Below are 53,587 nucleotides of genomic sequence, written 5' to 3'. Positions count from 1 at the left end.
GGCATGGCCGAGCGCCTGGCCCAGTACGGGGGCGCATTGAACGTCGAGACCCAGCCCGGCAAGGGCTTCTGCCTGCATATCCGGCTGCCGGCGGCCGAGAGCACCGGAGTGCTCCCGCTGCGTGCCGAACCCGAACCCGAACCGCTGTCCGAGACAGCCCCTGGAGGTAACCTGTGATCCGTGTTTGCCTGGTCGATGACCAAACCCTGGTGCGCCAGGGCATTCGCTCGCTGCTGGCGCTGGACGACGGCATCGAGGTTGTCGCCGAAGCGGCGGACGGCAAGCAGGCCGTGGAAATGATTCCCCAGATCAAGCCGGACGTGGTCCTGATGGACATGCGCATGCCCGTCATGTCCGGCCTGGAGGCCCTGCAGGCGCTGGCCCGCGCGGGGCAACTGCCGCCCGCGATCATCCTGACCACCTTCGACGACGATCAGCTCGTGCTGGCGGGGCTGAAGGCCGGCGCCAAGGGCTACCTGCTGAAGGACGTGTCGCTGGAGCAACTGGTGGGCGCGATCCGGACGGTCGCCGACGGCGGATCCCTGGTGCAGCCGGCGGTGACCCAGCGTCTGCTGTCGGGCCTGGAGCACATGCGCAACGATTTCGTCAGCCTGGATCGCCCGGATCCGCTGACCGACCGCGAGACCGAAATCCTGCGGCTGATGGCCAGCGGTTTCTCCAACAAGGAGATCGCCAACTCGCTGGGTGTCGCCGAGGGCACCATCAAGAACCATGTCTCCAACATCCTCTCCAAGCTCGGCGTGCGCGACCGCACCCGCGCGGTGCTGAAGGCGTTCGAGCTGCAACTGGTCTGAGCGCGGTGACGGCGATCGGGAGCCGGACCCCGGCCGGGGATGTGGCGGCCGATACAGGCATCCCGATGCCAGCGCGCCCGGCGCGCGCTGTCCGATGGGCCGCCCCCGGATGGAAGGGCGTGAAGGGCGTGTGTTTCCGGAACCACGAAAATGAGGGCGCGATCGGGGCCCGGAAGAGGCTGCGCGGAACCCGCCAAGCCTGTTAGGATGCGCGGTGCACATTTTCAATGGCCGAGGCACCGGCCCCCGGAGACTCCCTGAATGACCCGTTTGATCGAGTTCCTGATTGCACTGGCGCTGGTTCTGGCGCTGTTTTTGGTGATCGGCCTGGTGTTGCCGTCCAAGCGCCAGCTTGAGGAAAGCGCCGAGACCAACCGCCGCATGACCATCGTGTTCGACACGCTGAACAACGTGCGCCGTCTCAAGGACTGGAATCCCCTGCTGCCCAAGGCCGCCAACGAACTTTCCTATTCCGGTGGCGACGAAGGCCATGCCGGTGTCGGCGCCCGCGTCGACTACGATTCCAAGGGCCAGTGGGGCAAGGGCAGTTGGGAAATCACCGCCAGCGAGCGCCCGGCGCCGAACGGCGGCACCGGCAAGATCGTCTACGCGATCACCGATCAGAAGCTGGGTACGGACAAGGTCACCACGTTCAACCTGGAACCGACCGGCAAGAACAACCGCAACGTCAAGATCTCCCAGTCCTATGAAGTGACCTATGGCTGGAACCTGATCGGCCGCTACGCCGGCATGTACGTCAGCCGCCACGTCGGCGACGCGGTCAAGGCCGGCCTGTCCAAGCTGACCAACATGCTGGCCACCGTGCCGAACTTCGACTACCGCACCGAAGGCAGCAGGCTGACCGGCCTGAAGATCGCCGAGCTGCCCGCCGAGGACCTGCTGGTCGTCAACGCCGGCAACATCGATCGCAGCAACGACGCCATCAAGGCGTCGATCAAGGCCAACCAGGAATGGATCAAGCGGGTGATGGACGCCAACGGCCTGGAAGCCGCCGGTCCGGTCCGCATCATCACCACCGATTTCGGCGCCGAGAAGTACGCGTTCGACGTCGCCGTGCCGGTCCGCAAGGCGGGCACCGGTCCGAAGACCCCGGGCACCGACGCCAAGGACAAGGACGGCAACCCGATCCCGGTTCCGGTGCCGGCCACCTCGACCCCGGTCGCCTCCACGGGTGACCTGAAGGTCACCATCCCGTCCGGCGCGCCGGTCGAGCACGTGGTCACCAAGGCCCACCGTTCCGCGTTCGCCAGCTACACCGGCTTCATGGCCGAGCTGGATGCCAACCGCAGCGCCCTGCGCGCCTGGGCCGTCACCAACGGCTACGAAGTGGTCGACCGTCCGTACGAGTCCTGGAAGAATGGCGTGGACAACGCGTTCACCGAGAACGGCCAGTTCGACATCTACTGGGCCATCAAGTAATCCGCTTCGGGATTCCTTCCCATGCGTGATATCCACAACGCGCCGCTCACTGCGGCGCGTTGTTTTTTTGCGCGGCCGTTTTTCCTCGATGGACAGGCGATCGCCGGCAGCCGCAGGACGCCACCCTGATGCACTACGACCGACGTCAACGCAAACCTTCCGTCTTCGCCCTGTGCGGCGGCCTGCTGGCCGGCGCCTCGGTGGGCCTGTCGGCATACGCCGCCCACGCGGCGGGCGAAGCGCTGGCCCAGTCGCGGCTGGAGACGGCGGCGCTGTTCGCGTTCGGTCATGGCATCGCGCTGGCCGCGCTGGGGCCCGGCACCACGCGCTGGCTGGGCAAGGCCGGCCTGGCGCTGCTGCTGCTGGGCACGCTGCTGTTTTCCGGCAGCCTGATCGCGGCGGTGTTCGCCGGCCTGTCCACCCAACTGGCGCCGGCCGGCGGCATGGCGTTGATGGCGGGCTGGCTGCTGTGGGCCCTCGACGCCGTGCGCAGGTGACGCCATGCCCCGCTATGCGCGCGGATTCGATACCGAGGCGGCGTTCGATCATCTGAGCCGGCGCGATCGCAAGCTGGGCACCTGGATGAAGCGGATCGGTTACATCGAACCGCAGCCCACCTGGCGCAAGCCATTCGATCCGGTCGATGCGCTGGCCCGCGCCATCCTGTACCAGCAGCTCAGCGGCAAGGCGGCGGCGACGATCGTCGGGCGGGTGGAAGCCGCGATCGGCAGCACCCGGCTGCATTTCGACACCCTCGGCAAGATCGACGACGCCGGCCTGCGTGCCTGCGGCGTATCGGGCAACAAGAGCCTGGCGCTGCGCGACCTGGCCGTGCGCGAGGCGCGCGGGGAGATTCCGGATCTGCGGCGGATGTCGACGATGAGCGAGGACGCCATCGTCGAGGCGCTGGTGCCGATCCGCGGCATCGGCCGCTGGACCGTGGAGATGATGCTGATGTTCCGGCTCGGCCGGCCCGATGTGCTGCCGGTGGATGACCTGGGCGTGCGCAAGGGCGCGCAGTTCGTCGACAGGCTGGACACCGCGCCGACGCCGAAGGAACTCGTGGCCCGCGGCGAACGCTGGGGTCCGTACCGCACCTACGCCGCCCAGTATCTGTGGCGCATCGCCGATTTCGGGACCGAGGCGAAGACGCCCACCAAGCGCTCCCAGGATTGAGCGGTCGGGCCGGGCGGACCACGGCTGCGATGTAGAGCGAAGCCCGCTCCGCCGAACCCCCGGCGCCCGATCCGTGAGCGCCGCGGCGGAACAGGCTCCGCTCTACATGTCAGCGCTTGAAGGTCATGCGCAGCAACGTGTCGTCATGGCGCACGTGGTGGTGATAGAGCGCGGCCAGCGCATGCAGGCCGATCAGCCAGTAGCCGGCGACGGCGATGGTTTCATGCCATTCCTTCAGGCCGTCACCCAGGGTTTCCCGTGCGGCCATCAGCGACGGCAATGCCCAGCCGCCCAGCGCGGGCGAGGTGCCTTCCGCATTGAGCAGCAGGTAGCCGAGCACCGGCGTGACCAGCATGAGGCCGTACAGCGCCATCGCCATCGCGCCGGCCGCCAGCTTCTGCCAGGTCGGCGGCACCGGCGCGATCGGCGGTGTGGGCGACGACACCCGTACCAGCAGGCGCAGCAGGGTCAGCCCGAACACGCTGATGCCCAGGAAGAAATGCGCGGTCTTGATCAGCTGGCGCGCGTCGCTGCCACGCGGGAACAGGCCGCGCAGCTCGATGGTGGCGTAGACACCGATCAGCAACAGCAGGGTCAGCCAGTGCAGGGCGACCAGCGACGAGCGATAGCGGGCATGGGTCGAGAACATCGGGGCGGCCATGTCGGGGGTACACGGCGAGTATCGATACCCGGCGCGGGCGGCACATTGATCTCGCTCAAGTCCGCCGCGCTTTCGCCACGATGAGGGTGACAACGGCAATGAAAATCGTTACGCCGAATGGCCTGCTTGCCAGCCGGCCGTGCGTGCCCGATCTTCAGGCCACCGCTTGCGCCTGTCGCAGCGACTGTTGGTGCCATTGCATGCGCGACAGCCGGTTCACGATCGCCAGGAACACCAGGCACAGCACGATGTTCACCGCTTCCACCAGTACCGATATCTGGTTCGCCAGCATCCCTTCGGAGATGACCTCCGCCCTGAAGGTGAGTTGGGCGGACACATTGCTGAGAATGTTGTTCAACAGCCAAAGGCACCACCAGAGCGGCAACCAGAAAGGAATGGAGACGAGCCGCATGCGTGCGGGATCGTCGCTTGCGCGCCAGATTTCCTTCATCGCCTGGTAGGGCTTCCAGAGCGTGGCGATGGGAATGAAATACCAGCCCACGGCCCAGCCCGGGGTGTACTCCATGTGGGATGCACCAGCGAAATAGCGCGCATTCCAGGCCATTCGATATATCCACATCGCAATGACCACGAAAGAGCCAAGTACGGCGAAGAATTGAACCAGGCCAAGCAACATGATGGGGATGATCATTTGATCATAGATGTCGTCCAGGCTGTCCGTTGCCGAGTACTCTCCCATCAATGAAATCTCATGGAGCGCAAGTGCACCCGCGCAGAGGGAGGTGAATATGCCGAGCCCCAGGAAAATCCGGGTGGCGAGAGTCAATAGCGCAGGATTCTTGAAGCAGGAAACGCCAAGTGGTGCCGCCGCGCCGACGCTGGCTGCCGACGCCTGATACGGATTGTCCATGTCATTCCCCCGAATGATGCCCGCTACGTTGCGCCGGAGGGAGAGTGTCGTTCAAGCAGGCAGGTACTTGTCCCACAGCCGATTGCGGAAACGACGCTGCGGATCGACCTCGCGCTTGATTGCGGCGAAGGCCGTGGCTTCCGGATAGGCCCGATGGAACTGCTCCGGCGTGGCATGCAGGCGGTAGGGCAGGTAGTAGCGTCCGCCCAGCGCCAGCGCGGTATCGATCAGTTGCCGGGTCCAGACGCCGGCCGCCTGATCAACGCCGGACCAGGCACGCTGCTTGTGGTACAGCACGAAGGAAAACACTTCCTGGGGCGCCCACTTCAGCAGCGACACGGTATCGGCCGGCGAATGCCGGATGGATACGTTCAGTGCGTTGACTTCGTGCTGGCGCAGAATCGCACCCATCCCGCGGGCGAAGGTCGCGAACGACCGCACGGGAATGAAATACTCCTGCAGCAGGTAAGTGGAGAACATCCGCGTGCGGGGCTCCAGCGAAGCGGTATCCAGGCTGGCTTCGTGATTGCGCATGACCACCACGGATTCACCGAGGATGCGTCCGGTCTGAAACTTCTCGCGCAGCGCACCGCCACCGGGAAGTTCGGATGCCGTCCAGATCAGGTTCTGCTCGCGCCCGTAGTCGAGGTGGCGCGGCACCAGCCGTTCGGCGAAGGTGAGCGGCTGGTCGGTGCGGGTCCAGCTGATCGCGAGAGGCCGGTCGAAATCCGGCGGCATCAGATCAGCGTTGTGCAGCAGGATGCCGGGTCGCGCATGCACTTCCTCGCGGAAGAAGTCCGGATACTCGTCCAGCGACACGCGTCGCGCGTCGCGCCGGATCGGGAAGTTCGCGTCCAGATCCAGTTCCACCTCGGTGACCACGCCCAGGCCGCCATAGCCGCCCAGCACCGCGGCGAACAGCGCGGGTTGCCGTTGGCGGTCGAGTTCGTGCGCGGTCCCGTCGGCGGTCACCAGTTGCAGGGCGCGCACCGAATGCGCCAGCGGGCCGGCGCCGACGTAGCGGCCGTGGCAGTTCACCGACAGCGAACCGCCAATCGAGAAATTGCTGTAACTCTGCATGACCCGCACCGCCAGATCATGCGGATCCAGATGATCCTGCAGATCCCGCCAGCACATCCCGGCCTGCACGCGCGCGGTGCGCGCTTCGACATCCAGGCGAAGCAGTCGCTTCAGGCCGCGCATGTCGAGGTGGGTGGAACCGTCGGCGGCGATCTGCCCGCCCATGCTGTAGCGCGCGCCGCCGATCGAGATCGGTCCCCGGTTCTGGCGCAGGGCCTGCTGGACGGCCGCGGTGGACGCCGGACGGATCTGGCCGGCGACCGGAACGTGATCGATGTCGGTGACGTCGCCGACCGTGTCGGCATCCGCGCCGTCGCCCCGGCAGCCCGAGGCCGCGACCGCGCCGCCGAGCGCCATGGCCTGCAACAGCCGCCGGCGCTGGCGTTCGGTCTCAGTCCGCATCGACCGCGACATCCGCGGTGAAACACCAATGCCAGGGCTCGTAGACGATGTCGTGCGGGTTGTCGCGCGGATAGCTGAGCGAGAAGCCGAATGCACCGGCGTTCGCGCCCAGCCATGCGAATGCGGCGGTGTCCTCGAAGCTTTCCTCGGCCGGGGGCTCCCCAGGTGCGCCGATGTCCAGCGCGAGGCCACTGTGATGTTCGCTGTAGCCGGGCGCGGCGTTGACCGACAGGATCTGATCCACCGTCTGCCCGCGTGCGAGCTTGCGTTCGAAAATGCCGAGCTGGTAGTCGTGGCTGCGGTAGCCGGAAATCGCCTCCAGCACCACGCCGTCGCGCGCGGCGGCGTCGCGCAGGCCCCGCCAGGCATGCGCGGCGGCGTGCGTCAGCCACAGCGCACGGCGGTAGCGATCGAAACCGGCGAAAGCCAGCGTATCGGGCTCGGCCACCAGCGGCAGGCCGGTGCGCTCGCCGTAGCTGTCGTCCAGGCCCAGCGCATGCAGGTGATCGCGCAGCGCGTCCAGCGGCAGTTCGCCGGCCTCGCCCCGCCAGGGACCGCGCCCGCCGCCATCGTGATCCAGTCGATCCAGCGCCGCCTCGATCCCGGCTTCGCGCGGCAGACCCGGCACCAGTGGCATCAGGCCTTCGGGCAGTTCCGCGGCCAGATAGCGGCCGTCGCGCTTGCGCCGCAGTACCCGCCGTGCGCGGCTGAGGATGCGGGCGTCGGCGTTGCTGCGCGCGCGCAGCAGGCCACCGGGCCACAGCTCCACGTCGGGGGTATTGAGCAGGCGGGTCTTGAGCGGAACCGGGGGCGTGTGCATGCCCGGCAGCTTAGCGGCGCGGCGCTGAGGCCGCCACTTCGCGCAGGCCGTCCAGCAGCTCGCGGGGTTTCTCGGGGCTGAGCAGCACCAGCGGACCCTCGCGCAGGGGCAGCACCAGCACCCGCGCGCGGTCGCTGATCAGGCAGAACGCCTTGGCCTTGTTGCGCAGGCGGTAGTGGCCGGCGGTGAAGGCGGGCAGGCTGAAGCCGTTCGTCTTCACCCGCGGCTTGAACTCGGTGTGCTCGTCCAGATCGATGATCCGCGCCTTGTCCAGGTCGATGGCGATGACCGGTATCTGCTTGCGGAACATGGTCGCGGTGATTTTCAGTTCGCCGTGTTCCAACTGGATGCGGCGGCGGCGCAGCAGCACATGCAGCACCGCGCCCACCAGCAGCGGGAACGGCAGGGCGAACAGCAGTTTGAGCGGCACCTGCCCACTCGAAATCCACAGCACGGACCCGGCCATGAGGGCCATGACGCTGGTCATCGGCAGCCACAGCCCAAGCAGGGTCCAGCGATCGAGGGGAGCGACGGTGAAATCACGGGTCATGCTCAGTGTTCCTTGATCCAGTTGCCGACGTCGGTGATCAGTTGTGGATCGACCTGGCCCGGGCGCTGGTACTCGGACAGCGTGCCGGCGCCTTCGCCGGCGATGCCCAGGTGGTTCAGCGCCGGATAGTGCTTGAACGTGGCTCTGCGATCGCCGGCCAGGCTTTCGCGCCAGCGCTGCCAGTCCGTATCGACAACCTGGAAGTCGCGGCCGCCCTGCAACAGCAGCAGAGGAAGGTGGGTCGCCTTGGCTTCGGCCACCGGATCGATGGCTTCCAGCGAGCGCCAGTAGCGCGCGGGGAGGCCCAGCGGCGTGTTGGTGGAATCGTCGGGCGCGTCGCCGCGCACATGGGCGATCTGCGTATCCAGCTTGTCGAGGAACGCCTGTGCTGCCGAGTCCACCGGGCCGCGCTGGCCCAGCAGGTAGCGGTTCTGCTCCGGCAGGATCGTCAGCAGCGAACGCGCGGGCGCGGCGAACAGGATCAGCCCGGCCACGTGGCCCGAGCGCTGCGCGATGCGCGGCGCCAGCATGCCGCCCATGCTGTGGCCGAGCACGAACACGCGCTTGCCGTCGACGCCGGGCTGGGCGCGCAGGGTGGCGACGGCGGCGACCGCATCGTCGGTGACCTCGTCATCGATGGTGAACGGTTTGTCGCCGCTGAAATCCTGCGGACGCGCCTTGCTGCGCTTCTCGTAGCGCAGCACCGCGATGCCCTGCGCCGCCAGGCCACGGGCGATGTCCAGGAACGGGCGGTTCGGGCCGATGGTTTCGTTGCGATCCTGCGGACCGGAACCGTGCACCAGCACCACCGCCGGGAACGGACCGGCGCCCTTGGGCATCGCCAGGGTGGCGGCCAGCGCCTGTTCGCCGTTACCCACGGTGAGGTCGCGCTCCAGGTGGGACGCATCGGCGGGAACAGGCGTGGCGGCCGGCGGCGGCACCGGCATCGGTTTCAGCAGGAAACCGGCGACCTGTCCCTTTGCGTTCACCGCGACCTGCGCGTTGAGGGGACCTTTGGCGAATTCCAGCCGGATCACGACGAAGTGCGTGTCCTGATGCGGGGTGACCTCGGGTTCGTCGCGCGATTGCAACCCTCCGAATTGCGCGTGCAGGGATTCCCACACGGCCTTCAGTTTGTCCTGCGGGACCGCCGTGGCCATCTCCGGCGAGAACATCGCCTCGGCGGCGGCATAGTCGCCGGCCTGGAGGCGATCCAGCAGGCGGTTGGCAAGCGTCCCGGGTGCGTCGGCGGCGAAAACGGCAGGGGAGAACAGCGCGCCCAGCAGCAGCGCGATCCACAACGAAACACGCATCTCAAGCCTCCTTCTTGAACACCATCTGCACCGCGGTCATCGGCGCGGGCACGACAATGTTGACCAGCTCCCACCCCTGTGCGCCCTGGCGATTGAGTTCGCTCTGCAATTCCTCATGCTTGAGGCCGCCCATCAGGCCGGGCTTCACTTCGATGACCTGGTAGGTCCAACGCTTGCTCATGTCCTTCTCCTTGTGTCGCTTGCTCCGCGGGTCCGTCGCCATGCGCCGGATCGCGCGGCTAGGTGTCGTCGTCGGATTCAGCGGACGACGCGGGTTTGGGCAGGCGCCCGGCCCTGCGCAGCGCATCGCGCAGCACGTATTCGATCTGCGCGTTGAGCGAACGCAGTTCGTCATCCGCCCAGCGCTGCGCCGCGTTCAGCACGTCGGCGCTGATGCGCAGGGGATAGGCTTTCTTCTCTGCCACGACGCCTGTCCGCTGCCCGGCTCAGTACAGCGAGCCGGTGTTGACGATCGGCTGGGTGCTGCGATCGCCGCACAGCACCACCAGCAGGTTGCTGACCATCTGCGCCTTGCGCTCCTCGTCCAGTTGCACCACGCCGTTCTTCTGCAGCTCGGCCAGCGCCATCTCGACCATGCCGACCGCGCCGGCGACGATGCGGGTGCGCGCCGCGATCACCGCGTTGGCCTGCTGGCGCTGCAGCATCGCCTGGGCGATTTCCGGCGCGTAGGCCAGATGGCTGATGCGCGCGTCGATGACCTGTACGCCGGCATCGGCCAGGCGCTCGGCCAGTTCGTTCTTCAGGTGCTGGGAAATCTCGGTGGCGTGGCTGCGCAGCGCCAGCTGGCCTTCCTCGTGCTGGTCGTACGGATAGCTGGTCGCCATCGCCCGCAGCGCGGATTCGGACTGGATGTGCACGAAGCTCTCGTAGTCGTCCACGTTGTAGACGGCCTCGGAGGCATCGACCACCTGCCAGACGATCACCGCGGCGATTTCGATCGGGCTGCCGTCCAGTTCATTGACCTTGAGCTTGCCGCTTTCGAAGTTGCGCACGCGCAGGCTGATCTTCTTCTTCGAGTAGAAGGGGTTGTTCCAGCGCAGGCCGTTGTCCTTGACGGTGCCGACGTACTTGCCGAACAGGCTGATCACCGCGGCCTGGTTGGGCTGCACGGTGTACAGGCCGATCAGGCTGAAGAAGGCCAGCACGCCCAGGATGACGCCGGTGGCGATGCGCAGGCCGGAGACGACCCCGGCGTGTTTCGGATCGGGGCCGATGCCGGTGGCGAACAGCCAGATGGCCAGGGCGGTCACCGCCAGGACGGCGAGCAGGAAGGGAATGCCGGGCAGCGAGCGGATGGGGTTCTCTTTCATGGTGGTCTCTCCTTGTTCCGTAAAAAGATATCAAAATGATATCAGATGACAAGTGCCGTCCGTCGGCTGGGGCAGGCGGGAGGGCCGGGCCGGTAGAATGCCGCTCCCCACCCGCATCGGAATTCCGCTCCATGGTCGACCTCGGCACCCCGCTCAGCCCCCACGCCACCCGGGTTCTGCTGCTCGGGTCGGGTGAACTGGGCAAGGAGGTCGCGCTGGAGCTGCAGCGGCTGGGCGTGGAAGTCATCGCCGCCGACCGCTACGCCGACGCCCCGGCCATGCAGGTCGCGCACCGGGCGCATGTGCTGGACATGCTGGATCCGGCCGCCGTCCGCGCGCTGGTCGCGCAGGAACGGCCGCATGTGATCGTCCCGGAGATCGAGGCCATCCACACCGATACCCTGGTGGCGCTGGAAGGCGAGGGCGCGGTCCGGGTCATCCCGACCGCGCGCGCCGCCCGCCTGACCATGGATCGCGAAGGCATCCGCCGGCTGGCCGCCGAAACCCTCGGCCTGCCGACCTCGCCGTACCGTTTCGTCGACACCGAGGCCGAGTACCGCGAGGCCATCGCCGCGATCGGCCTGCCGTGCGTGGTCAAGCCGGTGATGTCGTCCTCCGGCAAGGGTCAGAGCACGGTGCACGGCGACGCCGACATCGCGCCGGCCTGGGAATACGCGCAGACCGGCGGCCGCGCCGGCGCCGGCCGCTGCATCGTCGAGGGCTTCATCGACTTCGACTACGAAATCACCCTGCTGACCGTGCGCCACGCCGGCGGCACCTCGTTCTGCGAGCCCATCGGCCACCTGCAGCGCGACGGCGACTATCGCGAGAGCTGGCAGCCGCAGCCGATGTCGGCGCGCGCGCTGGAAAACGCGCAGGCGGTGGCGCGCGCGGTCACCGACGATCTCGGTGGCTGGGGCGTGTTCGGGGTGGAGCTCTTCGTCAATGGTGACGAGGTGTGGTTCAGCGAAGTCTCGCCGCGTCCGCACGACACCGGCCTGGTCACCCTGGTTTCGCAGGAACTGAGCGAATTCGCGCTGCACGCGCGTGCCATCCTCGGCCTGCCGGTTCCGGTCATCCGCCAGCAGGGCCTGTCGGCCTCCTGCGCGGTGCTGGCGCACGGCCATGGCGTACCGGTGTTCTCGAACGTGGACAAGGCGCTGGCGGCGCCGGACACCGCGCTGCGCCTGTTCGGCAAGCCGCGCGTGGAGGGGCATCGCCGGGTCGGCGTGACCCTGGCGCGCGCCGCCGACATCGACACCGCCCGCGCCATCGCGCGCGACGCCGCCGACGCCCTCGGCATCGAACTCAAGTAAGGATCGGACGATGAACGGAAACGAAGGCTACGCGGTGTTCTTCTTCCCGCAGGCGCTGGAGGCGCTGGGCGAGGCGATCAAACCCTATCTGGTGCAGGTGGAAGGTGGCGAGCCGCACATCCTGTGCCGCGAGATCGACACCGCCGGCGCGCTGATCGAAATGACCCTGGAAGGCCTCGCGCCCGACGGCAAGACCGTGCAGATCGAAGTGATGATCCCGGGCAGCATGGTCAAGATGATCGTCTCCGCCCGCAGCGACGGCGCCATCGGCTTCAGCCCGCGCACGACGGTGGTGGGGTCCTAGGCGCCCCGCATCCCGCATTCGCGACTCACGTCGCTCCCACAAGGACACTTTCCTGTGGGAGCGACGTGAGTCGCGACGGAAAAACCGACAGGCAAGGAACGTCGGGGGCGCGCGACCATCCGTCCCCCTGCGTCGCGCTTGCCTTGATCTGCGTTGGTCACGGCCGCGACTGCGTCTCTCCTGCAGAGCACACCCTTGTGGGAGCGACGTGAGTCGCGACGGAACCATCAACGGGCCGGGAACACCCGGGGCGCGTGCCCCGACATCCCGAGTGTCGCGCTTTATCTCAACCGGTTGGATTGCGGTCGCGACTGATGTCGCTCCCACAAGGAAAGAAACAGCCTCTCAGGGCTTCAGATCCGCCCACACCAGGTGATGATCGCTGCCATCGGCGATGGCGGCGTCCGCTTCCGCTTTCGCGGGCCAGAACACGCCACCACCTTCATAGGCGAAGCCGGTCGAGGGCAGCACGTAATCCAGCCGCATCGCGCCGGCTTTCGGGCCGAAATCGCCGGTCACGTGGCCCGGCGCGCCGCGATGGGCGATGCCCTTGGCGGCGTACGCTTCGGCGGTCTCGGCGCCGCCCCGGCTCTGCGGAGTGGCGTGGCGCATCACCCGCGGATGCTCCAGCAGTTCCAGGATCGCGTCGTGGCGGCCATCGCCATCGACCGGATCGTTGTTGAGATCACCGGCGATGACGAAGCGCGCCTCCTGCGCCAGCCCGCCGCAGATGCCCGCGTCGTCGCACAGCCAGGGCTTGTCGCCCGCGCTGATGTATTCGTGCCACAGACGCAGCTCGTCGTGGTTGCGCGCGCCGTTGCGATCCTCCGGACTGTCGAACACCGGCGGAGTCGGATGCGAGACCAGGAAATGCACGACGCCACTCGGCGTGCTCACCGGCACATCCCAATGCGACTTCGACGACAGCCGCAATTGGGCCCACACATCATCCCGATACCAGGATTTCCCGGTGGCCGGATCGACCGGACGCGCCGCGCCGGGCAGGGTGCTCCAGCGCAGCAACTGGAAGCTGCGCACCTGCGCGGCGTCGATGGGATGCTTCGACAGCACCAGCATCCCGTATTGGCCAGGATGCAGGCCGTAACCCCAGGCATCGTTGCCGCGCGCGCGGCCTTCGCCGCCGGCCTCGCCGTTGTTGTCCAGATCCAGCCCGCTGGGCACGCCGGTGTTGACCGGCGCCAGGTAGCGATAGGGATAACGCAGCGCTTCGCCGCCGCCGGGTTGGGCCACTTCCAGATAACGCCGCTGGAACAGATCCGCCGCGAGATGCGCGTCGTCGTAATCGAACTCGTTGAGCAGCACCAGATCCGGGCGTACCTTCTGCAGCACCGCGGCGATCTTGCGCGCATGCGCGCTGTCGCCCTCCAGTTCGCTGATCACGCCACCGGCTTCGTCCGAATACAGCGAGGTGTTGTAGGTGGCCACGCGCAGCCGCGCGGAGCTGTCGGCGAGGGCGGCGGCGGGATCACCGTGCACGTTGACGTTCACGCAGGCAGTGAGCAGGGAAAGCAGGCAGGCGGGCAGGAGGAAGATTCGCATGCCGCCATTCTGACATGGGCGCCATCGCCGCCGATGACAGCGCGGTTACGGGTCCGGCGGCGGCTGGAAGTCCCGCCAGCCGCGCCCGTCGTAGGCTTCCAGCGGCTGGAAGCGGCGCTTGTAGTCCATTTTCCGATGCCCGTGGATCCAGTAGCCCAGATACAGGTGCGGCAGGCCCTCGCGGCGCGCCCAGTCAAGCTGGCGCAGGATCGCCAGCGTGCCCAGTCCGCGCGCGGCCAGGTCCGGATCGTAGAAGGTGTACACCGCCGACAGCGCTTCCGGCAGCACGTCGGTGACTGCCACCGCCAGCAGCCGTCCGTGTTCGCGCAGTTCCAGGAAGCGGCTGTTGGCCCAGCTGCCGATCAGGAACTGCTCGAACTCGACCGCGCCGTGATCGTCCATGCCGCCCAGCGGGTGCCGCGCGGTCAGGTAACGCTGGTACAGCGCGACGTGTTCCTCGCTGCGTTCGGCCGCCTTCACGCGCACATCGACGTCCGGGTTCTGCCGCGCGCAGCGGCGCTGGCTGCGATCCGGCTGGAACCGTTCCACCGGAATGCGCACCGCCACGCATGCCTGGCAACCCAGGCAGTGCGGCCGGTAGACGATGTCGCCGGAACGGCGGAAGCCCCACGCCAGCGCGTTGGGGTAGAACATCGGCAGACGCGGATCGCGCGGATCCAGCACCAGATCGCGGGCATTGCGATCCGGCCAGTAGCCGCAGGGATGCTCGCCGGTGTGGAACAGGCGCAGATCTTCGGCCGGCTGCGGAGGGTTGTTGCCCATCACGCCCCCGCCAGTTTCGGAGCGAGCCAGACGAACACGCCGCCCGCGACCGCGCCGGCCAGCGCGCCGGCCACCAGATCGCGCGGCACGTGCCGGCGCAGTTTCAGTCGCGACCACGCCACCAATGCGGCGAACGCCAACCCGACGGCGCCCCAGCCCGGATGGATCTGCCCCGGCAGGATCGCCGCGTAGATCACGAAGGCCATGTGCAGCGACAGCTTGCACCACCGTGCGCCCAGCATCGCCACCGCGATCAGCGCCGCCGCCAGGATGAGCCCCAGCGCCAGTTGCACCGGCTGGCCGGCGGCCCAGCCCAGCACCGCCGCCAGCGCCAGCGCGACCAGCAGGAAACGGTTCAAGGTCCGGCGTTCCTCGTGCCGGCTCGCGTCCACGTGCTGCCAGCGGCCACGCCGCACCTGCCAGCCCGACCAGCCCATCACCAGCGCGGCGAACACGGCGAAACCCAGTCCCATCCACGCCGCCTCGCGCGCGCCCAGGGTGCGTGTCGCCAGCAACAGCGCCGCCACCGGCAGCACCAGCATCGGGTGTCCGAGAATGGAAACGGCGCGGGCGAAGGCGTGGACCATGCGGCCAGCATACTGCGCGGCCGTCGTCGCGGCGCATGCGACCGGCTGGAACCTGAATCCGCTCGTCGCCGCGTCAACCGTGGCGACCGCCGGGCGTTTTCCCGGTCAGTGGCGCAACCGCGCCGCGTGATCAGGAGAACCCGAACATGACCCGCAACAAGACCCTGCTCGTGGTGGCCGTGCTGACCGCGCTCGCCGCCGGCACCGCCTTCGCCGCCACCCAGTCCGCGCCGGCGGCGGGCGCCTCGCGTCCGGTTCTGGACAAGAACGGCGACGGCGTCGTGGATCGCGCCGAAGCCGCCGCGCATCCGCGCCTGGCCGGGCATTTCGACACGCTCGACAAGAACAAGGACGGCAAGCTCAGCGCCGAGGAGCGCCCGCATCGCCGCCACGGCATGGGCGGCGGCCATCGTCGTGGCCCCGGCGACCATGGCGGGATGATGAAGCAGCTGGATACCGATGGTGACGGCCGCATCAGCAGGACCGAAGCCGGCAAGCAACCGCGCTTCGCCGAGCATTTCGCGAAGATGGATGCGAACGGCGACGGTTACGTCGACGCCAAGGATCGCGAACTGCGCGGCAAGCAGCGCCGTGACGAATGGTTCGCCAACGCCGACACCGACAAGGACGGCAAGCTGACCCGCGCCGAGATCGACACCGCCGATGCCAACCGGCGCGCGCAGTTCCAGCAGCGCATGCAGGCGCGTGGCGCCGAGCGTTTCGCCGCCGCCGACGCCAACAAGGATGGCCGCATCAGCCGCGACGAAGCCAAGGGCAAGCCGCGCCTGGCCGAGCGCTTCGATCAGCTCGACGCGAACAAGGACGGCTTCCTCAGCCAGGACGAACTGAAACCGCGTTCGCCGCGCTGAGCCACGCAGCGCATCGTTCCAACGCACACCGGCCGCCATGCGCGGCCGGCGTCATCTCCGCGACGGCTCCTTAGTTGTGGGAGCGGCGTAAGTCGCGAAGGGAAATCAAAAGGCTGGAAACACCCGGTACGGAGGGAGATCCTGCCGTGACTCCACGGTGATGGCAGCCTGATTCACAGCCGCGACGAACGAATACGGCGCCAGGCGAACCGCTCAGAACGTCAGCCGCCCGCTCGAGATCAACCCGTACAGCAGTCCGCCGAACCCCAGCACCAGTCCCGTGGTCACGCCGACGACCCGCCACCTGCGCCGGCGCACCTCGTTGGCGGTTTCGGTGACCGGGTCCGCCGCCATGTCGCGCGCGCGCCGGCGTGCCAGGATCCGCGGCAGCCAGCGGCTGCACGACCACATGATGCCGCCGCAGTAGGCCGCCGTCAGGAGCACGTGCGGAATCCAGCCCGGCACCTTCGACAGCGCCGAAGCGCCGACCACGAACAGCAGGATCATCGCGGTGCTGACCGCGCCATAGAGAATCAGGCCACGACGTTCCCGCGCGTCGAACGGTTCCCGCAGTTGTTTGCGGATGCCAAACCAGACCGCGCCGATGCCGCCAATCAGGCCGAAGGCGACCGCGCCGAATGACGCGCCCAGCACCTTCAGCACGCCCTTGCCAGCCAGCGCCGAACCGGTGCCCAGCACGGCCGCAGCGGCGGTCGGTGGCGCGCCCACCGCCAGCGCGCCCAGCACGAGGCTGGCGAATGCCGCGCCCGGCGCGCTTCCGCGGGCGAACTCGCCGAAGTGCTTCATCAATTCCTCGCGCACGTAGCCGCGCGCCCGCGACAGCCGCTTGCGCACCGCCGCGTCGGTCAGGCCCAGCAGGTGCGCGACCTGCTGGGAGCTCTGGCTTTCGCGGTAATACAGCAGCAGCACTTCGCGGCTGTCCTCCGGCAGCGCGGCGATGACATCGGCGGCCACCCGTTCCTGCTCGGTCTGCAGCATCATTTCCGCCGGCGTCGGCGCGGTGTCGGTGGCCAGTTCGATGGCGATGTCCGCGCCTTCGCCGGTCAGCGGCCGGTATTGGCCGGCGCGCAGGTGGTCGCGGGCCAGGTTGCGGGTGATCTGGCGCAGCCAGGGCAGCAGGCTGTCCGGATTCTTCAGGCTGCCCAGATGCTTCCAGGCCTTCAGGAAGGCTTCCTGGGCGATGTCCTCGCTGGCGTGCACGTCGCGGGTGATCGCGTAGGCGATCGCGGTGACGGTGTTCTGGCAGGCGCCGATGATCCGCCCGTAGGCATCGCGATCCCCCCGCTGGGCGGCGGGAAACTCATGGCGCAGGGTCAGTTCCAGCGTGGCGGCGGTCATCGGCGGTCGGCTCCCAGGCGGCTATGGAAGCACAGACGCCCGGGGAGACGCGATGTGACCCGGTGCTTTCTCCGCCCTTCCCCCGCAAGCGGGGGAGGGAGCCATGTCCGCACGCCACCAGCCTCCCCGCAAGCCGGAGGAATGAGTTTGCTGCGCTCCGCCCCTTCCCCCGCGTGCGGGGGAAGGCTGGGATGGGGGTGTGTTCCTGCGTTCGTCGGACCAACGGAGCCGGGGAAGTTCAGAAATCCCTTCTCCCGTCATTGCAGCGGAAGCTGGAATCCATCTCTTTGCGATGCATCCACCTTCGCGGGGAGCGGGCCGCGTGCGTTCGCCCCCACCCCAGCCCTCCCCCGCAAGCGGGGGAGGGAGCCATGTCCGCACGCCACCAGCCTCCTGGCAAGCCGGAGGAATGAGTTTGCTGCGCTCCACCCCTTCCCCCGCACGCGGGGGAGGGAGCCGTGTCCGTACGCTGCCAGTTTCCTGAAGGAGTTGATGCGTGCTCCGCCCCTTCCTCCGCGTGCGGGGGAGGTCGGAATGGGGGCTGGCTCGCAGCGTTCGCTGTGATGACGACGCGGAGGTGGCGACGGCCGGAAGCCCGCGCAGCCTCTCCTGAACTCAAAACCGCCCCGACACCTTCATCGACACAATCATGCCGCCAAACGCCAGCACCGAAGCGAACATCACGCCGGTCATGCCGTACATGCTCTCGTAGAGCCAGGCCATCCGCTTGTGGCCGCGCCGGGCCACATCGCGCGCGACCATGGGCAGCATCATCCGGCGCAGCGGCACCATGCACTGGTAGTTGATGACCGTCATGCCGATCACCGCCGCCAGGGTCATCGGCAACCAGCCGCGGCTGAAGATGGCCGCGGCCATGATGATGATGCCGACGGCCGCGGCGGTGGCGGTGTTCATGCGGATGAAGCGGCGCAACTGCGCGCGCTCGGTCCCGGTATCGGCAAAACTCAGCAGCAGGCGGCCGCCGAAATACGCGCCCAGCGCGCCGCCGGCCACGCCGCCGACCACCGCTCCGAGCGAGAAACCGGCGGTGACGCCACCGTGGGCCAGGGTGTCGTAGGCACCCATCAGTGTGCCCATCGCGGTGCCGCCGGACAGCGAGGACACGCCCAGCCCGCTGGCGCCCAGCTTGCCGGCGCCGGCCGAACCCACGCCGACCGCGCCGGCGCCAATCGCCACCGCGGCGCTGGCGACCGGTGCCGCGCTCATCAGGCCGCTGACCACCAGCACGGTGAAGGCCGCGCCGGGCGCGGTGGAGCGGGCGAATTCGCCGAAGCGCTTGAGCATTTCCTCGCGCACGATGCTACGCGCCCGCGACAGCCGCTTGCGCACTGCCGCGTCGCTCAGGCCCAGCAGCTCGGCCACCTGCAGCGAACTCTGGCCTTCGCGATAGAACAGCAGCAGGGTTTCGCGGGCGTCCTCCGGCAGCGACGAAATGATGTCGGCGGCGACGATTTCCTCTTCCGTGCGCAGCAGATGCTCGGCCGGCGAGGGCGAAGGATCGGCGGTCAGATTGATCGCCAGTTCCGCCGCTTCGCCCGACATCGGCTTGTGGTGCTGGGTGCGCAGGTAGTCGCGCGCCAGGTTGCGGGTGATCTGGCGCAGCCAGGGCAGGAAGCTGGTGCTGTTCTTCAGCCGGTCCAGTTGCTGCCAGGCGCGCAGGAAGGCTTCCTGCGCGATGTCCTCGCTGGCCTGCACGTCGCGGGTGATGGCGAAGGCGATCGCGGTGACCGTGTTCTGGCAGGCGCTGACGATGCGGCCATAGGCGTCCTGGCTGCCGCGCGCGGCGGCGGGCAGTTCGTGTTGCAGCATCAGCTCGAGGGTCTGGGCGTTCATCGGGGCAGGGCTTCCGTGGGTTCCTGATCCCCGGGACGAGACCGCCCGGAAAATGTGACCGGACCGGATCAGCCGCCGGAAGCCGGCTTCACCTGCACGCGCAGGGTGTCCTCTTCCTCCGCCTCATCGGCGGGAGCCGGGGCTCGCTGCGCGGGCGTGGCCGGGACCGTGGCGGGCGCCGGAGCCGGAGCGGCCGGGCGCGGCGCGCGATGGCGCAGCACCGTGAACACCGCCGCCAACGCGATCAGGCCCAGCAGGATCAGGCGGATGCGCCAGGCCCAGGAACTCCGCTTCGGCGGCTCGTCCTGGGGGCTGGTGAAGGTCAGCGGCGCCGGACCCGCGCCGGGGCGGGTGGTCTCCAGCAACCCGGCCTCGCGCAGGATCTGGCGCGCGCGCGGCTGGTCCTCCGGATGCCGCACCCATACCGCCGGTTGCAGGCCTTTCGGCACCGGCTCGGTGTAGCGGAACTGGCTGCCGCGCTTGCCGCGGTACGAGCGCTCGTTGCTGATGTGGACCTCGATGCCGGCCTCGCTCAGCAGTTTGGCCACGCCCTCGACGGTTTCCAGACGCTGGCTGGTGAAAATCTGGCGCATCGTCGATCAGTCCTTCGCCGGCACCGCCGCCGCGGCCTGCGCGTCGGGCACGACCCGGATCAGGCCTTCCTGCGCGGTGCTGGCGACCAGATGCCCATGGCGATCGAAGATCTGCCCGCGCGCCAACCCGCGCGATCCCTGCGCGCTGGGGCTGTCGATCGAATACAGCAGCCAGTCGTCGGCGCGGAACGGGCGGTGGAACCACAGCGCATGATCCAGCGAGGCCATCTGCACGTTCGGCTGGTAATAGCTGATGCCGTGCGGATAGGTGGCCGTGCCCAGCAACTGGAAATCGGAGGCGTAGGCCAGCAGGGCGCGATGCAGTTCGGGCGAATCGCCGACCTTCTCGCTCAGCCGGAACCACACCTGCTGGAACGGCGGCCGCTTGGGCGGATTCAGTTCATCGCGCGGATACACGTGGCGGAACTCGAACGGCCCGCGCCGCGACAGCCAGCGCTGCACCTTGATCGGCAGCGTCGCCATCACCTCGGCCGGCACCGGAGGCGCCGGCTCGATGTCCTCCGGCTGCGGCACCTCGGGCATCGACAACTGATGTTCCGCGCCGGGTTCCTCGCCCTGGAACGAGGCCGCGCAGAAGAAGATCACCCGCCCATGCTGGATCGCCGTGACCCGGCGCACCGAAAAGCTGCCGCCGTCGCGCGTGCGATCCACCTCATAGACGATCGGCGCCTCGATGTTGCCGGCGCGCAGGAAGTAGGCATGCAGCGAATGCGCCCGGCGCTCGCCTTCGCCTTCCACCGTGGCCTGCGCGGCCGACAGCGCCTGTCCCAGCACCTGCCCGCCGAACACGTACTTGGTGCCGATATCGCGGCTCTGGCCGCGGAACAGGTTGTCCTCCAGCCGCTCCAGCGAGAGCAGGTCGATGAGTTCGCTGACAACGGGTTCGGGCTTGGCGGACACGGCGGCTCGCGGGGCGGGTCGGGGAGGCGGGGATTATACGGGGCGGGGCTTGGGCCTTTGGGCCGGGATGGGGGATTCGGGCGAACGCTGTCCCCTCTCCCGCTTGCGGAAGAGGGTTGGGGTGAGGGCGCTCTTGGCGGAAAACCCACAAACCCAACCCACAAGGAAGCCCCATCAAGACTCCAACCGCGTCAGCGCCACGTCCGCCATCACCCGCTCCCACGGAAACAATGGGCCCGGATCGAGCTTCCGTTGCACCTGCACCGACGGGTCATCGCTTGCGGCTTCCAACGTCCTGTCCAGATCCTCATGCCCGGCAATCAGATGCAGCGCGGGCACCTGCGAAGGCAACCAGCGCAGCAGTCCAATCAACGCGGCGATCTGCGCCTCGGTATACGGCTCCTCCATCTGCTGGTGGTGGCTCGCCAGCCAATGCGGATATCGCCCGGTATTCACCAGCTCGATCCCGATCGCGCGCGGGTTGTATCCCCGCACATGATGGGCGATGCGATCCAGCGCGACGTACTGGTGCACGCTGCCGTCGCGATCGATGTAGAAATGCCCGCTGTTGCCCGTGCCCGAATCCGGATACAGGATCTCCTCGCCAAACCCGCGCGCCGTCGCCAGATCCGGCAGCTCGGTGCAGTGGATCACCACCAGATCCACCTGCGACAGCGGACGCGCCTCCAGCCGCGTTTCATAGGGCAGGGGATGGGCGGTCAGGACGGGAGGCGACGATGGCATGTTGCTGCACATGCTAAATCAAGCCGCGAGGAAAGGGGGCGGATACCAAAGTCTTGTCCCGCAACCGTGGTGCGGGTCAACGGATGGATCGGATCATGCTTCTTCCCGTCGAAGCCTTATCTGGGCGCGCCCACGGCCGCGACACGCAGATCCTCGAAGATCTCGATAAAGACGTCGGCGCTCAACAGGGCGGGTCCAAAGCACGAAAATACCGTCGTGCCGTCGCCGGCCTTGACCGCCAGTCGTTCGGTCCAGTCATTCTGGTCGAGCGCCTGCAACTGGGCATATGGCCAGAGTTTGCCATCGACGCTCAGGCCTTCGCCGGATAGTGATAGTTCCTGGGTATTCATCCGCATGAAGTTTCCGATCAAGCGCTTCTTGAGGAACTGTCCGCCGTCAATGTAGCGGAAGACGACACGCTCACCGTTCCCGATCCTGGCATGCATGGGCGGGCAGCGGTGCTCGACATGCTGTTTGCGCATCTCCAGCAGCAGATCATGGAAACCTTTGAGTTCAAACGATGCCTTGATCCAATCACCACCTTTCACGCGATAGGCAAAGTTGTTGATGAGACCAGCCACCGCCGTCTGGCCGGATGCGAACAGATAGAGATCGTCGATGTCGGCAAACCGCGTATAAAGGCGCTCGGCACCCAACTGCCTGACAATCCCTTCCGGATGCAATTCGAAATGGCCGCGACGACGTTTGATCACGCGCGTCAGCACCAGCGCCGCGATGGCGGCCAGCAGCGCCAGGAAAACCGCAGTGCCCCGGAGCAGTGATCGTCCGGTGAGGCCATTCACGTCCATCCCTCGGATGCTGAGGCCAACGGCTTCGCCCAGCACGTCCTCTGGCAACGCGAATTCCAGAGACGCTACGAATACAGCCGCCGCGAGCAGCGCCAGCACGAAGGTGGCCAGGAGCACAGGCCCGGAACGCCCATGGCGGAAGACGGCCAGGGCCTGGGAAGAAGCGGGGGCGTTGCTTGACATGGTGTGTTCGATGACCGGTGATCCAGGGAGGAAGGCAATCCGGGATTGTAGAAGTCCCGACGGCCGCGACGGTTGTCTTCCCTGGGCCTTTGGACTGGAATTCCTTGCTGTCACGTCGTAACGCCGCCTGCATCGTCGGCGGCTCGAACACCGGTGGGCGAGGGGCGATGAACCGGGATTCGCGTAAACTGGCCGGCACCCTGTCTGGAATCCCGCTGGAGCCGCATCGCATGCCGTTGTCCGACGATTCCCCGCTTGCCCGGTTGATGGCCCGCCTGCCGCGCGTCGGCCAGGTGGAATGGATTGGCCTGCGCCCCGCGCGCGATGTGGTGATGGTGCCGGTGGAACAGGTGGAAGCCGTCGCCGGCATCGGTCTGGTCGGCGATCGCTACGCCGGCGGCAGCGGCAAGCGCGGCATCACCCTCATCCAGGCCGAACACCTGCCGGCCATCGCCGCGCTGGCCGCGCGCCCGGATCTGCAACCGGCGCTGCTGCGGCGGAACGTGGTGGTCTCCGGCATTCCGCTGATCGCGCTGAAGGATCGCCGGTTCCGCATCGGCGAGGTGCTGCTGGAAGGCACCGACGAATGCGATCCCTGCTCGCGCATGGAAGACGCGCTCGGCCCCGGCGGCTACAACGCCATGCGCGGTCACGGTGGTCTGTGCGCGCGCATCCTCGAAGGCGGCGTGTTCCGTCTGGGCGACAAGGTGGAAGCGCTGTGAGCGCGACGTCGCCGCGCGGCCACTGCATCCTCTCGCACGGTTTCGAAAGCGGCCCCGACGCCACCAAGGTCACCGCGCTGGCCGACGTCGCCGCGCGGCTGGGCTGGACCCACGAACGCCCCGACTACACCGATCTGGACGCGCGCCGCGACATCAGCTCGCTCGGCGACGTGCCCACGCGGCTGGAGCGTCTGCGCGCACTGGCGCGGGCGGCCGCGAGCCGTGGCCCGCTGGTGCTCGCCGGTTCCAGCCTCGGCGCCTACATCGCCGGCCGCATCTCGCTGGAAGTGCCGGTGCGCGGCCTGTTCCTGATGGCCCCGCCGACCACCATGGGCCCGCTGCCGGCGCTGGATGCCGCGTCCGTGCCGGTCTCGGTCATCCACGGATGGGATGACGAACTGATTCCCGCCCAGCTCGTGATCGACTGGGCGCACGCCCGCCGCGCGCGCCTGCTGATGGTGAACGACGCGCATCGCCTGTCGTCGCACGTCGAAGCCTCCGCCGAAGCCTTCGGCCAACTGCTCGCCTCGCTGTAGTCACCGCGCGCCGCGTTCAGCCCGCGTCTGGCCCCGCGCACCAGCTTGCCGCTAGAATCGCGGCCTCGATTCGTCCCAGGTGTCCACGCCCATGCGCCACTGATGCCGCCGTCCCTTGACGGCTCTGGTTTCCACCGGCCCGCGCGCCGGGGGAGTTTCCATGGCATCCGCTGGAATCCGCATGACGAATCTTTTCCTGACGCTCGATCGCGCGTCGCTGTCCCTGCCCGACGGCAGGATCCTGTTCTCCGATCTCGATCTGCACCTGGATGGCCGTCCCACCGGACTGGTCGGCCGCAACGGCGTGGGCAAGAGCGTGCTCGCGCGCCTGCTGGCCGGCGAGATCGCGCCCACGTCCGGCAAGCGCAACGCCAGCGGCCGCGTGCATTACCTGCCGCAGCAGATCCATGTGCCCGATGGCGCCACCGTGGCCTCATTGGCCGGCGTCGATGGCTGGCTCCATGCGCTCGCACGCATCGAAGCCGGCAGCGCCGACGGAGATGACTTCGACGCCCTGGGCGATCGCTGGGACATCCGCCAGCGACTCGCGCAGGCCCTGGAAGCGCAGGGTCTGCCGGATCTCGAACCGGATCGCGCCGCCGCCACCCTCAGCGGCGGCGAGGCGATGCGTGTCGCCCTGGCCGGTGCGTTCCTGTCCGACGCGGACTTCCTGATCCTCGACGAGCCCAGCAACCACCTCGACGCCCCGCAGCGCCAGCGCCTGCACGCGCAACTGGCGCAATGGCGGAACGGTTTGCTGGTGATCAGCCACGACCGTCGCCTGCTCGACACCTTCGCCCGCATCGAGGAACTGTCGCCGCTCGGCCTGCGCACGTATGGCGGCGGCTACGGCTTCTACGCGGCGCGCAAAGCCGAGGATCAGGCGCAGGTGCAACGAGAGCTCGAACAGACCAAGGCCGCCGTGCAGCGCCAGGAACGCGCGCTGCGCGAGCAGCAGGAGCGCCAGCAACGCCGGCAGGCACGCGGCAACCGCGACGCGCGCGACGCCAACCAGGCGCCGATCCTGCTCGGCCTGCGCAAGTCGCGCAGCGAGGACAGCGCCGGCCGCTTCGCCGTCCGCCAGCAGGCCGCGCGCGAACATCTCGCCGGCCAATTGCGCGAGGCCGCGCGCAAGCAGGAAGCTTCCGTCGAACTGGCGCTGTTCGCGCCGGACGCCAGCGCCGCGCAGGATCGCATCGCCCTGCGCATGCAAGACGCGGTGCTGTCGCACGTGCCGGCCACCGCGCGCGGGCTGGATCTGATCCTCACCGGCCGCCAGCGGGTCGGCGTCACCGGTCCCAACGGCAGTGGCAAATCCACCCTGCTGCGGGCGATGGCGGGGCAGGTCGCGCCACGGGCCGGAGATTGCGCCGCCCAGGTGCCGGTGGCGTGGCTGGACCAGCGCCTGGCCGGGCTGGATCCCGCCGCCAGCGTGCTGGCGCAATTGCGCGCGGCCAATCCCGACGCCGGCGAGGCCGCGCTGCGCACCCGGCTGGCCCTGCTGGGGCTGGACGCCGGCCTCGTCGAAGGCCCCAGCGGCCAGCTCAGCGGCGGCGAACGCCTCAAGGCCGCGCTGGCCTGCGTGCTGTACGCCGCGCAGCCGGCCGGCCTGCTGCTGCTCGACGAACCGGGCAACCACCTGGATCTGGCCGGGTTGGAAGCGCTGGAAAGCATGTTGCGCCAGTATCGCGGCGCGCTGGTCGTGGTCTCCCACGACGAGGCCCTGCTGGAGCGGCTGGACCTGAGCCATCGCCTGCACCTCACCCGGGAAAGCGCGGTCCTGTCGCTCGCCTGAGCGCGCGCGGGGCCGGTTTTCCGTGTGTTCTCACCCCCAATCCGGCAAAATTGCCGCCATTCGCACCGCCGCCGTCCCGAGTTCCGGAGTCCACTTGAAGTTCTTTGTTTCCTGCGCCAAGGGCCTGGAGTACCTGCTCGCCGACGAACTGACGGCGCTGGGCGCCACCCGCGCCACCGCCACCATCGCCGGCGTCAACGTCGAAGGCGAACTGCCCGACGCCCAGCGCGCCGTGCTGTGGTCGCGCCTGGCCAGCCGCGTGCTGTGGCCCATCGCCGACTACGACTGCCCGGACGAGCAGGCGCTCTACGACGGCGCGGCGGCGGTCGCGTGGGAAAACCACCTGCGCCCGGAACTCACCCTGGCGGTGGACGCGCACGTCTCCGGCCAGACCATCACCCACGCGCGCTACGCCGCCCAGCGCATCAAGGACGCGGTGGTGGATCGCCTGCGCCAGCAGGGACTGGAACGCCCCTCGGTGGATGTCGAACAGCCGGACGTGCGCATCAACCTGTCGCTGCGAAAGGGCCGCGCCACCTTGTCGATCGATCTCGGCGGCGGCCCCATGCACCGGCGCGGCTGGCGGCGCGAGCAGAACGAGGCGCCGCTGAAGGAAAACCTCGCCGCTGGCGTGCTGATGCGCGGCGGCTGGCCGGCGCTGTACCACGCCGGTGGCGCGCTGCTGGATCCCATGTGCGGCAGCGGCACGCTGCTGATTGAAGGCGCGCTGATGGCCGCCGACGTCGCGCCCGGGCTGCAACGCCACGGCAATACACTGCCCACCCGCTGGCTGGGCTTCGACGCGCAGGCCTGGCGTGATCTGTTCGCCGATGCCGTCGCCCGCGAGACCGAAGGCCGCCGCGCGCTGCAACCGCGCTTCTTCGGCAGCGATCTGGATGCACGCGCCATCCGCGCCGCGAATGAGAACGCCACCCTGGCCGGCCTGGCCGGGCAGATTCAATTCCAGACCCGCGACATCGCCCGACTGGAAGCCCCCTGCGAAGGCGGCGGCCTGGTGGTCTGCAATCCGCCCTACGACGAGCGCCTGGCCGCCGACGCGGATCTGTACCGCATGCTCGGCGACGCGCTGCAACGTGCCGTGCCCGGTTGGCGCGCCAGCCTGCTGTGCGGCAACGCGGACCTTGCCCACGCCACCGGCCTGCGCGCGCAGAAGAAATACCAGGTGTTCAACGGCGCCATCGAGTGCGCGCTGATCGTCTGCGATACCGTCGCCGCGCCCGCACGCGAGCGCAGTGAACCGCGCCCGCTCAGCGAAGGCGCGCAGATGGTCGCCAACCGCATCCGCAAGAACCTCAAGAAGCTCAAGAGCTGGCGCACCCGCGAGGACGTCACCTGCTACCGCGCCTACGACGCCGACCTGCCCGAATACGCCGCCGCCATCGACGTGTACGAGGCCGAGAACGACGGCGGCACGTATCTGCACATCCAGGAATACGCCGCCCCGGCCAGCATCCCGGAAGCCGACGTGCGCCGCCGTTTCAGCGAACTGCTGGCCGCCGCGCGCGAGGTCTTCGCCGCGCCGCCGGAGCGGGTGGCGATCAAGTCGCGCGCGCGAGGCAAGGGCGGCAGCAAGTATGGCCGCTTTGATCAGAAGGACCAGACCCTGTGGGTGCGGGAAAACAACGCCCGCCTGCAGGTCAACCTGTTCGACTACCTCGACACCGGCCTGTTCCTGGACCACCGCCCGCTGCGCCGGCGCATGGCCCAGGAAGCGCGCGGCAAGCGCTTCCTCAACCTCTTCAGCTATACCGGCGTCGCCAGCGTGCAGGCCGCCGTCGGCGGCGCGTCCACCACCACCAGCGTGGACCTGTCCGGCACCTACCTGGAATGGTGCGGGCGCAATCTGGCGGGCAACAAATTCGGTGGCGCCCAGCATCGCCTGGTGCAGGCCGACGCGGTGCGCTGGCTGGAAGCCGAGCAGGGCGAATACGACCTGATCTTCTGCGACCCGCCCACCTTCTCCAACTCCGCCCGCGCCGACGACTTCGACATCCAGAAGGAACACGTGCGCCTGCTGCGCGCGGCGGTCGCCCGACTGGCGCCCAACGGCGCGCTGTACTTCAGCAACAACTTCCGCCGCTTCCGCCTGGACGAAAACGAAATCACCGCCTTCGCCCGCTGCGAAGACATCACCCCGCAGACCATCCCCCCGGATTTCGAGCGCAACGCCCGCATCCATAGGTGCTGGAAGCTCACCCGATTCTGAGGCCGGAGGAGGAGTCTCAGCACGAGGTGAAGCCTGGGAACGCTTGGCGTTTCCAGACAGAGAAGACAGCAAATCCGAAAATTCCGATGCTGCCCCAGAAGCAGGATTGGCAACATAGTCGCCCCATATCGACATGCGGCACAAAAGCCGGGAGATCATGAGCGTCATCGAAGAGGCGAATCTGAAGAAGTTGGAGAAGCGGGCAAGCAAGGCGGTAAGCAAGTTCCTTGACGCAGAAGAGTTTGACCTGAAGACCCGTCACGCCGCTGAAATCCTGACGATGTACGAGGATGCGAAGGTGAAGGTGGGTCACGACGAACAATGGACCAATCTTTACTACATCAAGCGGATTGCCCTGGCGCATATGGCGATGGCGCTGTCAAGGCAAGCAGAAACAATCCGTGACCTTGACATCTCACTTGAACACCTGCGCGAGTGTTTTGAAGGATTCAGTGCCCAGAACAGCACAATGCTGTTGAATGAGCAGGCTTGCGTGTTGCTGACTGCGGCGGGCTTTGATGCCCTGTATCAGGAGCGCGCGTTTCAATCCGTCAGGGCCTACCAGCGACATGGAACGAGTGGTTGGGGAGGTCCGGATGATCCTCTCCGGTCTGCACTTGAGAGCGAGGCCTATCGCCAGTGGCTTGCAAGGAAAGTCGCACCAACTCGGCGGAAGCGAAAACAAGCCGGATGGCGAGACGCCTGGGCTGACTATATTGAAATGCGTCATAAATCAAACGCAATTGCGCCGGAAGATGACGAACTGAAGCTGTGGGACCCAGAAGGTCCGGAAGTGGTCGATGCATTGGAGGTCCAACTGGGATTTCCTCTGCCTATCGAACTGAAAAAGCTTTACGTCGAGCATGGCGCATTCTGCACGGGGGATTTTGTCGACGGTTTCGACGCGATCTACCTCTATTCCGCAAACCAGCTCGCGGCAGCGCTGCGCGAGGAGCCTGTTCGCGGGACGAGAGTGATCGAGGTCCCCCGGCTGGGAAATCTCCTCAGGATGTTCTATGAGCCTCACCCCCTGAGCGACGCCCAAATCAAAACCTTGAATGAGCACTATGTATGCTTCGGTGGATTTTCCCATCACTCCGAAAAACACACGTTCTATCACTTCGATGGCAATGGAAATTTCGGCACGATTACCACTGCCATGGATGATTGTCTGGACGACGACCTTCTTGACCGCTACCTCTCGGGTAATGCCCCCCCAAAGAGCCTCGATGAAATGCTCACCGGTGCCATTGAGGCAGTCGCCAGGAATCTGATTGAAGGAAATTGATATCTCCAGACGAGAAGTCTGCGTTGTTGCTGGAGGCTCACCCGTTCCTGAGCCCGCATCCCGCCGCCCCGAACACCGGGGCGGCAGGTTAATCCCTCAATCCGACTTCACCGGCTCCAGCACCAGGCGGCCGGCGCGCACGCGCACCCGGATGGTCTGACCAATCGAGAACCCGGCCTGCTCCAGCCAGCGGCCTTGCAGACGCAGCGAGGGAAAAGGCGGGGTGGGGCGACCCTTGCCGGTATGGGGGTAATAGGCGTAGCCGGTTTTGAGTTGGCGCTCACGCGGAAAGGGGCGGCGGGTCTTGTTGCCTGCCATGTTGGCCTCCGGTCGATATCGGAAAACCGCGAGGTCGGACGCGGACACCGCTAGCGGGGAGGTGTGTTGAGCACCGAGCGAAAATAGCCGTAACGTCAATTTGGAGTCAACAGCGGTGCTTGCTGATTGGCCGCTTTCGTTGACCGCATCGTGTCTTTGGACCGAATTCCCAGTTAAATGCAATTATCTTCCAAGTCGTCGATAACGAAAAGTTCGCATGCTGCATGAGCCTTTTCAAGAGCGCGCTGAGCGCCTCTATGAGTGCGACGCAGGCCTTCCATGGTGACTTCGACTTGCTCGTCAGAATGTGCTTCCTTGTCTTGGAGATACGACGCGGCGTTATTTAGCCCCTTTAGTGCGAATAGTGATTGAGCTAGTGGTCGAGTGAGGCTTACTGGAAGCGATTGGAGTCGTGGTTCAATGTTCTCTAGAGCCTCTGTAACAAGTTCTAGCGCGCGACTTTGAATCTGTTCACGCTGGTCAACATCGCGGCCGACCATGATGTCGAGCATGCTGCGACACAGTTCATCCGTGTCATCAATATCCGGAAGGATTTTCTCTAGGGCTATTCGTGCGGACGAGATCTCAGGTAGTAGAAGTAGTGCGGAGATCTTCGCCGAAGCGAGATTTCTTGCGTTCTGATCGCTTGCATCTGTACTCCACATCACTACTGCGGCAACGACAGCAATTGAGGTCGCAACGGCAGCAACCGCGTTCCAATCAATGCCAACGCCTGGTCCCGGGCGCGCAAGCGACGCTAGAGCGAGTGAAAAAATCATGCCCATGCCGAAAGTAGTCGCAAGGACCAATGCACTCTTTCGATGGCCAGGTTTTCTAAGGCGACTAAGCATCTGGGTTATCACATTGACCTCGCGACCCACGTGGATATGTCGACATGCTCTCCATGACTTATGCCTCCATCTCCATCTACAAGGGATAACTATATCAGTGCGATTGACTTTCAGCAACGTTGCCTGCAACATTTCTGAAAGCTTGCTTTGGGGGCCCTCGTGAACGACCAAAATGCTGTATCAGCCCTTGAATTGGGCCTCTACCTGGCGCGGGTGAGGGAGCGCGCTGGCATCAAGCAGGCCGAGTTAGCGCGCCGAGTTACTTGGAGTGCGACCGTCCTATCACGAGTTGAAAACGGGGAGAGGGCTGTGGCACCAGAAGAGCTGGAGCAATTGCTGCTGACCATCGCTACGCCTGATGCCGAACAGCTCAGAACTGCTCTCCATCGGGAATGGGTAGTACTTGAACGCCCCGCACTCGATCACCCTGAGAACGAGCTCCTGTGGTCTGCAGAAGAAGTGGCGCAACAGTTACAAAAGCTTGCTCAGAAGCCTGAGATAAAGCACGCCTTCGAGCGCCGAATTTCTGCCTATATGAATGAGCTGAGGGCAGTGTCCAAATTACTCTTGAAGCGCGAGCATCAGGTGGCTTTTATTGGCAGCATTGGAATCGGCAAGTCCACGGCTATATGCAGAATTTCCGGCTTAGAGGTAATGGTGCCGGATGCACTCCATCCGACTCCTGTTCTAGAGGCTGGCGCGGGAGGCATCACGATTTGCGAGGTCCACCTTCGACGCGGCCCAGGCTACGGTTTGATCGTAGAGCCACGGAGCGACAAAGAAATCCGAGCCGATGTCACTGATTTCGCCGACTACGTGAGACGTGCTGACGCATCAGTAGCCAATGGAGATGGCGAGGAAGTAACGCAGGGAATCTCGAGAGAGGTTGAGCGCGCAATACGTAATTTGTCTGGATTGCGCATTCGACGTGAGAAGGGGGCTGATGGGAAGACTATCCGTAGAGATGAAGCTAAGAATCTTGCTGAGAGGTTCGGAAGTGCTCGTGAGCTAGTTGTTGAGATTCTGTCGCTCATGGAGTTGCCTCGTCGTGATCGGCGTGACATATGGTATGACGCCAGTACCGGCAAGCAGCCGCTTGAATGGCTAAAGGATGTATTCGAGAAGGTGAATAATGGTCGGCATCCTGAATTCACGCTTCCTCGGCGTATTGAGGTGATTATTCCTGATCAAGTGCTTCTGGCAGATGATCTTTCTATCAGGTTTATTGATACCAAGGGAATCGACAGAACCGCAGCGCGTGCGGATCTGGAATGCTTGCTCGATGACTCTCACACTCTGGTTGTACTGTGCTCTGGCTTCAATAATGCCCCCGCCGCAGAGGCGCGACTATTGTTGGAGCGGGCGCGTGAGACAGGTGTCCGTGGCTTACATGCGAGGGCCGCGTTGCTAGTTTTGCCTCGTCCGGATGAGGCATTCGCGGTCAAGGATGAGTCAGGCCAGAAGGTAGAAAGCGTCGAAGAGGGATACGACCTTAAGGCAGAACAAGTGGCGATGAGCTTGGCGCCAATTGGAATGGTTGAGTTGGCCGTAGGATTTTTTAACTCATATCAAGACGATCCGGCTATTCTGCGTTATTTTCTTGTGGAGCGGCTGGCTTGTGCGCGCCGTGCTTTTCGAGAACGTTTGGTTGAAATTGTAGGCAATGCTAGCGCTCTTCTTCTTAACTACGAACAGGAACAAGTCCAGGCAGTCGTGCGTCAGGCCGCGTCACAGCTGAAGACATGGATTGAACGGCATAAGACGCCAAGGCGACTGAACGCTCACGTGCAAGATAGCTTGCTAGATCAGATATATCAGGCACACGCTGCGACCATTAGGGCTTCAGTGAACCGCGAGGGTGACTGGCACAATCTCAACTATGGCCATCATCTGGGATATGGCGCGCGGCGAATGGCGGTGCTCTCTCTCGGGCCTGTTGTGGAAGGCTTCACTGAGGTATGCCAGAACTTAGTTGCAACTCCTGGTCTTGAAGAGGCAAAAGAGTTAGTTACTCAGGCCGAACGTTTGCTGCTTTCGGCGTATACCGAGCTATTGATAAAGGTTCAGTTGATGGGCCAGACTTCTTTTCGCGATGAGTTGAGGTTAGATGGGGGGTTCTGGAGTGCTTGTCAGAACGAGTGGGGTCGTGGTGGTGGCTATAGGGATCGCGTGGTGCAGCATAGCCGTGAGTGGTTTGGTCACACCGAACGACTGGAGTTAGAGGATAAGTTGCGATCGATGATTAATCGGGAGTGGAATGCCGCCCTTATTCGAATCGAGGCGCTACTTGGAACGGATGAGTAGTGCGGTTGAGTGGGGCGTGTTCCCACACAGTCAAGTTCACTGAAAGCGGTTTCAAGAATGATGGAGTAGTGGATTTATCGGACTACTAGAGAGGTGTGATTTGTCCTGTCTGCGGTAGCTCCATTCTTATTGCCATCAATGGATTTGTCCTATGTATCGTTCCATTATCGCTGTTGTCGTCCTGGGGCTCGCGTCGGTAACTGAGCCAGTGATTGGGCAGGAGACTCTGAAGCCAGCTACTAGGCCAACAGATGTTCCCAGAATCACGCTACCCCCCGAACTGGATCGAGTACTCCGCGACTACGAGCGCGCATGGCGTGCGGGTGACGCGGCGGCCCTTGCGGCGTTGTTCGCGGAGGATGGCTTCATCCTGCAAAGCAATCGCCCGCCCGTGCGCGGACGCAAGGCCATCCAGGCTGCCTATGAAGGCGGGAGTGGCGGCCCACTGCGGCTGCGCGCGCTCGCCTTTCACACCGAAGCCACGACCGGCTACATCGTCGGCGCCTACGGTTACGGCGATGGCCCTGATGACACCGGCAAGTTCACCCTCACGCTCCGCCGCGCCCCCGGCCAGCCGTGGCTGATCTTCTCGGACATGGATAATCAGAACACACCGCCGAAGCCCCGGCCTGCATCGGGACCCCCTTGAGGAACTGGGGCAGGAACCGCCCCTCGTGTGGTCACATTGCCGCGCGGGGGATGACCGCTTTCGGACTGTTGCAGACTGCCGTGCAACCTCCCGGAGTTCGCATAGGAGAAGTCTGATGGACGGTGTATTGATGGCTTGCCCAGAATCCCTGCCACCCCTCTTTGGGGTCCAATCGTAGTCAGCACTCACAGATGAAGATCTCAACGCTTCGAGCAAAGGCAAGGCGGAACACGCTTGAGGTGGAACATATCCTTGCCGCGGCAAAGGCTCGCACTCCAGGCCTGAGCAGTGAGCTGCACCGCCTATCGAAAGACCTTGGCTGGTCGGAATCCACGCATCTTTCCGACGGGACGCACGTTGTCCCGTTGGCCAAATGGGCGGAGATCGCCAGCGCCTACTCCGATGGTGGCCTTGAGGCGCTCCACCTGTTGTCCGAAGAATCCGAAAACGCCGGCTACATTATCGGGCTCGTCGAGGAGCTGCGGTCACGCGAAGCTGTTGATGCGCTTATGGCCTTCTTTCCCGAGATAATGCGCGAACCGGCCAGTGAGCCGGATACCGCATGGCGTCTCGTCAGGGCCTACAACCAGCTTCTCAGCATCAAAGGCTCCATTTCTCCCTCGGATAGGCAAGCCGCATCAGTACGCGATTTCCTTGTGTCGTGCATTGCAATAGCGACTTCAGAGGTTCAGAGGGCTTGGATTGTCTATGCCCTCCGGGGTGTTGGGGACCAATCGTCGCTGGATCTATTGCGAGGCATGAGTGACTTTGCGCCTCCGCATGATTCCGCCAGGACAGACGCGATGCGCGCCATTCGCCAGAGGTTGCGGACATGAGCGCTGGCCATTCATATCAGTCGAAGAAGCCGCCTCGTGGCTCGATTTTCTGCCGGTGCTAATCCCCGAATGGAGTACTCATGAAGCTTCCAGAATTCAAATACCACCCGGATCCCCTCGCCACCGGCAGCGTCATCGAATCAGATGCAGAGTGCGAGTGTTGCGGCCAAGCCAGAGGCTTCATCTATACCGGTCCCGTCTATTCCGTGGAGGAATTGAACGACGCGCTCTGTCCGTGGTGCATCAGCGATGGCGCCGCCCACGAGAAATTTGATGCCACCTTCACCGATGAAGATGGCATCGGTGATGACGGATCCTGGGAATCCGTCCCGGATGAGGTCGTGGCACAGGTTTCACAACGCACCCCGGGATTTTCGGGGTGGCAACAGGAGCGCTGGTGGACACATTGCGGTGATGCGGCCGCCTTCATCGGTTGCGCGGGCCATAAGGAGCTGAGCGCCCATGGACCGGAAGCCATCGCCGCCATACAAGAGTCTGCGGGCCTTTCAGACGGAAAAGAGTGGAACGAGTTCTTCGCAGCCCTGGACAAAGACGGGTCACCCACCGCGTATCTGTTCCGGTGTGTCAAATGCGGAGCGCTGGGCGGCTATCAGGATTGCGACTGAGAGACTGGTACTCATTCGATCCGAATCCGCTTTGCGGTGCGGCTGAATTAGACGTCCTGATACGTATCCATAGCCGCTTCCGGCCGAAAACTTCACCTCGCGCCTCCGTTCGCTCAGATATTCCTGGGCATAGGAGACACCCTGAGGAATGGGGCGGTAACGGCTCCCGACCGGTTCAGGTCACCGCGCGGCGGCTGACCGCTTTTCTATCCGAAATGGAAATCGGTCTGTCTCTGCGCAGAGCCCGACTGAATGGCCTCTTGCCCAAGCCGCCGTCTCTTTTCTTACGTGGGCTTGTTGGCCGGAAATGCCAGTTCTGAGATTGAATTGTTTCCAGGGCATAGCCCACCATGCGGTGCGCTATGGCAAAGTCGCGCAACCGGACCCAGGGTCCGTCTATCAGAGTGGTTCGCGCCAATGGAAGGACATCTGCCGAGCCAGAAAATGCCGTTTGTCTGGGGAGACTTAAACGCCTGCGGTTGGGCCGGTGAGGGAGACAGGTGCATCTATGCTTTGGACGAAGATGCACTGGCTGCAATACCAGCAACAGAAGGCACGCTGATCTTCCTCTGGACTGAGGATGAACCAGACACCATTCTTGGTTCGGTTGCGGTCCTTCAGCATGTCACGCTCGGTACCTTTAGGGGTTGGCGCGCAGAGCCTGTACTTGGCAGCTTCTATCGTGGCCCAAAGCCTATCGATTTGCCCGGTTGAATTGGTGCCTGACATTTCATTCAAACCGACAAGGCTTCGCGGCGCGATTTAGCTAAGACGTAAGCCGATGTCCGCTACTGGCTGTAGGGAGCCTTCTCGCCACACCCCGCGCCGCCAGAGGCGTGACCCCGGCTGTAGAGATTCCGCTCAGGACGACGAACGGTAGGCCGGCGAAGTTCGACCCAGGCGTTAGTCTCCAATGTGACGGACCTGCTGCCTGCAGCGACCGCCATTGCGTGCCTCGCGCGTTTCGCCGCCGCACGCGTCACGAAAGCCGGCATTGGCTTCGCCCGGGCCGTAAGGACACCGCCATGACAGTCGATGGACAGACGATTGGACTCGCGATCCCCGGGGCGTTTCGGCCAATGCGGCCTTCCTGTTTCCTGTCCGCATTCTTGAGCGTAAGGAGAGCGCAATGGCCGACAGCATGACCGTTCTACGGCAAGCCGGCCCGCCGGGAGCCCGGCGGAATCTCGTGGTGATCGGGGATGGCTTCACCGCCGGCGCCGACCAGACCACGTTCAACAACTATGTCCAGACCACGCTGATGGACGGGGTGTTCGGGCGCGACTATTTCCGCGAGGATGCGTCGGCGTTCAACATCTACCGGATCAATCTGGAGTCGTCGCATTCCGGCGTCAGCCAGCGGACCTGGAACCTGATGGGGACGCCCGCCACCGGCGACGACACCGTGCAGTCGGAGACGATCCACAACACGGCGCTCGGGATCATCTTCAACGGCCAGTGGGAGCATTGCTGGCTCGAATACGGCACCAACAGCGAAAAGCGCATCACCGACGCGCTGAACAAGTGGGTGCCGGACTTCGACAACGTCCTGATTGTCCTGAACGAAGCCGGTTTCGGCGGCTGCGGCGGCGGTGGTCGCGCGCACGTGACGCTCGGCGTGGGCTGGGCTGTGATCGCGCACGAATTCGGACACGGGATCGGCGGGTTTGCCGATGAGTACTCGAACAACGGCGCGCACACCGGCGGCGAGCCGGGTGAAGTGAACGTCACGGTCAACACCGATCGCGCCACCACCAAGTGGGGACGCTTCATCGCGCCCGGCACACCGCTGCCGACCGGGACGGGGAGCGCGGCCAACTACAACGCGGGACCGCGTCCGGCCAACTGGAGCAGCAATTTCGATGCCGGCCTGTTCGAGGGCGGCGCGACCCGGAACACCGGCATCTATCGCCCGGTCGAGAACTGCCGGATGAACGGCAACTCTCCCGAGTTCTGCCCGGTCTGCTACACGTCGATGAAGGACGCGCGGCACGTCGAGACCGCCCACCATTTCCGGAACGCCTACGCCGGCAACTTCTACGGTTCGGGACGCAGTGACGTCCTGTTGCATCACGGCACGTCGATCCAGATGTTCCGCAACACGAACGGCGGGTTCGAGCACCGTTCGAGCGCGGTCGAGCGGGTGCCCGGATCGTGGCAGTTCCAGCCGAACGACCAGATACTGGTCGCCGACTTCAACGGCGACGGCATCGACGAGGTGGTCGTTTTCAACAGCGTCGACTGGGTCATGCCGTATCTGGGCCTGCTGGTTTCCGATGGCAATGGCGGGCTGCGCCTGATCGCCCGTTATGACGGCGACATCCCGGGGTGGGGCGGTTTCGCGCGCAACGACAGATTCCTGGCCGCCGACGTCAATGGCGACGGCAAGGTCGATCTGATCGTGACGAACGGCGACGACTGGTCGATGACCTACGTCGGGTTGTTGCGGAGCACGGGCAGCGGTTTCCATCTGACCCATCGCTACGACGGCGACATTCCGGGCTGGGGTGGTCTGGCTCGCCGTGACGAGTTCTTCGTGGCCGACCTCAACGGCGACGGCAAGGACGACCTGGTGATCTTCAACGGCGAGGACTGGTCGATGGCCTATGTCGGGTTGTTCCGCTCGGGCAGCGGCGGCCTGTCGATGACGGCCCGCTACGACGGTGACATCCCTGGTTGGGGCGGTCTTGCCCGCCACGACAGGCTGGTGATCGGCGACTTCAACGGCAACGGCAAGGACGACGTCTACATTTTCAACGGCGAGGACTGGTCGATGCCCTACCTCGGCATGTTCGCGGCGACCGGCCCGGGGCTCGGGTACGTGAACCGCTACGACGGGGACGTTCCGGGTTGGGGTGGCCTCGCGAGGCACGATCGGTTCATCGCCGCCGACATCAACGGCGACGGCAAGGTCGATCTGTGGGCCTGGAACCACCAGGATTGGTCGGAGGAGTATCTCGGCCGGCTGATTTCCAACGGCTCGGCGTTGTCGGCGAGCTTCATCGGTGACTGGATTGGCGAATGGAACCTCGGCCCGGTCGATGACTTCGAGGTCGCCCGCTTCACCACGGCGCGCCTGACGCCGAGGGCGGTCGCCGCCGGGATGTCGAAGCGGGTCGCGACGCTCCTGGGCGCACGGGGACGCCCCCATCTGTTCGTGCACAACACCGACTGGTTCGGCGTCATCAACGGTCGCACCGGTTACTCGCTGAGCAGGATCTATTACCGCTACATCCACGACTATCGGCACGGCCGGAACTGGTGAGGGAACCGTCATGAAACTTAACAGGAAGAACCGCAAGTTCCGTCCGCAGATCGACGACCGGATGCCGAGTAAAGTCGGAGCGTCCTACGAACGTCTCGAGGTGCCGTCCTACCGTGGCCCGACCAAGTCCGAGTCGGCGCCGCCGCCGGGGCGAGGCAAGGCCAAGGTGGCGTTCGTGGCGGAGGAGGTGAGCCGGCCGCGCGCCGTCGCGGGGGCGCTGGACATGCCGGACATGCAGCCGCGACGACCGTCGCGTCGCACCGAGGAGAACATCGTGAACGAGCAGTACGTACGCCTTCGGATCCGGGTGCGCGGAAACCAGATGTCCGTCATCGACAGTCATCTCGTCGACGGCCCGCTCGCCCAGTTGACCTCCCTCGTCGGCGGCAACGCGTACGAGGTCACCCTGGGTGATCGACTGCTGCACGCCGGCGCGCTGCCTGATCTGGGTGTCCAGCGTTCGTTCGTGGCGCCCGACGCCAAGGGCGAGCAGCACGCGCACCACATCACCCAGCGCGAGGTCTTTGAATTCACCGCCCGCGTGCCCGCGGAGGCGCTGACGTCCGACACGATCGGCGACATCGCGGTTCGCGTCCACAGGCTCAAGGACGAGGTGCGCGGGGAGCACATCCGGGACCGGCGACTGGGCCTGCAGTTCGAACGCCAGGTACGTCCGGTACTGGAGATGCACGGCCTCCCGCCGTCGGTGCTGCCCGATGAGATCCGCCGCCGCGGGCAAGTCGCGAAGTAGCCTGCACTTTCCCGGGATAAGGCCGTTCCCAGCGTTGGATTGGGCGCGGAGGTATCCGGCCGAGTGAGGCGATTGGCCCAGGGTTGCCAGGGGTTTTCCCGCTTCTGCGCGATCGCGTTCAGCGGGACGGACGGGGCGCGGGTAGTGCTCCCGTCCGCTCGCGGACCTCGTGCGATCAGGCAATCGTGTGCATCGAGCGGGGCGGGAGCGCGCGGTTGAGGCGGGAAGCTTGAAGCCCGGATGTTCGGGAAAAGAGACTCTGATTGGATGCGGGCAGGGCAGGTTTTTTCACCGGGAGACCGGGGCGGACCTCATGTGCTTCTGGCGGCCTCGTGGGATGGGATCACGACGGTGCATCCCATGCCATCGGAGCGCTGTTCCGCCAGCGTTCGCCGCAGGTGACCCTCTCCCCACACGCGCATGCCCTCGACCACCGGCAACAGGGTCTTCCCGTACTCCGTCAGCTGGTAGATCACCGGCGCGGGCACGGGGCCGGTGGGGGTGCGATCGACGAGGCCATCGGCTTCGAGTTCGCGCAGCTGCTCGGCAAGCACCTTGTTCGAAATCGGCGTGACGCGGTTCTGCAAGCCGGCGAAATGCAGTTCGCCGTGCGCCAGCCAGTAGACGATCGTCAGCTTCCATTTGCCGCCAATGGCCGCGAACGCCGCCGCCAGCGGACAGCCGGCCAGCGGGCTGGGCCGGGCATGGTTACCCGCGGGTACCTTCTTGTTCATGCTGGCCTCGCGTTCCTATCCTGCCCGCATCATGGGAGACCGGACGAGACGATGCAAAACCCCGCGCGAAGCTGGCTCGGCGGCGCCTGCCTGGCCATGGCGCTGCTGGCGATGAACGCGCCGGCGCAGCCGCCGCAGGCCACTCCCGGCGCCGTACCCGGCGACGGCCAGCAGGACTTCGATTGGGAAATCGGCGCCTGGAAGACCGAACTGCGACGCTTGACCAAGCCGCTGTCCGGCTCGCAGGAATGGGTGGAATACACCGGCACCAGCATCGTCCGGAAAGTGCTGGACGGACGCGCCAACCTGGTCGAACTGCGCGTGGCGGGCCCGACCGGAAAGATCGAGGGCGTCAGCCTGCGCCTGTACAACCCGCAGGCCACGCAGTGGAGCCTGCACTACGCCGGTGTCCGCAACGGCACCCTGACCCGTCCGGTGCATGGCGGCTTCCGCGATGGCCGTGGCGAGTTTTACGGCCAGGAAGACCTCGACGGCAAGGCCATCCTCGTCCGCTTCATCATTTCCGACATCACCACGAACTCCGCACGGTTCGAGCAGGCCTACTCGGATGACGGTGGACGCCATTGGGAAACCAACTGGATTGCGGTGGATACGCGCATCCGGGATGTGGAGCAGGGCGGGGAACAACACCCTCGAGACGAGCATCGGCAACGCATGCCGGAACCTGGGCGGTGACCGGAACGCAGTAGGGATTGGGTCAAGGGGAACGCTTGCGGTGGATGCGCGGCTGCTCCGGCGGCGACGCCGTCACGGGCGCGCGTTCCTGACTCGCGCTGTCTCCCGAACCGGGTGCCGCTGAATCGGGGGAAGATGCGTCGTCGTACACGGATGCAGCCGCATCGCGTTTGCGGCTCTTCTTCTCTTCCAGCTTCTTTTTCTTGGCCAGTTCGCGCTGGCGCTTCTCGAAGGCGTAGTTGGGGGTAACGGGCAAGGAGATGTTCCTGTTCGCTCAGCGTCGGTGTCTGGCGGCGGGGTTGCCGTCAGCGGACGGGACAGGCTTGCCGGCCTGGCCTGGCGTGCCCCGCGAGTGCGTCGTGCCCAGCATTTCGATGGTCCCGCCGTCGCGGTGGAAAGCGACCAGGTCGGCAGCCAGGGTTTCATGCGTGAGGGGGATGCGGTCGTCGTTGCCCGAGTAGCGCGCGAACATCCGGCTGACTTCACGGCGGCCGTTCGGCGAAACCGCGGCGTTCGGCACCTGTTTGCGGGGGCGTGACATGCGGCTCTCCTATGAGTACAGCGTCAAGGGGATGTCACGCGAGGTGCTTTCCAGATAGTCGGTGCGCACCGCGCGGCAGTAAGGTCCCGACATGACGAAGCGGCGACACACTTCGGGTCGTGTTTCGTAGATGGAGCAGCACATGCGTGCCGCGTCGATGGCAACGCACCAACCTTCCGCATCGCGTGCCATCACCGTCAGACCGGCCGGCGTGTGCTCGGTCAGATGCGCGGGAATACGATCTTCCGGCTGCAACACGACCGTCAGGCGGCAGCACACGGCATCGCAGCTCGCGCACAACGGCAGTTCCGGAGCGGGGATGGCGCTCATGCCGCCAGTCCCCACCGGTAGTGCGGCTGCCGGCCGCGATGCGGGGGGGCGTCGCGGTCATCCATCGGGCAGAGTTTGGCGTCCACCTCGAACCCCTGCGCAGCCAGCATGTGGCTGAAGCGAGCACTGTCGCCGCGCCCGGGATCGGCGATCAACACCTCCGCGATCGCATCGAAGCGGCCCAGTGACGGCAGCGGGGACTGGGCCAGCAGGCGGCCCGCGGGCCAAAGCTGCCCGAACAGACTCCATTGCGCCGACGAAATGCCGACGCGCGCGCCATGGCCCTCAGGGTCGGCGAATTGCTGCTTGTCGCTCAATACGCGCAGGCGATGGACATGACCACCCACGGTTTGGCGGGTCTCACGGACTTGATAGCCCGTCATGGGCGCTCCAGGAGGTGCGTCTGCCGACAAGACGGCGACGCGTGAGGAAAAGCGCAGCGAGCGACGGCAAGAACGGTCGGACGGGACGCACGGATGTTACCGCGCCATCGTACGCCATAGCGCGTGCGCGAACCTGAAGCGGACCGGGGAGTGAGATGGATGGTGACCCCCGTGGCCGTAACGGGGAAACCAACCGGATCGCGGTCGATACGCGCATTTGGGATGCGGAGTAGGGGGCGACGTGTTCAGCCCGATGCGGAGATGGCGCATCTGAAAGATGCGGGATGGTTGAACCCGCGCGTGCGCCGCGTTTCTGGGCGTCCTTGTCGTATTCCATGCTCGCCGTTGTTTGAAAGCCATACGGGAGCGCGGCTGAACTCGGCCGGAGCCGTGTGGTCGGTGAACTCCTGCACCGCCGTCGTCTCGCTCGGGTAATCGCGATAACGGTTGGCCTCGCGTGCGACCGGCTGCAGCAGGCTGGCGCTCTCTGGAGGCGGATGCGCCAGACGCAAAGGCCACCCGCTTCGGCAGTCGCCGCTCTTCATGCCGTCCGTCCGGGAGCATTTATCTGGAAGCCTGCTTTGAAGACACATTGGCGCAACACGCCGGGCGGCATGCTCCGGAGCGGCCCACGGTTCGATGCCGGGCCGGCTCCGTCCCGACGTGTCATGCGCATGCAAACCGCGTCCGGGAAATTCACCACGCAATTGACCACCCCCTCCCACCACTGCTCAGGAGAAGACCCATGGGATACGTGACGACGAAAGACGGTGTCGAGATCTTCTACAAGGACTGGGGCCCGCGTGATGCGCAGGTCATCCACTTCCATCACGGCTGGCCGCTCAGTTCCGACGACTGGGACGCGCAGATGATGTTCTTCCTCAACCAGGGTTTCCGGGTGGTCGCGCATGACCGGCGCGGGCATGGCCGCTCCAGCCAGGTCTCGGACGGTCACGACATGGATCACTACGCCGACGACGTGGCGGCGGTGGTCGAGAAGCTCGGCACCCACGGGGCGATGCATGTCGGACATTCGACTGGCGGCGGCCAGGTCGTGCGCTACATCGCGCGGCACGGCCAGGACAGGGTGTCCAGGGCCGTACTCATCAGCGCCGTGCCGCCGCTGATGGTCAAGACCGAGAGCAACCCCGGCGGGACGCCGAAGGAGGTCTTCGACAATTTCCAGGCGCAGGTCGCGACGAACCGCGCGCAGTTCTACTACGACGTTCCCGCCGGTCCCTTCTACGGCTACAACCGCCCCGGCGCCAAGCCGTCGGAAGCGGTGATCTGGAACTGGTGGCGCCAGGGCATGATGGGCGGCGCCAAGGCCCACTACGACGGCATCGTCGCGTTTTCGCAGACCGATTTCACCGAGGATTTGAAGGGCATTTCCATCCCGGTGCTGGTGATCCACGGTGACGACGATCAAGTGGTGCCCTACGACGACTCGGGCGTGCTGTCGGCGAAACTGGTGAAGAACGGCAGGCTCAACACCTACAAGGGTGGGCCGCATGGCCTTCCCACCACGCATGCCGACCAGGTCAACGCGGATCTGCTGGCGTTCCTGCGGGAAGGTTGATTCCCGTCGGTTCGAAAGCGCACGCCCCGCGTTGGACGCGGGGCGTGTGTCGATTGCGAGGGAATCGATCTGTTCCGGAACAGCGGCAACCGATAGACGCCGTCGTTACCCTTCGTCCCGCCGCACCCGCGCCCGGTAGTCATGCACATTGTCCCCGCTGATGCGGGTCTCGCGCGTGCCGGTCACGGTATCCACCTTCTTATCCGAACCGGTCACCGGCTTGGCTTCGACCGTGGTCTCGCGCTCGAAGGCGTGTGACTTGTCGGTGTTGCGGTAGTACCGGTACAGGGCCCAGTAAAGCGCCGTGGCGCCGACCGGACCGGCCGCCAGCAACCAGAGTCCACCGTCGTCGCTCATGACGCCACCACCAGGAACCAAAGGACAAGGGATTCGATGAAGGATCCGGTGGCGAGCGCGGCCAGCAGCAGTTTCCACTGCTGCACCGGCACGCTGCCCATGGTTTCACCGGTGCGGCCGTTCACCGCGATGTAGTGCAGCATGCCGCCGTTGCCGCCGGGCTGGTGGTAGGAGTACAGCCACACCGGCAGATACATCGACACCCAGCGGGTGCCGTGGACTTCGAGCTGTTCGCGCTCCCAGCGCACGCCGCGATCGTAGCGGCGCACGGAGCCTGCGACCTGGGCGCGCGCGATGGACAGCAGCTGATCTTCCAGTCGCGGCCGCATCCGTTCGACGTCCAGATTGCGCTTCTCCGAAGTGAAACCCAGCAGGTACGAGGCATTCCATTTCAGCGCGTTCTTGGTGTCGAACGGCAGGATGGTGTTGATGATGTTGTTGGTGTTGACGCGGGTGTCCAGGTTGCCGCGCTCGGTGGAGGATTCCAGCGGCAGATCGTCCACGGTGAAGTCGACCTGGCGGTTCACCTGGTAAACGTCGGCGTCGTAGTAGGTCTTGCGGTCGTTGCCGGAACCCCGGGTGTACTCGCGCGTCTCGATTTCGCCCTTGCCGGCGACGGCGGCGCTCGCGTTGCCATCGACGATCATGTAGGGCAGGTAGACGCCGACCACATTCTCCGGCGTGAACTGTTCCTTGAACGCCTTGAGCGCGAACAGGCGGCGCTTGTCCACGAACTGGCGGATGCGCGCGACCGCATCCTCCTTGCCGATATGGAACGGCAGCACGGCATCGGGCACCGCGCCGTTGGCGACCTGTTCGTTCACCCCGAACACGTGGCGGCACCAGTGGCAGCGCGCCGTCATCGTGGTTTCGGTGTTGACGGTGACTTCGGCGCCGCAGCCGGTGCATTTGAAACTCATCAGGCTGGCGGCGTCGGCTTCGATGTCGCGCGCACCCGAGGCGATGACAGTGCCGCGCAGCTGGTCGAGGCCTTCGCCCAGCCCGAATTCCTCTTCCACGCGCGCGCCGTGCCATTCATGGCGGCAGTACTGGCAGACCAGCACGTCGGTGCCGAGCTTGAGGCGGACATCGGTGGCGCCGCATTTCGGGCAGCGGTTCAGGCCGTCCCGGAGTTCGGCGGATGCCGTGTCCAGCGCCACCGGATCAGGCGCCTCCAGCTCATCGCGGATGGCGCCGGGCAGGGTGGCCGGATCGACCGGGAACTGGCCGGGCAGGGGCGGCATGTCCCGTGGCGAGCCGGGGCCGGTCACGGGCGCCGCCGGCAACGGCGGCGGGGTCTTGGGGTCGGACATGGGTGCGGAACGCCTGCTCTATTACAGACCCAATGCCTTGGCCTTGAGCGCGTCGTAGTCGGCCTGGGTGATGAGGCCGAGATCCAGCATCTCCTTGGCCTTCTTCAACCGGGCGACCGGGTCTTCGGCCGCGGGCGCGGCCGGGGCCACCGGCTGCTGCAGGCTGCCGACGCCGCCGACCATGCCGGTCGCCATGCCCAGTCCGACCAGCCCGGCGGCACCGCCGTTCTCGCCGGCCGACTGGATGCCCTGGGCCACGCTGGCCTGGAGATTGGAGTTGCCGCGTCCGCCGGACAGCGCGTCTGCGCGCTGCACGGTCTTGAGCAGTTCACGGGTGTTGGCGTCGTATTCGATCGACACGATGGCGGTCTTGACGATCGCCAGCCCGCGTTGCGAACTCCACTGGTAGCCCTGCTCGACCGCGCTGGACAGGCTTTGGGCGAAGCCCAGCGAATCCTGTTGCAGCTTGGTGATGCGGTTGCCCTTGGCCGGATCGTTCGTGTACAGGCTGAAGGCCGGCGCCAGCGAACCCACCACCTCATTGAACAGCTGGCTGGCGGCGGCGTTGTCCATGTCGGTGAAGTCGAACACTTCGCCCGGCTGCAGGTAGCGCGCCGGCACGAAGTTCTTCACGAACAGGATCGGGTCGACAATCTTCAGCGTGTAGGAGCCGCGCGTCACCGCGCCGACCTGGGTATTGAGGAAACCGTCGTCCCAGTAGATCTCCGACTGGGTGCCGAAGCGGTTGTCGGGCAGTTCCTTCAGCGACACGAAGAACGCGGCCTGCTGCGAACCCGGCTGGCCGCCGAACTTGAAGCGCTCCCAGCTCTGCTTGATCAGCGGACTGACCAGGCCGTCGCCGGCGAAGATCGATTGCGAATTCACGTCATCCGAACGCCATTCATAGCCGCCCGGCTCGGCGACGAAGCCGGTCACCGCGCCATCCTGGAACAGCAGCAGTCCGTAACCCTCGGGCACGACGATCTTCGAGCCGTTGGTGATGATGTTGGAGGAGCCGCGGGTATTCGAACCCCGTCCGGCATTGGTCCCGCGCGGAACCGCCGCGAACAGCGCGGCCGTCGCCGGCAGGCCCTCCGGCACGGTGTAGAAATCCTTCCACTGGTCGGCCAGAACGCCGCCAACCGCACCTGCCACCGCCTGTACAAGACCCATGACCAACTCCCTTCTGTTCGTGGACGGGCACCGTGCCCCTATGCTCGCCGCACTATACCAGCGCGGTGCGTCGGGAAAGGTTGCGTTGTCGCCGGACCATCCGTGGGAAGGGCGAGTGGGTGGGAGCGGAAGATTGGACCGGAGACCGGTGCACGCCCCGTGTCCGTTTCGGCCTGTCCGCAGGTGCTTGCCTGGCCTGCGGCGTCCGCCCGGCGAGCCGCCGCGTCGGTCATTCGACGGCAGCGATCCCACGCGCTTTTCCGGTTCCGTCGGGGCACGGAGACCTTTTCGGCTATTTCGCAGGAAGGGTCAAGCGTGACGGAATGGATTCGGGTATCTTCCCCGCTCCGTCCCGAATGCCTCCGACGCCGGCCTCGCACATGACCCGAACCTTGTTGCTCGCAGCGCTCCTCACGGTGTCATCGGCAGCCAGCGGCATCGTCATCCGGCACGATGTCGATGATGCGAAGTACCGGATTCCGGCCTCCGAGTTTCCCGCGCTCGTGGACATGCCAGGTGAAGGGCACGGCGTACTGATTGATCCCCAATGGGTCATCACGGCAGCGCATACGATTCCCGCGCATTCAAAACTTGAGCAGATCGTTGTCAATGGCGTATCCAGAAGCGTTGAACGCGTCGTCACCCATCCCGGCTACAAGACGCTGCCGCACGAGCTGATCGAGCAGGCCAAGGCCACGGGAGATGCGATGCTGATCGTGGTGGTTCTTGCCACCTCCGACGACGTCGCCCTGGTCAGGTTGAAACAACCTGTCGCGGACGTCGCTCCCGTTGCTCTCTACAAGGACGGCAAGGAATTTGGCCAGATCGCCGAAATCGTGGGGAAGGGCGCGACGGGGAACGGAGCCCTCGGGCACGATCCGGCGGGCCCCAATCGGACGGAACTGCGCCGCGCCTTCAACACGATCACCAGTGCGCATGATCGCTGGCTCTGCTATGTATTCGACGAACCCCCGGCGGCGCTTCCCCTGGAGGGCGTCCTGGGCAACGGGGACAGCGGCGGCCCGGTGCTGATCCAGAACGATGGTCAACGGGCGTTGGCCGGATTGGCGTCCTGGAAATTCGTCCACGGCCACGTCATGACGGCACGACCGGGGCGCTATGGCCAGATCAGTTGCAATGTCCGCGTGAGCCACTACCGCGAGTGGATTGAAGACGTGATGTCCGGGCAGCCTCAGGCGTAGCCTGGGGGCTCGCTCAGATAGATGCGTGAACGAGCAACGCTCGCCGGTCGATACATCATTCCGTGTGTGCTTGCCGTGTGTCCGGATCTGCGAACACGGTGCGATGGAAATGACTCAGATACTTCTCACCCAGGAGAGGCGTCAAACGCTCCAACGACCTGAGGGCTGCCGGGACATCGACAGGTTTTCCTTCCAGGATCGCAAGGGCCTGATTGTGAAGGGCATACGCAAACTCGGCCGGGGCACGGATGGAGGGCGGTTCGTCACCGCCAATACAGGACGCAAGAAGTACCCGCAACTCATGGACGGCCGCGGCCATCAGTCGTTTTTCCAGATCCCGCTCTGAATCAGACATCTCATCTACCTTGTCTACCGGGTGCCATGCAGTTCTTCAATCGCTTCAGCACCACAGACTAAAGCACCACAGACTAAACGACGACCCGCAATTCCTGATCGCAGCGGCAGGCTTTCGCGATGCGTGCGGCCCATGCAATGGCGTCTTCGCGGGAGGACAGCTCCAGCACCGTGAAGCCGCCGGTGAGCGGGGGCGCCCAGGAATAGCCACCTTCGGCGACGTTGCCATTGGCCGAGACGAGCACGGCGGGCACGCTTTCCTCGATGCCGCCGGCAAAGAGGTAGACACCGGCCGCCTTGGCCTCATCGATCACCGCGTTCGCGTCGCGGCCCACCGCTTGCATTTCTTCGTCGGGCACGACCATCGCCGCGCTGGGGAAGGAGATCAGGTACATCGTCATGGTGTCCTCATCTTGTCAGGGAAAAACGATGCCGCGTGTCCAGGCGTGGGTGGCTGCCAGGAAATCCGGTCCGCGCAATGCTGAGCTTGCTCCGCTGCCTTCCGTCACTCCGGAAAGATTCCGCCAACAAAATCCCGCAACCTGCGTCGGCAGGGAATGGACATCGCAATGATGCCCGAAGCGCAGCGCGGCAAAGCGCTCAATCGAGTATGGGGTTGCCTCTTCCCCGCAAAGCCGTGACATGAGCGGCGGACCGACCTTATCTGAACAGGGCGCGGATTCGACGAAGTCCCGGGTTTCTCGCACCGCACAAAAAGAAGAACACTTACCGCGAGGCGTCGCGAATGGAACTCGATGCCAATCCCATACCTTCTCCCGCATGGAATCCGCCGAAATTCCTCGCCCAGGGCGTAGCGTTGTCCAGCGCTGTCATTTAAAGTCGGTCGCCTCTGCCAGCAAACGGGAACGCCATGTCTCCACGCCGAACCCTGCCAGCACTGCTCGCGCTTGGTCTGCTCGCGAGCCTGCCCGCCGTCTCCGCGACGGCTTCGCAGAACCCCACCGACGAACTGGCCGGACGCTGGGATATCACCGTGCATACGCCCACCGGCGACGTGCCTTCCTGGCTGGAAATCCGCCGCTCCGGCGCGAACGCGTTGGTCGGGCAGTTCGTCGGCGTGGCGGGCAATGCGCGGCCAATCTCGCGGGTGGAAACGGGCGGTGGCGAAATGCGTTTCGCCATTCCACCGCAGTGGGAAGGCGGCAACGGCGATCTGTCGTTCGAGGGTCGCCTGAAGGACGGCAAGCTGTCCGGGACGATGCAGTTGCCGGATGGCAAACGCCAGGAATGGAGCGCGGTGCGCGCGCCGTCGTTGCATCGAGCCGAACTTCCTCAGTGGGGGAAGCCGATCCGGCTGCTCGATGGCAAGGGCCTGGAGGGCTGGCGTGCGCTCGGGGAATCTTCTCAATGGTCCATGGACGGTGGCGTGCTGCGCAATGCGAAAGCCGGCGCCAATCTGGTCAGCGAACGGCGCTTCACCGATTTCAGGCTGCACGTGGAATTGCGTTTCCCCAAGGGCAGCAACAGCGGCGTGTACCTGCGCGGTCGCCATGAAGTGCAGATCGCCGATACCTTCGGCGAACCGGCCAGCGACAGCCTCGGCGCTATTTACGGTTTCCTGGCGCCCAGCGAGGACGCCTCCGGAAAGCCGGGCGAGTGGCAGTCCCTGGACATCACCCTGGTCGGGCGCAAGGTCACCGTCGTGGTCAACGGCAGGACCGTCATCTGCGACCGCGAGATTCCCGGCATCACCGGCGGCGCGCTGGACAGTGACGAAGGCGCACCGGGTCCGCTGATGCTGCAGGGCGACCATGGCCCCGTCGAGTTCCGCGATATCACCCTGACCCCGGTGTTGTGAGCATGGCCGACGACAATACCTACGACGCCATCGTCATCGGCTCCGGGATTTCCGGCGGCTGGGCCGCCAAGGAACTGTGCGAGAAGGGCCTGAAGACACTGGTGCTGGAACGTGGCCGCAACGTCGATCACATCAAGGATTATCCGACCGCCTGGCTGTCGCCGTGGGAACTGCCGCACGGCGGGGCGCTGACGCGCAAGTACCGGGAAGAGAATCCGGTGGCTTCCCGTATCGCCGCCGAGGACGTGCTGCATTTCTTCACCAGGGACGCCGATCACCCCTACGTGCAGGAGAAGCCGTTCGACTGGATTCGCGGGTACCAGGTCGGCGGCAAATCGATCATGTGGGGGCGTGCCTGCCAGCGCTGGAGCCGCTACGACTTCGAGGCACCGGAACGCGACGGCTACGGCATCGGCTGGCCGATCGGCTATGACGACATCGCGCCGTGGTATTCGCATGTGGAAAAATTCATCGGCGTGTCCGGCAACCTGGATGGACTGGATTCGATGCCCGATGGCGAATTCCAGCCGCCCTTCGATTTCAACTGCGTCGAGAAGGCCTACAGCGAGCGCATCCGCAAACACTACGGCGATCGCTACGTGGTGCAGGGGCGCTGGGCGCATCTCACCAAACCCGAGCAGATCCATCTGGATCAGGGGCGCGGTCCGTGCATGTCGCGCAACATGTGCTGGCGCGGTTGTCCCTACGGCGCCTACTTCAGCTCCAACTCGTCCACGCTGCCGTGGGCGGCGAAGACGGGCAACCTGACCATTCGGCCGGACGCCGTTGTGCACTCGATCATCCACGACGAGCGCAAGGGCCGCGCGGCGGGTGTGCGGGTGGTCGATGCGCATACCGGGGAGATCACCGAATACCGCGCGCGCATCGTGTTCGTGAACGCGTCCGCGCTGAACTCCGTGTTGATCCTGCTGAACTCGATCTCGTCGCGCTTTCCGCACGGGCTGGGCAACGACAACGGGCTGCTCGGAAAGTACGTGGCCTTCCAGAGCTACCGCGCCAATGGCGGCGGTCTTATCGACGGTTTCGAGGACGACTACTACTACGGACGCCGACCCTCGGAATGCATCATCCCCAACTTCCGCAACCTCAAGCGGCACGAGATGGATTTCGTCGGCGGCTACACCACCTTCACCGGCGCCTTCCGCGAACGCGGCGCGCCCTCGTCGGCGCGCATGGGGGGCGTCTACAAGGACGCGCAGGCCCGGCCGGGTCAATGGAAGGTCTACATGTACATGCAGGGCGAGACCATTCCCAAAGAGAGCAACCACGTCCGCCTGCATGACACGCTCAAGGATTCCTGGGGAATTCCGCAGCTGGTGACGTCGGTGGACTACGACGAGAATGACGAGCGGATGGTCCGCGACTGGCGCGAGCAGGCGAAGGAAATGATGGAAGTCGCCGGTTGCCGCGACATCGGGACCGCGGACACCCAGTGGTATCCCGGACGCGACATCCACGAGATGGGGGGCTGCCGGATGGGGCGCGATCCGGCCACCTCGATGCTCAACGAGTGGAATCAGCTGCACGCGTGCCCGAATGTCTTCGTCACCGACGGCGCCTGCATGACCTCCACCGGCAACCAGTCGCCGTCGCTGCTGTACATGGCGCTGACCGCGCGCGCGGTGAACCGCGCCGTCGAAGAACTGGGGAGGCAGAACCTGTGAGCGGTGCGAACCGGAAAATCACCCGCCGCGAGGCGCTGAAGACGGCGCTGGCCGGCAGTGCGCTGGCCGCGACCGGATTATTGGGTGCGGGCATGCCGGGTAGCGCCGGGGCCGCCGTCGCGACGCCGGCCGCCGCGCGGGACGACCAGGCGTTGCTGGAAGACATCGCGGACATCCTGCTGCCGACAACCCCGGCGTCTCCCGGCGCCAAGGCCGCCGGCGTCGGCGCGATGATGGTGCTGATGCTGGCCGATTGCGAAAGCCCGGAAACGCAGCAGCGCGTCGCCACGGGCCTGCAGGAACTCCGCACCGCCTGCCGCGAACGCGGCGGCGGCTTCGCCTCGCTGCCCGTGGCCGAGCGCGAACACCTGCTCACGGAGCTGGATGGCGCGGCGCGGAATGCCGGTGACAAGCACTGGTTCAACAGCGTGCGCGCGCTCGCGCTGCAGACCTACTTCAACTCCGAAGTCGGTCTCACCCGGGCCTTGCGCTACATCCCGGTGCCCGGTCGTTATGACGGCTGCGTGCCGCTTGAGCCGGGACAACCGGCGTGGGCCTGAGGGAGATTCCCGGGTGTCATTCCAAGACCCGGCAAGCTAGCGGGCGATCAGCTTCAAGGCCCACGCGGCACAGATCATGAACGTCCAGGCCGATATCGCGATCACGGTGATCAGCAGGATGATCACCGAATCGGGTGCCCTGACGATCCCGGCGGCTGCTTTCTTCCTGGACCTGAGCATCGCCAGGGGGAGGTGAATGCCACCGAGGACCATCAGCAGGGACACGGCGAGTCCCATGGTCGTGCCCAAGGGCTTCAAGTAGACCGCGATTTCCGGTGGACCCAGGATCGCAACGAAGTCTCCCGCGATGGGAGCCAGAATGCTCAGGCAGATCACCAGGAATCCCAGGGCACAGGCGTGGCTGATCAATGTCCTCGTGCTTTCCTTCATCGAGCCTGCTCCCCAATGTCGCCAACCCACCCGCAGTGATGGAGACACCGAACCGGCAGTCGCGAGGCGAAGCGGCGTCGGTCCGAATGACGCACGGGCTTCACTACACCCACACATCATTCCGTGCGGTATACGCGCCTCCCGCATCCCCCGTGTTGACCACGCCGCGCGGCTCCACCAGCATGATGCAGCATTCCCGCGCGGCCACGGGCCGGTGTTCGATGCCCTTGGGAACGACGTACATCTCCCCGGCGGCGAGCGGCACGGTCTTGTCCCGGAACTCCAGCGTCAGTTCGCCGTCCAGGACGATGAACACCTCGTCCGTGTCCGCATGGGCGTGCCAGACGAACTCGCCCTGGACCTTGGCCAGCTTGAACTGGTAGTCGTTCATCTCGGCGATGACGCGGGGAGACCAGTGGTCCGAGAACCGGGCCAGTTTGTCCCGCAGGTTGATGGCGGTGTCCGACATGCGCCCTGACTCCTTGAGGGTTGAATTCCGGATTCTGCCGTATCGGACTAGGACACCTTCGTCTTGCCACGCAGGGACAGGCAATAACCGATGGTCACGGCTATCCCCAGCAGGACGGCAAGCGAACCGCCCGCCACCGCGACCTGGGTCGGGGCGAACGCCCAGAGCCCGGCGTGGACGAGACCACTCAGGGCCAGGGACCAGCCACCGACCCGCGTGGCCCGGCGTGCCCAGGCTTCCGGAACGAAGCGCTTGGGCATGCGATTGCCGAACCAGGCGACCATCAGGCCGATGGCGCCCATCACCAGCCGGGTGACGGTCTCGCCATCGATGTATCCGAGCTTGCGCGCGAGGGTGGCGCCGAGCGCGAGCAGCACGATGCCGACGCCCCACGCGAGATCCGAAATCAATTCTCTGTTCATCGTGCCGTCTCCTTCCTGGTCTTCGGCGATCCGGTGCCGACGCCGAACGAATGGACGAAACCCAGCAGCGCTTCTTCGAGCACCGAGAGCTTCAGGTGATAGATCACGGACTTGCCGGCTTTTTCCGCGTGGACCAGATCGGCTTCCTTCAGCACGGCGAAATGCGCCGACATGGTGGGCTTGGAGACATCGAACTGGTCGCTGAGCTCGCCCGCGCTCAACGGTCCCTGGCGCAGGAGTTGCAGGACCCGGCGGCGGGTGGGATCGGAAAGGGCTCTGAATACCTGGCTCATGTTGCGATAATTAGCTAACTATCAAATTGTGTCAAGAGGAAACGGAAGCGGGACAGATACCCGTTTCGTCAGGGAGGCTCCGACCGCATCGGACCGGCCGACCGATGCGGAATCAGGCCGCCTCGAACGCTTCGCTCGCCGAATCGATGAACGCCCGCAACCGTGGCGACGGCAGGCGGGTGCGCGCGTAGACGATGTTGACCGGGCTGGGCAGCGTCGGACACCGTTCGAGCAACGGCGCCAGCGTGCCGGCGGCGAAGTGGCCGTCCAGCCGGTAGCATGGGGCCTGGATGATGCCGAAGCCGGCGCATTTTCCGACTCGCGTCGTCCGGAAGCGGATACCCGCTTCCGGACCTGGGTGGGCCAACCTTGCCACCCGAACGGCGGCGAAGCGCTCCCGCCCTGCGGGCACGCTATCGGCGCGTCCTGGATGCGTGGTCAATCGGGTGGAGTCAGGACCCCCGTTCGCCCTTTACCGGTGGCGTGGGCGGTATCGGGTCGATGTGCTTGGCCAGGTGAACCACCAGGCCGGCGTGCGTACCCAGCCAGATGCCCAGCCCCCGGACGATGCCGAACGTGCTCCATTCGTACTCGTCCGAGCCGTTGAGATAGATGTCCGCGCGCTCCAGTTGCCAGCGGTCGGCCCGCGGGTTGCTCCCGAGGGGATGGAAGCGGATGTAGATCGGAAATTTCTCCAGATTCTCGGTCCGCAGGGCGTGCGTGGTGGGATCGTTGAGATCCGGATGCTTCACGTTCCGGTCACTGTTCTTGTCGCCGA

Annotated in this window: 64 protein-coding genes (2 of these 64 cut by a window edge); 28 read left to right on the top strand and 36 right to left on the bottom strand. The window is 65.5% G+C overall.

What is annotated here, in order from left to right:
• The 5 genes from AC3DEZ_RS08720 to AC3DEZ_RS08700 form a co-directional block, all read left to right on the top strand.
• Positions 1 to 177 carry the final stretch of a sensor histidine kinase gene (locus tag AC3DEZ_RS08720; protein WP_447102892.1) on the top strand. Its footprint begins 1,065 nt before the window's first position, so only the last 177 of its 1,242 coding nucleotides appear in the window; its start codon lies off the left edge, out of view; its stop codon occupies positions 175 to 177.
• Positions 174 to 815, top strand: coding sequence for a response regulator (locus AC3DEZ_RS08715; RefSeq protein WP_141456122.1), 642 nt, complete (start codon positions 174 to 176; stop codon positions 813 to 815). The genes AC3DEZ_RS08720 and AC3DEZ_RS08715 overlap by 4 nt, the downstream gene beginning before the upstream one ends.
• Before the next feature lie 261 nt (positions 816 to 1,076).
• A complete protein-coding gene (locus AC3DEZ_RS08710) occupies positions 1,077 to 2,255 on the top strand; it encodes a polyketide cyclase (protein WP_488387858.1) in 1,179 nt (392 codons plus the stop codon).
• 128 nt (positions 2,256 to 2,383) lie between these two features.
• Positions 2,384 to 2,752, top strand: a complete 369-nt coding sequence (locus AC3DEZ_RS08705; RefSeq protein WP_488387857.1) for a DUF423 domain-containing protein — start codon at positions 2,384 to 2,386, stop codon at positions 2,750 to 2,752.
• A gap of 4 nt (positions 2,753 to 2,756) precedes the next feature.
• Positions 2,757 to 3,431 carry a DNA-3-methyladenine glycosylase family protein gene (locus AC3DEZ_RS08700; RefSeq protein ID WP_488387856.1) on the top strand — a complete coding sequence of 225 codons (675 nt, stop codon included), beginning with the start codon at positions 2,757 to 2,759 and terminating at the stop codon, positions 3,429 to 3,431.
• 109 nt (positions 3,432 to 3,540) lie between these two features.
• On the opposite strand, the gene AC3DEZ_RS08695 is transcribed toward AC3DEZ_RS08700, so the two are convergent.
• From AC3DEZ_RS08695 to AC3DEZ_RS08655, 9 genes are all read right to left on the bottom strand, one after another.
• Positions 3,541 to 4,092, bottom strand: coding sequence for a cytochrome b (locus AC3DEZ_RS08695; RefSeq protein ID WP_488387855.1), 552 nt, complete (start codon positions 4,090 to 4,092; stop codon positions 3,541 to 3,543).
• Positions 4,093 to 4,246: 154 nt separating this feature from the next.
• A complete protein-coding gene (locus AC3DEZ_RS08690; protein WP_488387854.1) occupies positions 4,247 to 4,963 on the bottom strand; it encodes a DUF4328 domain-containing protein in 717 nt (238 codons plus the stop codon).
• A 51-nt stretch (positions 4,964 to 5,014) separates the two neighbouring features.
• Positions 5,015 to 6,445 carry an FAD-binding oxidoreductase gene (locus tag AC3DEZ_RS08685; RefSeq protein WP_488387853.1) on the bottom strand — a complete coding sequence of 477 codons (1,431 nt, stop codon included), beginning with the start codon at positions 6,443 to 6,445 and terminating at the stop codon, positions 5,015 to 5,017.
• A complete protein-coding gene (locus AC3DEZ_RS08680) occupies positions 6,435 to 7,265 on the bottom strand; it encodes a M15 family metallopeptidase (protein ID WP_488387852.1) in 831 nt (276 codons plus the stop codon). Before AC3DEZ_RS08680 ends, AC3DEZ_RS08685 begins: the two co-directional genes overlap by 11 nt.
• 10 nt (positions 7,266 to 7,275) lie before the next feature.
• The gene (locus tag AC3DEZ_RS08675) at positions 7,276 to 7,815 is read right to left on the bottom strand and encodes a PH domain-containing protein (protein ID WP_488387851.1); all 540 of its coding nucleotides are present in this window, start codon (positions 7,813 to 7,815) and stop codon (positions 7,276 to 7,278) included.
• Between the two features lie 2 nt (positions 7,816 to 7,817).
• Positions 7,818 to 9,128, bottom strand: coding sequence for an alpha/beta hydrolase (locus AC3DEZ_RS08670; protein WP_488387850.1), 1,311 nt, complete (start codon positions 9,126 to 9,128; stop codon positions 7,818 to 7,820).
• Position 9,129: 1 nt separating this feature from the next.
• Positions 9,130 to 9,309 carry a DUF4177 domain-containing protein gene (locus AC3DEZ_RS08665; protein WP_488387849.1) on the bottom strand — a complete coding sequence of 60 codons (180 nt, stop codon included), beginning with the start codon at positions 9,307 to 9,309 and terminating at the stop codon, positions 9,130 to 9,132.
• Between the two features lie 58 nt (positions 9,310 to 9,367).
• Positions 9,368 to 9,553, bottom strand: a complete 186-nt coding sequence (locus AC3DEZ_RS08660) for a type II toxin-antitoxin system antitoxin (RefSeq protein WP_488387848.1) — start codon at positions 9,551 to 9,553, stop codon at positions 9,368 to 9,370.
• A gap of 21 nt (positions 9,554 to 9,574) precedes the next feature.
• Entirely contained in the window at positions 9,575 to 10,459 is an 885-nt protein-coding gene (locus AC3DEZ_RS08655) for an SPFH domain-containing protein (protein ID WP_488387847.1), read from the bottom strand.
• A 131-nt stretch (positions 10,460 to 10,590) separates the two neighbouring features.
• Between AC3DEZ_RS08655 and purT the strand changes: the two genes are divergently transcribed.
• Positions 10,591 to 11,775, top strand: a complete 1,185-nt coding sequence (gene purT / locus AC3DEZ_RS08650) for a formate-dependent phosphoribosylglycinamide formyltransferase (RefSeq protein WP_488387846.1) — start codon at positions 10,591 to 10,593, stop codon at positions 11,773 to 11,775.
• 10 nt (positions 11,776 to 11,785) lie between these two features.
• On the top strand, positions 11,786 to 12,079 hold the full coding sequence (locus tag AC3DEZ_RS08645) for a hypothetical protein (RefSeq protein ID WP_141456134.1): 294 nt from the start codon (positions 11,786 to 11,788) through the stop codon (positions 12,077 to 12,079).
• A gap of 345 nt (positions 12,080 to 12,424) precedes the next feature.
• On the opposite strand, the gene AC3DEZ_RS08640 is transcribed toward AC3DEZ_RS08645, so the two are convergent.
• The 3 genes from AC3DEZ_RS08640 to AC3DEZ_RS08630 are packed head-to-tail and all read right to left on the bottom strand — an operon-like array spanning position 12,425 to position 15,009.
• Complete coding sequence (locus AC3DEZ_RS08640; protein WP_488387845.1) at positions 12,425 to 13,639, bottom strand: endonuclease/exonuclease/phosphatase family protein; 1,215 nt, start codon at positions 13,637 to 13,639, stop codon at positions 12,425 to 12,427.
• 45 nt (positions 13,640 to 13,684) lie between these two features.
• Positions 13,685 to 14,422, bottom strand: coding sequence for an arginyltransferase (locus AC3DEZ_RS08635; protein WP_488387844.1), 738 nt, complete (start codon positions 14,420 to 14,422; stop codon positions 13,685 to 13,687).
• Complete coding sequence (locus AC3DEZ_RS08630) at positions 14,422 to 15,009, bottom strand: hypothetical protein (protein ID WP_488387843.1); 588 nt, start codon at positions 15,007 to 15,009, stop codon at positions 14,422 to 14,424. The genes AC3DEZ_RS08635 and AC3DEZ_RS08630 overlap by 1 nt, the downstream gene beginning before the upstream one ends.
• Here AC3DEZ_RS08630 and AC3DEZ_RS08625 point away from each other — a divergent pair.
• Positions 15,008 to 15,139, top strand: a complete 132-nt coding sequence (locus AC3DEZ_RS08625) for a hypothetical protein (protein ID WP_488387842.1) — start codon at positions 15,008 to 15,010, stop codon at positions 15,137 to 15,139. The genes AC3DEZ_RS08630 and AC3DEZ_RS08625 overlap by 2 nt on opposite strands.
• Positions 15,140 to 15,155: 16 nt before the next feature.
• A complete protein-coding gene (locus AC3DEZ_RS08620) occupies positions 15,156 to 15,878 on the top strand; it encodes an EF-hand domain-containing protein (RefSeq protein WP_488387841.1) in 723 nt (240 codons plus the stop codon).
• Positions 15,879 to 16,091: 213 nt separating this feature from the next.
• Here the strand turns inward: AC3DEZ_RS08620 and AC3DEZ_RS08615 are convergent, their stop codons facing one another.
• From AC3DEZ_RS08615 to AC3DEZ_RS08590, 6 genes are all read right to left on the bottom strand, one after another.
• Complete coding sequence (locus AC3DEZ_RS08615) at positions 16,092 to 17,237, bottom strand: RNA polymerase sigma factor (protein ID WP_488387840.1); 1,146 nt, start codon at positions 17,235 to 17,237, stop codon at positions 16,092 to 16,094.
• A 615-nt stretch (positions 17,238 to 17,852) separates the two neighbouring features.
• On the bottom strand, positions 17,853 to 19,091 hold the full coding sequence (locus AC3DEZ_RS08610) for an RNA polymerase sigma factor (protein WP_488387839.1): 1,239 nt from the start codon (positions 19,089 to 19,091) through the stop codon (positions 17,853 to 17,855).
• Positions 19,092 to 19,159: 68 nt separating this feature from the next.
• A complete protein-coding gene (locus tag AC3DEZ_RS08605) occupies positions 19,160 to 19,684 on the bottom strand; it encodes a pathogenicity-like protein (protein WP_488387838.1) in 525 nt (174 codons plus the stop codon).
• Positions 19,685 to 19,690: 6 nt separating this feature from the next.
• Complete coding sequence (tesB, locus tag AC3DEZ_RS08600) at positions 19,691 to 20,605, bottom strand: acyl-CoA thioesterase II (protein ID WP_447102870.1); 915 nt, start codon at positions 20,603 to 20,605, stop codon at positions 19,691 to 19,693.
• Positions 20,606 to 20,779: 174 nt separating this feature from the next.
• Positions 20,780 to 21,349, bottom strand: coding sequence for an N-acetylmuramoyl-L-alanine amidase (locus AC3DEZ_RS08595; protein WP_488387837.1), 570 nt, complete (start codon positions 21,347 to 21,349; stop codon positions 20,780 to 20,782).
• 116 nt (positions 21,350 to 21,465) lie between these two features.
• Complete coding sequence (locus AC3DEZ_RS08590; protein ID WP_488387836.1) at positions 21,466 to 22,341, bottom strand: hypothetical protein; 876 nt, start codon at positions 22,339 to 22,341, stop codon at positions 21,466 to 21,468.
• Positions 22,342 to 22,571: 230 nt separating this feature from the next.
• Here AC3DEZ_RS08590 and AC3DEZ_RS08585 point away from each other — a divergent pair, with 230 nt between their 5' ends.
• The 5 genes from AC3DEZ_RS08585 (at position 22,572) to AC3DEZ_RS08565 (ending at position 28,909) form a co-directional block, all read left to right on the top strand.
• Positions 22,572 to 23,063 (top strand): MOSC domain-containing protein, encoded by a 492-nt coding sequence (locus tag AC3DEZ_RS08585; protein WP_488387950.1) that lies wholly within the window; start codon positions 22,572 to 22,574, stop codon positions 23,061 to 23,063.
• Positions 23,060 to 23,599: a hypothetical protein gene (locus AC3DEZ_RS08580; RefSeq protein ID WP_488387835.1), complete on the top strand. Its 540-nt coding sequence runs from the start codon at positions 23,060 to 23,062 to the stop codon at positions 23,597 to 23,599. The genes AC3DEZ_RS08585 and AC3DEZ_RS08580 overlap by 4 nt, the downstream gene beginning before the upstream one ends.
• 181 nt (positions 23,600 to 23,780) lie before the next feature.
• Positions 23,781 to 25,394, top strand: a complete 1,614-nt coding sequence (locus tag AC3DEZ_RS08575) for an ABC-F family ATP-binding cassette domain-containing protein (protein ID WP_488387834.1) — start codon at positions 23,781 to 23,783, stop codon at positions 25,392 to 25,394.
• Between the two features lie 94 nt (positions 25,395 to 25,488).
• On the top strand, positions 25,489 to 27,621 hold the full coding sequence (gene rlmKL, locus AC3DEZ_RS08570) for a bifunctional 23S rRNA (guanine(2069)-N(7))-methyltransferase RlmK/23S rRNA (guanine(2445)-N(2))-methyltransferase RlmL (RefSeq protein WP_488387833.1): 2,133 nt from the start codon (positions 25,489 to 25,491) through the stop codon (positions 27,619 to 27,621).
• A 157-nt stretch (positions 27,622 to 27,778) separates the two neighbouring features.
• Positions 27,779 to 28,909: a hypothetical protein gene (locus tag AC3DEZ_RS08565; protein WP_488387832.1), complete on the top strand. Its 1,131-nt coding sequence runs from the start codon at positions 27,779 to 27,781 to the stop codon at positions 28,907 to 28,909.
• 96 nt (positions 28,910 to 29,005) lie between these two features.
• Here AC3DEZ_RS08565 and AC3DEZ_RS08560 read toward each other — a convergent pair whose 3' ends face one another.
• Positions 29,006 to 29,227, bottom strand: coding sequence for a SymE family type I addiction module toxin (locus AC3DEZ_RS08560; protein WP_488387831.1), 222 nt, complete (start codon positions 29,225 to 29,227; stop codon positions 29,006 to 29,008).
• 173 nt (positions 29,228 to 29,400) lie between these two features.
• Positions 29,401 to 30,006 carry a hypothetical protein gene (locus tag AC3DEZ_RS08555; RefSeq protein ID WP_488387830.1) on the bottom strand — a complete coding sequence of 202 codons (606 nt, stop codon included), beginning with the start codon at positions 30,004 to 30,006 and terminating at the stop codon, positions 29,401 to 29,403.
• Positions 30,007 to 30,237: 231 nt separating this feature from the next.
• Between AC3DEZ_RS08555 and AC3DEZ_RS08550 the strand changes: the two genes are divergently transcribed.
• The 7 genes from AC3DEZ_RS08550 (at position 30,238) to AC3DEZ_RS08520 (ending at position 38,509) form a co-directional block, all read left to right on the top strand.
• Positions 30,238 to 32,382, top strand: a complete 2,145-nt coding sequence (locus tag AC3DEZ_RS08550) for a helix-turn-helix domain-containing protein (RefSeq protein WP_488387829.1) — start codon at positions 30,238 to 30,240, stop codon at positions 32,380 to 32,382.
• A 151-nt stretch (positions 32,383 to 32,533) separates the two neighbouring features.
• Positions 32,534 to 33,031: a YybH family protein gene (locus AC3DEZ_RS08545; RefSeq protein WP_488387828.1), complete on the top strand. Its 498-nt coding sequence runs from the start codon at positions 32,534 to 32,536 to the stop codon at positions 33,029 to 33,031.
• A 191-nt stretch (positions 33,032 to 33,222) separates the two neighbouring features.
• Positions 33,223 to 33,867: a hypothetical protein gene (locus AC3DEZ_RS08540; RefSeq protein WP_488387827.1), complete on the top strand. Its 645-nt coding sequence runs from the start codon at positions 33,223 to 33,225 to the stop codon at positions 33,865 to 33,867.
• Positions 33,868 to 33,947: 80 nt separating this feature from the next.
• Positions 33,948 to 34,493: a CbrC family protein gene (locus AC3DEZ_RS08535; RefSeq protein WP_488387826.1), complete on the top strand. Its 546-nt coding sequence runs from the start codon at positions 33,948 to 33,950 to the stop codon at positions 34,491 to 34,493.
• Positions 34,494 to 34,910: 417 nt separating this feature from the next.
• Positions 34,911 to 35,207, top strand: coding sequence for a hypothetical protein (locus AC3DEZ_RS08530; RefSeq protein WP_488387825.1), 297 nt, complete (start codon positions 34,911 to 34,913; stop codon positions 35,205 to 35,207).
• A gap of 415 nt (positions 35,208 to 35,622) precedes the next feature.
• Positions 35,623 to 37,758, top strand: a complete 2,136-nt coding sequence (locus tag AC3DEZ_RS08525) for a M64 family metallopeptidase (RefSeq protein WP_488387824.1) — start codon at positions 35,623 to 35,625, stop codon at positions 37,756 to 37,758.
• 10 nt (positions 37,759 to 37,768) lie between these two features.
• On the top strand, positions 37,769 to 38,509 hold the full coding sequence (locus AC3DEZ_RS08520) for a hypothetical protein (RefSeq protein WP_488387823.1): 741 nt from the start codon (positions 37,769 to 37,771) through the stop codon (positions 38,507 to 38,509).
• Positions 38,510 to 38,820: 311 nt separating this feature from the next.
• Here the strand turns inward: AC3DEZ_RS08520 and AC3DEZ_RS08515 are convergent, their stop codons facing one another.
• Positions 38,821 to 39,243, bottom strand: coding sequence for a winged helix-turn-helix transcriptional regulator (locus tag AC3DEZ_RS08515; protein ID WP_488387822.1), 423 nt, complete (start codon positions 39,241 to 39,243; stop codon positions 38,821 to 38,823).
• A 51-nt stretch (positions 39,244 to 39,294) separates the two neighbouring features.
• Between AC3DEZ_RS08515 and AC3DEZ_RS08510 the strand changes: the two genes are divergently transcribed.
• Positions 39,295 to 39,939, top strand: coding sequence for a hypothetical protein (locus AC3DEZ_RS08510; protein ID WP_488387821.1), 645 nt, complete (start codon positions 39,295 to 39,297; stop codon positions 39,937 to 39,939).
• A 22-nt stretch (positions 39,940 to 39,961) separates the two neighbouring features.
• Here the strand turns inward: AC3DEZ_RS08510 and AC3DEZ_RS08505 are convergent, their stop codons facing one another.
• The 5 genes from AC3DEZ_RS08505 to AC3DEZ_RS08485 all read right to left on the bottom strand — a co-directional run bounded on the left by AC3DEZ_RS08505 (position 39,962) and on the right by AC3DEZ_RS08485 (position 41,738).
• A complete protein-coding gene (locus AC3DEZ_RS08505; protein WP_488387820.1) occupies positions 39,962 to 40,195 on the bottom strand; it encodes a hypothetical protein in 234 nt (77 codons plus the stop codon).
• Positions 40,196 to 40,213: 18 nt separating this feature from the next.
• Entirely contained in the window at positions 40,214 to 40,480 is a 267-nt protein-coding gene (locus AC3DEZ_RS08500) for a hypothetical protein (RefSeq protein WP_488387819.1), read from the bottom strand.
• Between the two features lie 9 nt (positions 40,481 to 40,489).
• Positions 40,490 to 40,810, bottom strand: a complete 321-nt coding sequence (locus AC3DEZ_RS08495; RefSeq protein ID WP_488387818.1) for a YkgJ family cysteine cluster protein — start codon at positions 40,808 to 40,810, stop codon at positions 40,490 to 40,492.
• Entirely contained in the window at positions 40,807 to 41,193 is a 387-nt protein-coding gene (locus AC3DEZ_RS08490; protein WP_488387817.1) for a hypothetical protein, read from the bottom strand. Before AC3DEZ_RS08490 ends, AC3DEZ_RS08495 begins: the two co-directional genes overlap by 4 nt.
• A gap of 245 nt (positions 41,194 to 41,438) precedes the next feature.
• The gene (locus AC3DEZ_RS08485; RefSeq protein ID WP_488387816.1) at positions 41,439 to 41,738 is read right to left on the bottom strand and encodes a hypothetical protein; all 300 of its coding nucleotides are present in this window, start codon (positions 41,736 to 41,738) and stop codon (positions 41,439 to 41,441) included.
• Between the two features lie 200 nt (positions 41,739 to 41,938).
• On the opposite strand from AC3DEZ_RS08485, the gene AC3DEZ_RS08480 reads away from it, so the two are divergent.
• Positions 41,939 to 42,772: an alpha/beta fold hydrolase gene (locus AC3DEZ_RS08480; protein WP_488387815.1), complete on the top strand. Its 834-nt coding sequence runs from the start codon at positions 41,939 to 41,941 to the stop codon at positions 42,770 to 42,772.
• 105 nt (positions 42,773 to 42,877) lie between these two features.
• Here AC3DEZ_RS08480 and AC3DEZ_RS08475 read toward each other — a convergent pair whose 3' ends face one another.
• Genes AC3DEZ_RS08475 through AC3DEZ_RS08465 form a run of 3 tightly spaced genes read right to left on the bottom strand, consistent with a single transcriptional unit; the run spans position 42,878 to position 45,615 of the window.
• Positions 42,878 to 43,129 (bottom strand): hypothetical protein, encoded by a 252-nt coding sequence (locus AC3DEZ_RS08475; protein ID WP_488387814.1) that lies wholly within the window; start codon positions 43,127 to 43,129, stop codon positions 42,878 to 42,880.
• Positions 43,126 to 44,442 (bottom strand): TFIIB-type zinc ribbon-containing protein, encoded by a 1,317-nt coding sequence (locus tag AC3DEZ_RS08470; RefSeq protein ID WP_488387813.1) that lies wholly within the window; start codon positions 44,440 to 44,442, stop codon positions 43,126 to 43,128. The genes AC3DEZ_RS08475 and AC3DEZ_RS08470 overlap by 4 nt, the downstream gene beginning before the upstream one ends.
• Before the next feature lie 21 nt (positions 44,443 to 44,463).
• Positions 44,464 to 45,615 (bottom strand): SPFH domain-containing protein, encoded by a 1,152-nt coding sequence (locus tag AC3DEZ_RS08465; protein WP_488387812.1) that lies wholly within the window; start codon positions 45,613 to 45,615, stop codon positions 44,464 to 44,466.
• Positions 45,616 to 45,995: 380 nt separating this feature from the next.
• Here AC3DEZ_RS08465 and AC3DEZ_RS08460 point away from each other — a divergent pair, with 380 nt between their 5' ends.
• Positions 45,996 to 46,817, top strand: coding sequence for a S1 family peptidase (locus tag AC3DEZ_RS08460; protein ID WP_488387811.1), 822 nt, complete (start codon positions 45,996 to 45,998; stop codon positions 46,815 to 46,817).
• Positions 46,818 to 46,842: 25 nt separating this feature from the next.
• Positions 46,843 to 47,163: a hypothetical protein gene (locus AC3DEZ_RS08455; protein ID WP_488387810.1), complete on the top strand. Its 321-nt coding sequence runs from the start codon at positions 46,843 to 46,845 to the stop codon at positions 47,161 to 47,163.
• Positions 47,164 to 47,245: 82 nt separating this feature from the next.
• On the opposite strand, the gene AC3DEZ_RS08450 is transcribed toward AC3DEZ_RS08455, so the two are convergent.
• Positions 47,246 to 47,572, bottom strand: a complete 327-nt coding sequence (locus tag AC3DEZ_RS08450) for a YciI family protein (protein WP_488387809.1) — start codon at positions 47,570 to 47,572, stop codon at positions 47,246 to 47,248.
• 470 nt (positions 47,573 to 48,042) lie between these two features.
• On the opposite strand from AC3DEZ_RS08450, the gene AC3DEZ_RS08445 reads away from it, so the two are divergent.
• The 3 genes from AC3DEZ_RS08445 to AC3DEZ_RS08435 are packed head-to-tail and all read left to right on the top strand — an operon-like array spanning position 48,043 to position 51,235.
• Positions 48,043 to 48,990 carry a 3-keto-disaccharide hydrolase gene (locus tag AC3DEZ_RS08445; RefSeq protein WP_488387808.1) on the top strand — a complete coding sequence of 316 codons (948 nt, stop codon included), beginning with the start codon at positions 48,043 to 48,045 and terminating at the stop codon, positions 48,988 to 48,990.
• A gap of 2 nt (positions 48,991 to 48,992) precedes the next feature.
• The gene (locus AC3DEZ_RS08440) at positions 48,993 to 50,675 is read left to right on the top strand and encodes a GMC oxidoreductase (RefSeq protein WP_488387807.1); all 1,683 of its coding nucleotides are present in this window, start codon (positions 48,993 to 48,995) and stop codon (positions 50,673 to 50,675) included.
• A complete protein-coding gene (locus tag AC3DEZ_RS08435; protein WP_488387806.1) occupies positions 50,672 to 51,235 on the top strand; it encodes a gluconate 2-dehydrogenase subunit 3 family protein in 564 nt (187 codons plus the stop codon). The genes AC3DEZ_RS08440 and AC3DEZ_RS08435 overlap by 4 nt, the downstream gene beginning before the upstream one ends.
• Positions 51,236 to 51,271: 36 nt before the next feature.
• On the opposite strand, the gene AC3DEZ_RS08430 is transcribed toward AC3DEZ_RS08435, so the two are convergent.
• The 6 genes from AC3DEZ_RS08430 to AC3DEZ_RS08405 form a co-directional block, all read right to left on the bottom strand.
• Positions 51,272 to 51,625, bottom strand: coding sequence for a hypothetical protein (locus AC3DEZ_RS08430; RefSeq protein WP_488387805.1), 354 nt, complete (start codon positions 51,623 to 51,625; stop codon positions 51,272 to 51,274).
• A gap of 103 nt (positions 51,626 to 51,728) precedes the next feature.
• Entirely contained in the window at positions 51,729 to 52,094 is a 366-nt protein-coding gene (locus tag AC3DEZ_RS08425; protein WP_488387804.1) for a cupin domain-containing protein, read from the bottom strand.
• Between the two features lie 47 nt (positions 52,095 to 52,141).
• Positions 52,142 to 52,516, bottom strand: a complete 375-nt coding sequence (locus AC3DEZ_RS08420; RefSeq protein WP_488387803.1) for an SdpI family protein — start codon at positions 52,514 to 52,516, stop codon at positions 52,142 to 52,144.
• Positions 52,513 to 52,809, bottom strand: a complete 297-nt coding sequence (locus AC3DEZ_RS08415) for an autorepressor SdpR family transcription factor (protein WP_488387802.1) — start codon at positions 52,807 to 52,809, stop codon at positions 52,513 to 52,515. Before AC3DEZ_RS08415 ends, AC3DEZ_RS08420 begins: the two co-directional genes overlap by 4 nt.
• 112 nt (positions 52,810 to 52,921) lie before the next feature.
• Positions 52,922 to 53,176, bottom strand: coding sequence for a hypothetical protein (locus AC3DEZ_RS08410; RefSeq protein WP_488387801.1), 255 nt, complete (start codon positions 53,174 to 53,176; stop codon positions 52,922 to 52,924).
• Between the two features lie 85 nt (positions 53,177 to 53,261).
• Positions 53,262 to 53,587: the 3' portion of a hypothetical protein gene (locus AC3DEZ_RS08405; RefSeq protein ID WP_488387800.1), read on the bottom strand. Its footprint extends 157 nt past the window's final position; 326 of the gene's 483 nt are visible here — the last part of the coding sequence; the start codon falls outside the window, past its right edge; the stop codon is at positions 53,262 to 53,264.

The sequence above is a fragment of the Pseudoxanthomonas sp. 134C1 genome (assembly GCF_057773065.1).
The sequence above is the reverse complement of the archived record's forward strand: the minus strand, read 5'-3'. Positions and strand labels throughout refer to the sequence as shown.

Coding starts and splice junctions, on each gene's coding strand:
- AC3DEZ_RS08500 (WP_488387819.1), bottom strand. CDS start 40,480: ATGTCACGCCCCCGCAAACAGGTGCCGAACGCCGCGGTTTCGCCGAAC.
- AC3DEZ_RS08515 (WP_488387822.1), bottom strand. CDS start 39,243: ATGAACAAGAAGGTACCCGCGGGTAACCATGCCCGGCCCAGCCCGCTG.
- AC3DEZ_RS08585 (WP_488387950.1), top strand. CDS start 22,572: ATGCCGTTGTCCGACGATTCCCCGCTTGCCCGGTTGATGGCCCGCCTG.
- AC3DEZ_RS08445 (WP_488387808.1), top strand. CDS start 48,043: ATGTCTCCACGCCGAACCCTGCCAGCACTGCTCGCGCTTGGTCTGCTC.
- AC3DEZ_RS08530 (WP_488387825.1), top strand. CDS start 34,911: ATGGAAGGACATCTGCCGAGCCAGAAAATGCCGTTTGTCTGGGGAGAC.
- AC3DEZ_RS08625 (WP_488387842.1), top strand. CDS start 15,008: ATGCGGCCAGCATACTGCGCGGCCGTCGTCGCGGCGCATGCGACCGGC.
- AC3DEZ_RS08430 (WP_488387805.1), bottom strand. CDS start 51,625: ATGAAGGAAAGCACGAGGACATTGATCAGCCACGCCTGTGCCCTGGGA.
- AC3DEZ_RS08525 (WP_488387824.1), top strand. CDS start 35,623: ATGGCCGACAGCATGACCGTTCTACGGCAAGCCGGCCCGCCGGGAGCC.
- AC3DEZ_RS08640 (WP_488387845.1), bottom strand. CDS start 13,639: ATGCGAATCTTCCTCCTGCCCGCCTGCCTGCTTTCCCTGCTCACTGCC.
- AC3DEZ_RS08450 (WP_488387809.1), bottom strand. CDS start 47,572: ATGACGATGTACCTGATCTCCTTCCCCAGCGCGGCGATGGTCGTGCCC.
- AC3DEZ_RS08700 (WP_488387856.1), top strand. CDS start 2,757: ATGCCCCGCTATGCGCGCGGATTCGATACCGAGGCGGCGTTCGATCAT.
- AC3DEZ_RS08605 (WP_488387838.1), bottom strand. CDS start 19,684: ATGCGCCAGATTTTCACCAGCCAGCGTCTGGAAACCGTCGAGGGCGTG.
- AC3DEZ_RS08545 (WP_488387828.1), top strand. CDS start 32,534: ATGTATCGTTCCATTATCGCTGTTGTCGTCCTGGGGCTCGCGTCGGTA.
- AC3DEZ_RS08565 (WP_488387832.1), top strand. CDS start 27,779: ATGAGCGTCATCGAAGAGGCGAATCTGAAGAAGTTGGAGAAGCGGGCA.
- AC3DEZ_RS08510 (WP_488387821.1), top strand. CDS start 39,295: ATGCAAAACCCCGCGCGAAGCTGGCTCGGCGGCGCCTGCCTGGCCATG.
- AC3DEZ_RS08480 (WP_488387815.1), top strand. CDS start 41,939: ATGGGATACGTGACGACGAAAGACGGTGTCGAGATCTTCTACAAGGAC.
- AC3DEZ_RS08575 (WP_488387834.1), top strand. CDS start 23,781: ATGACGAATCTTTTCCTGACGCTCGATCGCGCGTCGCTGTCCCTGCCC.
- AC3DEZ_RS08655 (WP_488387847.1), bottom strand. CDS start 10,459: ATGAAAGAGAACCCCATCCGCTCGCTGCCCGGCATTCCCTTCCTGCTC.
- AC3DEZ_RS08485 (WP_488387816.1), bottom strand. CDS start 41,738: ATGAAGAGCGGCGACTGCCGAAGCGGGTGGCCTTTGCGTCTGGCGCAT.
- purT (WP_488387846.1), top strand. CDS start 10,591: ATGGTCGACCTCGGCACCCCGCTCAGCCCCCACGCCACCCGGGTTCTG.
- AC3DEZ_RS08440 (WP_488387807.1), top strand. CDS start 48,993: ATGGCCGACGACAATACCTACGACGCCATCGTCATCGGCTCCGGGATT.
- AC3DEZ_RS08425 (WP_488387804.1), bottom strand. CDS start 52,094: ATGTCGGACACCGCCATCAACCTGCGGGACAAACTGGCCCGGTTCTCG.
- AC3DEZ_RS08540 (WP_488387827.1), top strand. CDS start 33,223: ATGAAGATCTCAACGCTTCGAGCAAAGGCAAGGCGGAACACGCTTGAG.
- AC3DEZ_RS08680 (WP_488387852.1), bottom strand. CDS start 7,265: ATGCACACGCCCCCGGTTCCGCTCAAGACCCGCCTGCTCAATACCCCC.
- AC3DEZ_RS08420 (WP_488387803.1), bottom strand. CDS start 52,516: ATGAACAGAGAATTGATTTCGGATCTCGCGTGGGGCGTCGGCATCGTG.
- AC3DEZ_RS08495 (WP_488387818.1), bottom strand. CDS start 40,810: ATGAGCGCCATCCCCGCTCCGGAACTGCCGTTGTGCGCGAGCTGCGAT.
- AC3DEZ_RS08710 (WP_488387858.1), top strand. CDS start 1,077: ATGACCCGTTTGATCGAGTTCCTGATTGCACTGGCGCTGGTTCTGGCG.
- AC3DEZ_RS08665 (WP_488387849.1), bottom strand. CDS start 9,309: ATGAGCAAGCGTTGGACCTACCAGGTCATCGAAGTGAAGCCCGGCCTG.
- AC3DEZ_RS08555 (WP_488387830.1), bottom strand. CDS start 30,006: ATGATTTTTTCACTCGCTCTAGCGTCGCTTGCGCGCCCGGGACCAGGC.
- AC3DEZ_RS08415 (WP_488387802.1), bottom strand. CDS start 52,809: ATGAGCCAGGTATTCAGAGCCCTTTCCGATCCCACCCGCCGCCGGGTC.
- AC3DEZ_RS08635 (WP_488387844.1), bottom strand. CDS start 14,422: ATGGGCAACAACCCTCCGCAGCCGGCCGAAGATCTGCGCCTGTTCCAC.
- AC3DEZ_RS08475 (WP_488387814.1), bottom strand. CDS start 43,129: ATGAGCGACGACGGTGGACTCTGGTTGCTGGCGGCCGGTCCGGTCGGC.
- AC3DEZ_RS08615 (WP_488387840.1), bottom strand. CDS start 17,237: ATGACCGCCGCCACGCTGGAACTGACCCTGCGCCATGAGTTTCCCGCC.
- AC3DEZ_RS08520 (WP_488387823.1), top strand. CDS start 37,769: ATGAAACTTAACAGGAAGAACCGCAAGTTCCGTCCGCAGATCGACGAC.
- AC3DEZ_RS08535 (WP_488387826.1), top strand. CDS start 33,948: ATGAAGCTTCCAGAATTCAAATACCACCCGGATCCCCTCGCCACCGGC.
- AC3DEZ_RS08590 (WP_488387836.1), bottom strand. CDS start 22,341: ATGTCAAGCAACGCCCCCGCTTCTTCCCAGGCCCTGGCCGTCTTCCGC.
- AC3DEZ_RS08675 (WP_488387851.1), bottom strand. CDS start 7,815: ATGACCCGTGATTTCACCGTCGCTCCCCTCGATCGCTGGACCCTGCTT.
- AC3DEZ_RS08610 (WP_488387839.1), bottom strand. CDS start 19,091: ATGAACGCCCAGACCCTCGAGCTGATGCTGCAACACGAACTGCCCGCC.
- AC3DEZ_RS08470 (WP_488387813.1), bottom strand. CDS start 44,442: ATGTCCGACCCCAAGACCCCGCCGCCGTTGCCGGCGGCGCCCGTGACC.
- AC3DEZ_RS08460 (WP_488387811.1), top strand. CDS start 45,996: ATGACCCGAACCTTGTTGCTCGCAGCGCTCCTCACGGTGTCATCGGCA.
- AC3DEZ_RS08595 (WP_488387837.1), bottom strand. CDS start 21,349: ATGCCATCGTCGCCTCCCGTCCTGACCGCCCATCCCCTGCCCTATGAA.
- AC3DEZ_RS08490 (WP_488387817.1), bottom strand. CDS start 41,193: ATGACGGGCTATCAAGTCCGTGAGACCCGCCAAACCGTGGGTGGTCAT.
- AC3DEZ_RS08695 (WP_488387855.1), bottom strand. CDS start 4,092: ATGGCCGCCCCGATGTTCTCGACCCATGCCCGCTATCGCTCGTCGCTG.
- AC3DEZ_RS08465 (WP_488387812.1), bottom strand. CDS start 45,615: ATGGGTCTTGTACAGGCGGTGGCAGGTGCGGTTGGCGGCGTTCTGGCC.
- AC3DEZ_RS08620 (WP_488387841.1), top strand. CDS start 15,156: ATGACCCGCAACAAGACCCTGCTCGTGGTGGCCGTGCTGACCGCGCTC.
- AC3DEZ_RS08630 (WP_488387843.1), bottom strand. CDS start 15,009: ATGGTCCACGCCTTCGCCCGCGCCGTTTCCATTCTCGGACACCCGATG.
- AC3DEZ_RS08645 (WP_141456134.1), top strand. CDS start 11,786: ATGAACGGAAACGAAGGCTACGCGGTGTTCTTCTTCCCGCAGGCGCTG.
- AC3DEZ_RS08690 (WP_488387854.1), bottom strand. CDS start 4,963: ATGGACAATCCGTATCAGGCGTCGGCAGCCAGCGTCGGCGCGGCGGCA.
- AC3DEZ_RS08685 (WP_488387853.1), bottom strand. CDS start 6,445: ATGCGGACTGAGACCGAACGCCAGCGCCGGCGGCTGTTGCAGGCCATG.
- AC3DEZ_RS08670 (WP_488387850.1), bottom strand. CDS start 9,128: ATGCGTGTTTCGTTGTGGATCGCGCTGCTGCTGGGCGCGCTGTTCTCC.
- AC3DEZ_RS08560 (WP_488387831.1), bottom strand. CDS start 29,227: ATGGCAGGCAACAAGACCCGCCGCCCCTTTCCGCGTGAGCGCCAACTC.
- AC3DEZ_RS08705 (WP_488387857.1), top strand. CDS start 2,384: ATGCACTACGACCGACGTCAACGCAAACCTTCCGTCTTCGCCCTGTGC.